44 protein-coding genes are annotated in these 50,425 nt (G+C 73.4%); 32 read left to right on the top strand and 12 right to left on the bottom strand.

Annotation, left to right across the window (positions count from 1 at the left end; genetic code table 11):
- Positions 1-249: 249 nt before the first annotated feature.
- The 3 genes from FHL79_RS14255 to FHL79_RS14245 all read left to right on the top strand — a co-directional run bounded on the left by FHL79_RS14255 (position 250) and on the right by FHL79_RS14245 (position 3,421).
- Positions 250-1,362, top strand: a complete 1,113-nt coding sequence (locus FHL79_RS14255) for a TerC family protein (protein WP_246080790.1) — start codon at positions 250-252, stop codon at positions 1,360-1,362.
- A gap of 122 nt (positions 1,363-1,484) precedes the next feature.
- Positions 1,485-2,561, top strand: coding sequence for a TerC family protein (locus tag FHL79_RS14250; protein ID WP_138759247.1), 1,077 nt, complete (start codon positions 1,485-1,487; stop codon positions 2,559-2,561).
- A gap of 104 nt (positions 2,562-2,665) precedes the next feature.
- The gene (locus tag FHL79_RS14245; protein ID WP_138759246.1) at positions 2,666-3,421 is read left to right on the top strand and encodes an MIP/aquaporin family protein; all 756 of its coding nucleotides are present in this window, start codon (positions 2,666-2,668) and stop codon (positions 3,419-3,421) included.
- 9 nt (positions 3,422-3,430) lie between these two features.
- On the opposite strand, the gene FHL79_RS14240 is transcribed toward FHL79_RS14245, so the two are convergent.
- Positions 3,431-4,675 carry a metal-dependent hydrolase family protein gene (locus FHL79_RS14240; RefSeq protein WP_138759245.1) on the bottom strand — a complete coding sequence of 415 codons (1,245 nt, stop codon included), beginning with the start codon at positions 4,673-4,675 and terminating at the stop codon, positions 3,431-3,433.
- A gap of 86 nt (positions 4,676-4,761) precedes the next feature.
- On the opposite strand from FHL79_RS14240, the gene FHL79_RS14235 reads away from it, so the two are divergent.
- From FHL79_RS14235 to FHL79_RS14205, 7 genes are all read left to right on the top strand, one after another.
- Positions 4,762-6,102: an MFS transporter gene (locus FHL79_RS14235; RefSeq protein WP_171058166.1), complete on the top strand. Its 1,341-nt coding sequence runs from the start codon at positions 4,762-4,764 to the stop codon at positions 6,100-6,102.
- A 45-nt stretch (positions 6,103-6,147) separates the two neighbouring features.
- Positions 6,148-8,205, top strand: a complete 2,058-nt coding sequence (locus tag FHL79_RS14230; protein ID WP_138759243.1) for a S9 family peptidase — start codon at positions 6,148-6,150, stop codon at positions 8,203-8,205.
- Positions 8,202-9,191 carry a DUF2891 family protein gene (locus FHL79_RS14225; protein WP_138759242.1) on the top strand — a complete coding sequence of 330 codons (990 nt, stop codon included), beginning with the start codon at positions 8,202-8,204 and terminating at the stop codon, positions 9,189-9,191. The genes FHL79_RS14230 and FHL79_RS14225 overlap by 4 nt, the downstream gene beginning before the upstream one ends.
- A gap of 31 nt (positions 9,192-9,222) precedes the next feature.
- Positions 9,223-10,437 (top strand): alpha-hydroxy acid oxidase, encoded by a 1,215-nt coding sequence (locus FHL79_RS14220; protein ID WP_138759241.1) that lies wholly within the window; start codon positions 9,223-9,225, stop codon positions 10,435-10,437.
- A 93-nt stretch (positions 10,438-10,530) separates the two neighbouring features.
- Positions 10,531-11,532 (top strand): acetamidase/formamidase family protein, encoded by a 1,002-nt coding sequence (locus FHL79_RS14215; RefSeq protein WP_138759240.1) that lies wholly within the window; start codon positions 10,531-10,533, stop codon positions 11,530-11,532.
- Positions 11,533-11,544: 12 nt separating this feature from the next.
- Entirely contained in the window at positions 11,545-12,303 is a 759-nt protein-coding gene (locus FHL79_RS14210) for an SDR family NAD(P)-dependent oxidoreductase (RefSeq protein WP_138759239.1), read from the top strand.
- Between the two features lie 69 nt (positions 12,304-12,372).
- The gene (locus FHL79_RS14205) at positions 12,373-12,651 is read left to right on the top strand and encodes a hypothetical protein (protein WP_138759238.1); all 279 of its coding nucleotides are present in this window, start codon (positions 12,373-12,375) and stop codon (positions 12,649-12,651) included.
- Here FHL79_RS14205 and FHL79_RS14200 read toward each other — a convergent pair.
- The 5 genes from FHL79_RS14200 to FHL79_RS14185 form a co-directional block, all read right to left on the bottom strand.
- On the bottom strand, positions 12,648-13,085 hold the full coding sequence (locus FHL79_RS14200) for a hypothetical protein (protein ID WP_138759237.1): 438 nt from the start codon (positions 13,083-13,085) through the stop codon (positions 12,648-12,650). The genes FHL79_RS14205 and FHL79_RS14200 overlap by 4 nt on opposite strands.
- On the bottom strand, positions 13,082-13,330 hold the full coding sequence (locus tag FHL79_RS14195) for a hypothetical protein (protein WP_138759236.1): 249 nt from the start codon (positions 13,328-13,330) through the stop codon (positions 13,082-13,084). Before FHL79_RS14195 ends, FHL79_RS14200 begins: the two co-directional genes overlap by 4 nt.
- A 330-nt stretch (positions 13,331-13,660) precedes the next feature.
- Complete coding sequence (locus FHL79_RS14190) at positions 13,661-14,425, bottom strand: lipase family alpha/beta hydrolase (RefSeq protein WP_138759235.1); 765 nt, start codon at positions 14,423-14,425, stop codon at positions 13,661-13,663.
- Positions 14,422-14,595, bottom strand: a complete 174-nt coding sequence (locus FHL79_RS25130; RefSeq protein WP_171058165.1) for a hypothetical protein — start codon at positions 14,593-14,595, stop codon at positions 14,422-14,424. The genes FHL79_RS14190 and FHL79_RS25130 overlap by 4 nt, the downstream gene beginning before the upstream one ends.
- A gap of 182 nt (positions 14,596-14,777) precedes the next feature.
- Positions 14,778-15,440 (bottom strand): MBL fold metallo-hydrolase, encoded by a 663-nt coding sequence (locus FHL79_RS14185; RefSeq protein ID WP_138759234.1) that lies wholly within the window; start codon positions 15,438-15,440, stop codon positions 14,778-14,780.
- Between the two features lie 47 nt (positions 15,441-15,487).
- Between FHL79_RS14185 and FHL79_RS14180 the strand changes: the two genes are divergently transcribed.
- The 18 genes from FHL79_RS14180 to FHL79_RS14100 all read left to right on the top strand — a co-directional run bounded on the left by FHL79_RS14180 (position 15,488) and on the right by FHL79_RS14100 (position 35,818).
- Positions 15,488-16,918, top strand: a complete 1,431-nt coding sequence (locus FHL79_RS14180; RefSeq protein WP_138759233.1) for an amidase — start codon at positions 15,488-15,490, stop codon at positions 16,916-16,918.
- A gap of 196 nt (positions 16,919-17,114) precedes the next feature.
- Positions 17,115-20,042, top strand: coding sequence for an excinuclease ABC subunit UvrA (gene uvrA, locus FHL79_RS14175; protein WP_138759232.1), 2,928 nt, complete (start codon positions 17,115-17,117; stop codon positions 20,040-20,042).
- A 159-nt stretch (positions 20,043-20,201) separates the two neighbouring features.
- Positions 20,202-21,179 carry a Bug family tripartite tricarboxylate transporter substrate binding protein gene (locus FHL79_RS14170; RefSeq protein WP_246080788.1) on the top strand — a complete coding sequence of 326 codons (978 nt, stop codon included), beginning with the start codon at positions 20,202-20,204 and terminating at the stop codon, positions 21,177-21,179.
- Positions 21,176-21,739 (top strand): tripartite tricarboxylate transporter TctB family protein, encoded by a 564-nt coding sequence (locus FHL79_RS14165; protein ID WP_138759230.1) that lies wholly within the window; start codon positions 21,176-21,178, stop codon positions 21,737-21,739. The genes FHL79_RS14170 and FHL79_RS14165 overlap by 4 nt, the downstream gene beginning before the upstream one ends.
- A complete protein-coding gene (locus tag FHL79_RS14160; protein WP_138759229.1) occupies positions 21,739-23,316 on the top strand; it encodes a tripartite tricarboxylate transporter permease in 1,578 nt (525 codons plus the stop codon). The genes FHL79_RS14165 and FHL79_RS14160 overlap by 1 nt, the downstream gene beginning before the upstream one ends.
- Positions 23,313-23,723, top strand: a complete 411-nt coding sequence (locus tag FHL79_RS14155; RefSeq protein WP_138759228.1) for a universal stress protein — start codon at positions 23,313-23,315, stop codon at positions 23,721-23,723. The genes FHL79_RS14160 and FHL79_RS14155 overlap by 4 nt, the downstream gene beginning before the upstream one ends.
- Positions 23,724-23,807: 84 nt before the next feature.
- A complete protein-coding gene (locus FHL79_RS25825) occupies positions 23,808-24,188 on the top strand; it encodes an alpha/beta fold hydrolase (RefSeq protein ID WP_246080786.1) in 381 nt (126 codons plus the stop codon).
- Positions 24,152-24,541: an alpha/beta hydrolase gene (locus FHL79_RS25820; protein WP_246080785.1), complete on the top strand. Its 390-nt coding sequence runs from the start codon at positions 24,152-24,154 to the stop codon at positions 24,539-24,541. Before FHL79_RS25825 ends, FHL79_RS25820 begins: the two co-directional genes overlap by 37 nt.
- Before the next feature lie 74 nt (positions 24,542-24,615).
- On the top strand, positions 24,616-26,682 hold the full coding sequence (gene uvrC, locus FHL79_RS14145) for an excinuclease ABC subunit UvrC (RefSeq protein WP_138759227.1): 2,067 nt from the start codon (positions 24,616-24,618) through the stop codon (positions 26,680-26,682).
- On the top strand, positions 26,679-27,632 hold the full coding sequence (gene rapZ, locus FHL79_RS14140; RefSeq protein WP_138759226.1) for an RNase adapter RapZ: 954 nt from the start codon (positions 26,679-26,681) through the stop codon (positions 27,630-27,632). The genes uvrC and rapZ overlap by 4 nt, the downstream gene beginning before the upstream one ends.
- A gap of 8 nt (positions 27,633-27,640) precedes the next feature.
- Entirely contained in the window at positions 27,641-28,666 is a 1,026-nt protein-coding gene (locus tag FHL79_RS14135) for a gluconeogenesis factor YvcK family protein (protein ID WP_246080783.1), read from the top strand.
- 73 nt (positions 28,667-28,739) lie between these two features.
- A complete protein-coding gene (gene whiA, locus FHL79_RS14130) occupies positions 28,740-29,717 on the top strand; it encodes a DNA-binding protein WhiA (RefSeq protein ID WP_014741624.1) in 978 nt (325 codons plus the stop codon).
- 209 nt (positions 29,718-29,926) lie between these two features.
- Complete coding sequence (gene gap, locus FHL79_RS14125) at positions 29,927-30,934, top strand: type I glyceraldehyde-3-phosphate dehydrogenase (protein ID WP_138759224.1); 1,008 nt, start codon at positions 29,927-29,929, stop codon at positions 30,932-30,934.
- Entirely contained in the window at positions 30,931-32,124 is a 1,194-nt protein-coding gene (locus FHL79_RS14120; protein ID WP_138759223.1) for a phosphoglycerate kinase, read from the top strand. The genes gap and FHL79_RS14120 overlap by 4 nt, the downstream gene beginning before the upstream one ends.
- A 12-nt stretch (positions 32,125-32,136) precedes the next feature.
- On the top strand, positions 32,137-32,946 hold the full coding sequence (gene tpiA / locus FHL79_RS14115; RefSeq protein ID WP_138759222.1) for a triose-phosphate isomerase: 810 nt from the start codon (positions 32,137-32,139) through the stop codon (positions 32,944-32,946).
- Positions 32,947-32,983: 37 nt separating this feature from the next.
- Positions 32,984-34,753 (top strand): ABC transporter substrate-binding protein, encoded by a 1,770-nt coding sequence (locus FHL79_RS14110; RefSeq protein WP_246080781.1) that lies wholly within the window; start codon positions 32,984-32,986, stop codon positions 34,751-34,753.
- A 279-nt stretch (positions 34,754-35,032) separates the two neighbouring features.
- Positions 35,033-35,266, top strand: a complete 234-nt coding sequence (gene secG / locus FHL79_RS14105) for a preprotein translocase subunit SecG (protein WP_218938469.1) — start codon at positions 35,033-35,035, stop codon at positions 35,264-35,266.
- Positions 35,267-35,476: 210 nt separating this feature from the next.
- Positions 35,477-35,818 (top strand): RNA polymerase-binding protein RbpA, encoded by a 342-nt coding sequence (locus tag FHL79_RS14100; RefSeq protein ID WP_041795380.1) that lies wholly within the window; start codon positions 35,477-35,479, stop codon positions 35,816-35,818.
- Between the two features lie 39 nt (positions 35,819-35,857).
- Here FHL79_RS14100 and pgl read toward each other — a convergent pair whose 3' ends face one another.
- The 5 genes from pgl to tkt form a co-directional block, all read right to left on the bottom strand.
- Complete coding sequence (gene pgl, locus FHL79_RS14095; RefSeq protein ID WP_138759221.1) at positions 35,858-36,670, bottom strand: 6-phosphogluconolactonase; 813 nt, start codon at positions 36,668-36,670, stop codon at positions 35,858-35,860.
- Positions 36,667-37,869 carry a glucose-6-phosphate dehydrogenase assembly protein OpcA gene (locus FHL79_RS14090; protein ID WP_138759220.1) on the bottom strand — a complete coding sequence of 401 codons (1,203 nt, stop codon included), beginning with the start codon at positions 37,867-37,869 and terminating at the stop codon, positions 36,667-36,669. Before FHL79_RS14090 ends, pgl begins: the two co-directional genes overlap by 4 nt.
- Positions 37,870-37,903: 34 nt before the next feature.
- Entirely contained in the window at positions 37,904-39,421 is a 1,518-nt protein-coding gene (zwf, locus tag FHL79_RS14085; protein ID WP_138759219.1) for a glucose-6-phosphate dehydrogenase, read from the bottom strand.
- A 118-nt stretch (positions 39,422-39,539) separates the two neighbouring features.
- Complete coding sequence (gene tal, locus FHL79_RS14080; RefSeq protein WP_138759218.1) at positions 39,540-40,646, bottom strand: transaldolase; 1,107 nt, start codon at positions 40,644-40,646, stop codon at positions 39,540-39,542.
- 85 nt (positions 40,647-40,731) lie between these two features.
- Entirely contained in the window at positions 40,732-42,963 is a 2,232-nt protein-coding gene (gene tkt / locus FHL79_RS14075) for a transketolase (RefSeq protein WP_138759217.1), read from the bottom strand.
- Positions 42,964-43,283: 320 nt separating this feature from the next.
- On the opposite strand from tkt, the gene FHL79_RS14070 reads away from it, so the two are divergent.
- The gene (locus tag FHL79_RS14070) at positions 43,284-44,207 is read left to right on the top strand and encodes a heme o synthase (protein ID WP_138759216.1); all 924 of its coding nucleotides are present in this window, start codon (positions 43,284-43,286) and stop codon (positions 44,205-44,207) included.
- Positions 44,208-44,395: 188 nt separating this feature from the next.
- Here FHL79_RS14070 and FHL79_RS14065 read toward each other — a convergent pair whose 3' ends face one another.
- Positions 44,396-45,334, bottom strand: coding sequence for a COX15/CtaA family protein (locus FHL79_RS14065; RefSeq protein WP_246080779.1), 939 nt, complete (start codon positions 45,332-45,334; stop codon positions 44,396-44,398).
- Between the two features lie 171 nt (positions 45,335-45,505).
- Here FHL79_RS14065 and FHL79_RS14060 point away from each other — a divergent pair, with 171 nt between their 5' ends.
- The 3 genes from FHL79_RS14060 to sufB all read left to right on the top strand — a co-directional run bounded on the left by FHL79_RS14060 (position 45,506) and on the right by sufB (position 50,414).
- Positions 45,506-48,064, top strand: a complete 2,559-nt coding sequence (locus FHL79_RS14060; protein ID WP_138759215.1) for an ATP-dependent Clp protease ATP-binding subunit — start codon at positions 45,506-45,508, stop codon at positions 48,062-48,064.
- A gap of 83 nt (positions 48,065-48,147) precedes the next feature.
- A complete protein-coding gene (locus FHL79_RS14055) occupies positions 48,148-48,978 on the top strand; it encodes a helix-turn-helix transcriptional regulator (protein ID WP_246080777.1) in 831 nt (276 codons plus the stop codon).
- On the top strand, positions 48,975-50,414 hold the full coding sequence (gene sufB, locus FHL79_RS14050; protein ID WP_138759214.1) for a Fe-S cluster assembly protein SufB: 1,440 nt from the start codon (positions 48,975-48,977) through the stop codon (positions 50,412-50,414). The genes FHL79_RS14055 and sufB overlap by 4 nt, the downstream gene beginning before the upstream one ends.
- Positions 50,415-50,425 lie beyond the last annotated feature (11 nt).

Below are 50,425 nucleotides of genomic sequence, written 5' to 3'. Positions count from 1 at the left end.
GTGGGCGGGCGGCGGGGGCGTTGGGAACTCGCGGGTCCGGGTGAGCGTTCACCTGCTGACGAATCGCGGTCCGCCGGGCGATGGCGCTCGTGCGGAGCCGGTTCGACGTGGAGGGGAGTATCCCGCCGCGGCACCGTCGTCAACACGAGGTCCCATGACCTCCGGCGCTGCCGGCCGACCGCGACCAGGTCGGTGGGAGAGACCTCCGGGTACTGACGCATCTGCCAGTAGCACCGGAGGAACTCACGCATGGACGTCCCCTTCTGGATCTGGGCGATCACCATCGCCGCGATCGTCGGGATGCTGGTCTTCGACTTCGTCGGCCACGTCCGGACCCCGCACGCACCCTCGCTGCGCGAGGCGGCCACCTGGTCGGCGGTCTACATCGGCATCGCCGTCGTCTTCGGCCTGCTGGTGCTCTGGTTCGGCGGAGCGACCCCGGGCGGTGAGTACTTCGCCGGCTACATCACCGAGAAGAGCCTCTCGGTGGACAACCTCTTCGTGTTCGTCCTCATCATGGCCAGCTTCGGCGTCCCGCGGATCGCCCAGCAGAAGGTGCTGCTGTTCGGCATCACCTTCGCGCTGGTGCTGCGGACGATCTTCATCCTCGTCGGCGCCGCGGCGATCGAGAACTTCAGCTGGGTCTTCTACCTCTTCGGCGCCATCCTCATCTACACCGCCTGGGTGCAGGCCCGCAGCGGTGGTCACAACGGCGACGAGGAGTACCAGGAGAACGCCGTCCTGCGGCTGGTGCGCAAGGTCGTCCCGACGACCGAAGAGCACCACGACGACAAGATGACGGTCACCGTGCAGGGCAAGCGGTACATCACCCCGCTGGCCATCGCGCTGATCGCCATCGGCACCGCCGACATCATCTTCGCCGTCGACTCGATCCCGGCGATCTTCGGTCTGACCCAGGACACCTACCTGGTCTTCGCCGCCAACGCGTTCTCGCTGCTGGGTCTGCGGCAGCTCTTCTTCCTCATCGACGGGCTGCTCGACCGGCTGGTGTACCTGGCCTACGGCCTCGCGGTGATCCTCGCCTTCATCGGCGCCAAGCTCGTCATCCACGCGCTGCACACCAACGAGCTGTCCTGGGTCAACGGTGGCGAGCACATCACCGCGATCCCGGAGATCCCGACCTGGCTGTCGCTGGCGGTCATCTTGGTCACCCTGCTGGTGACGACGCTGGCCAGCCTGCGGCACGACCGCAAGGTCCGCGAGCGTCGGCGGGTCCGGGACGCCGCCGCTGCCTCCGGGATCACCGGCGGGGCCACCGCTGCGAGCACCCGGAGCGCCGAGCCAGCCACCGCGCCGGCCGCCGAGCGGGCCACCGCGCCGTCCTCGGCGCGCACCGACTGACCGCACAGCACGCTCTTGGGCCGGGGACGACGACGCGTCGTCCCCGGCCCGTGCCGTCCGTGTCTGCGGGCACGAATTCGTTGGCCGGTACACCCGGGGAGTGACCCGTAGAGTCGTGACCCGTGGAGCTCCCCGTCTGGTTCGAGGTCGCGACGTTCGTGGGGCTGACGGTCCTGTTGCTCGCCGACCTGGCCCTCGTCGTCCGCCGTCCGCACGAGCCGTCGGTGAAGGAGGCGACCGCCTGGGTCGTCTTCTACGTCGCCCTGGCGCTGGTCTTCGGGGCGGTCGTCCTCGCGGTCACCAACGGCCAGTTCGCGACCGAGTTCTACGCCGGCTGGCTGACCGAGTACTCGCTGTCGGTCGACAACCTCTTCGTCTTCGTGATCATCATGGCGCGCTTCCAGGTGCCCCGGAAGCTGCAGCAAGAGGTCCTGATGGTCGGGATCATCATCGCGCTCGTGCTCCGCGGGGTCTTCATCCTGCTGGGCGCCGCGGTGATCGAGCGCTTCACCTGGGTCTTCTACATCTTCGGCGCCTTCCTCGTGTACACCGCCATCAACCTGGTCCGGCACCGGGGCGAGGACGAGGACTACGAGGAGAACGCGCTCATCCGGCGGATGCGCAAGGTCCTGCCGATCACCCAGGACTTCCACGAGAGCAAGATCCGGGTCACCCAGGACGGCAAGAAGTTCTGGACGCCGATGATCGTGGTGTTCCTGGCGCTGGGCACGACCGACCTGCTGTTCGCGCTGGACAGCATCCCGGCGATCTTCGGGCTCACCAAGGAGCCGTTCATCGTCTTCACCGCGAACATCTTCGCGTTGATGGGCCTGCGCCAGCTCTACTTCCTGCTCGGCGGGCTGCTCAAGCGGCTGGTCTACCTCTCGATCGGCCTGGCGGTGATCCTGGCCTTCATCGGCGTCAAGCTGATCATGGAGGCGCTGCACACCAACGAGCTGCCGTTCATCAACGGCGGCGAGCACATCGAGGCGGTCCCGGAGATCCCGATCTGGCTCTCGCTCACCGTGATCCTCGGCGTGCTGGTCATCGCCACCGTCGCCAGCCTGCTCAAGACCCGCGGCGAGACCCCGGACGACGACGAGCGGCCGCGGGTGGCCGGCGGCGAGGCAGCGGTGGACACCGACGAGGCCGGGCGCACCGCCCCGGCCGCCCAGGCCGACGAGCCCCGCCGTACCTGACGCCGCCGCTCCCCGCTCGCCCAGCGGGCGGGGAGCCGGTCACTGAGACTGTCCCGGGCCGCCCAGCACCGGCGGCCGTCCGACGGGGAGAAGAGAACCACTCGATGTCCGGCCTCTACGGCAGCAGCACCACCCAGAACGTCCCGCGCGTCGCCATCGCTGAGCTGATCGGCACCTATCTGCTGGTCCTCGCCGGGACCTCGGTCGCCGCCGCCGCGCTGCTCGACCAGCCGATCGCCGGCGGGACGGCCGACTCGCTGGCCATCGCGCTGGCCTTCGGCCTCGCGCTGGTGGCGCTGGTCAACGCACTCGGCCACGTGTCCGGCGCCCACCTGAACCCGGCCGTCACCCTGGCGCTGGCGGTCACCGGCGCGTTCCCGTGGCGGTACGTGCCGGCCTACCTGCTGGCCCAGCTCGGCGGCGCCGTCCTGGCCAGCCTCACCGTGTGGCTCACCTACGGGGACGCCGCCCGCGACTCCGCCTCGCTGGCCGCGACGCTGCCCGGTGGCGGGGTCAGCACGCTGACCGTGTTCGTCATCGAGGCGGTCGTGACCTTCTTCCTCGTGCTGGTCATCGTCTCGGTGGCCACCGACAGCCGGGTGGCCAAGGGCGCCGCGGGCCTGGCCGTCGGGTTCACCCTGGCCGTCGGGGTGCTGGTGGCCGGCCCGCTCTCCGGCGGAGCGGTCAACCCGGCCCGCGCCCTGGGCCCGATGATCGTGGCCGGCACCTTCGACGGCGCGTGGGCCTACGTGCTCGGCCCGGTGCTCGGTGGCGTCCTGGCGGCCGTCCTGTACGCGCGGTTCCTCGGCCAGGGGCAGGACCCCGCCCAGGCCGAGAACGCCGCCGAGACCGCCGCCTGACCGGTCGGCTCAGCTCGGCGCGACGGTCCCCGCCTCGACCGTCGCGCCGCCGGTGGCCACCAGCTCGCCGTCCCGCCACACCTCGCGCACCCGGCCGGACAGGCCGGTGAGGTCGGAGGCGTCACCCTCCAGGACGACGACGTCGGCCCGCTTGCCGGGCTCGAGGCTGCCCAGCTGGTCGGCCACGCCGAGCAGCTCCGCCGCGGACAGGGTGGTGGCGTGCCAGGCCTGCTCCGGGCGCATCCCGCAGTCGGCCATCAGGCCCAGCTCGACGAGGTTGTCCCCGTGCGGACCGACGCCGCTGTCGGTGCCCATGGCGACCTTCACCCCGGCCGCGATCGCCCGGCCGACCGACTCGTCGTGGGCCGCCTGCACGTTGCGGGCCTTGTCGATCACCGTCTGCGGCAGCGAGGCGCCGGCGGCCACCGCCGCCAGCACGGCGCGCGGCGCGGCCAGGGTCGGGACCAGCCAGGTGCCGCGCTGCAGCATCAGGTCGATCGCCTCGTCGTCGAGGAAGATGCCGTGCTCGATGGAGCGGATCCCGGCCCGCACGGCGGCCTTGATCCCGCCGGCACCCTGGGCGTGGGACATGACGTACACCCCGGCCGCCTCCGCCTCCTCGACCAGGGCGTCGAGCTCGGCGGCGCGGAAGTGCGGGTGCCGCGGGTCGTCCCGGGCCGAGAGGACGCCGCCGCTGGTGGCCACCTTGATCACGTCGGCGCCGGCCCGCAGCAGCTGGCGCACCGTGCGCCGCATCTCGTCCGGGCCGTCGACGACGGTCGCCGGCCGGCCCGGGTGCGGGGCGAAGATGGGCAGGTCGGCGCCGCAGACGTGCCAGCCGTCGCCGTGGCCGCCGGTCTGGGACAGCATGCTGATCGCGATCTGCATCCGCGGGCCGGCGATCAGCCCGCTCCGGACCGCCTCGGCGACGCCCAGGTCGGCTCCGCCGGCGTCGCGGACCGAGGTGATGCCCTGTGCGAGGGTGCGCCGCAGGTTGTGCAGCGCCTCGTAGTAGCCGTAGCCGAAGGGCGTCTGCAGCTGCCGGAGGGTGTCGACGCCGCTCATCATCACGTGCACGTGGCAGTCGATGAGGCCCGGCAGCACGGTCGCGCCGGTGCAGTCGACCACCTCGTCGCCGTCCAGCCCGGGGCCGACCTCGACGATCCGGCCGTCCTCGACCAGCACGTCCGCGGGCGCTGCCGGGGCGCCCGTGCCGTCGAGGACCCTGCCACCGGAGAACACGCGTCGCGTCATCCGGGCACCCTAGCGCTTTCTTAGCGGTCCTCAGGATCATGCGGCCCAGGAGCGGGGTCCGGTCGGCACGTGGTTGGCTGCCGGTCATGGGCTCTTCGTCCGACGCCGGCCGCATCGCCGGTCTGGTCGGCGCCCTCTTCGGCCTCGCCGGCATGGGCAGTGCTGCGGTGGCGGTCACGCTGCCGGCCATCGCCGCCGACCTCGACCTGACCACCGGTGGCGTCTCCTGGGTGATCAGCCTCTACGCGCTGATGCTGGCCGTGGCGACAGCTGTGTACGGCCGGATCGCCGACCTGACCGGCATCCGGCTGCCACTCGTCGTCGGCGTGGGCCTGATGACCGCGGGCGCGGTGCTCGGCGCCCTGGCCCCCAGCTACCCGGTGCTGCTGGGTGCCCGCCTGCTCCAGGGGACGGGCGCAGCAGCGGTCCCGGTGCTCGGCATGGCGATCGTCAGCGCCAAGTACGACGGAGCGGTGCGTACCGCCGCGCTCGGCCGGGTCGCCGGTACCGCGGCGGCGGTCAGCGCGCTCGGGCCGCTGGCCGGTGGCCTGGTCGCCGACGTCGCGGGCTGGCGCGCGGTCGTGGTGCTGCCGGCGCTCGGGCTGCTGTTGGTGCCGGTGCTGTGGCGCGCGGTCCCCACCGACGGGACCGGGGCCCGGCTGGACGTGCTGGGTGCAGTCCTGGTCGCGGGCACCGGAGCCGGCCTGGTGCTGCTGGTGCAGTCCCCGGCGTCGGGGGTGGCGATCGCCGTCGTCGGTGCCGCCCTCCTCGCGCTGGGCATCCCGGCGGTCGCCGCGCAGGTGCGCCGCCGGCCAGAGGGGTTCCTGCCCACGGTCGTCGTCCGGGAGCCGGTGGTGGTGCGCAGCGCGCTGGCTGCCTCGGCCGTCCCGGCCGCCTGGTTCGCGCTGCTGATCGCCGTCCCTGCCGTGCTGGCCGGTGAGGGATGGACGCCGCTGCGCATCGGCCTGGCGTTGGTGCCCAGCGCGCTCACCGGCTTCCTCGCCCCCCGGCTGGCCGGCCCGCTGCTGGCCCGACTGGGCCCGGCCCGGTCGCTGGTCATCTCCGGGGTCACGGCGACGGTCGCGCTGCTGGCGGCAGCCCTGGGCGCCGCCGCCGGGTCCGCGCCCGGGCTGGTGTCGGCCGTCGTCCTGGTGACCCTCGCCTTCGGTCTGGGCCAGCCGGCGCTGATGGCCGCGGTCGGCGATGCCGTCCCGGTCGAGGTGCGCGGCGTCGCCCTCGGCATCGCCACGCTGGTGTTCCTGGTCGGCGGCGGGGTGGGGTCGGCGGTGGTCGGCGGCGTCGGGGAGGTGCTCGGGCTCGACCGCAGCCTGCTGGTGCTCGCCGCCCTACCGCTGCTGGGTGCGCTGGGCCTGGTCCGCAGCATCCGGGCGGACCGGCGCGACCCGGGAGCTCGCACCCCTCAGTAGCGCTCACGATCTGGGGCGCTCCGGGGCTGGGCTAGCGTGCCGGTCATGCGGCCGACCGACCTCTCCCTGCTGCGCGTCCCCGGTGTGCCGACGGTGTCCCCGGACGGGACGACCGCCGTCGTCTCCGTCTCCCGTCTGGACCTCGACGCCGACGAGTACCGCGGCCAGCTGTGGACCGTGCCGACGGACGGGTCCGCGCCGGCCCGCCCGCTCACCCACGGGCACCGGGACACCGAGCCGGTGTTCTCCCCGGACGGCCGCTGGCTGGCCTACCTCTCCGCCGAGCCGAAGGGCAAGCCGCAGCTGCACGTGCTGGCCACCGCCGGGGGAGTGGCACGCGCGCTCACCGACCACCACCTCGGGGCCGGGACGCCGGTCTGGTCGCCGGACTCCCGCCGGCTCGCCTACACCGCGCGGGTGCCCGAGGCCGGTCGCTACGGCACCGACGAGGACGTGCCGCCCGCGGCCGAGGCGCCGCGGCTGATCACCACGCTGAAGTACCGCGCCGACGGGGTCGGCTTCACCAACGACCGCCGCAGCCACGTCTTCGTCGTGGACCTGCCCGCCGAGACCGAGGACGACGGCGTCGCGTCACCGCCGCCGTTCCAGGTCACCGGTGGGGACGTCGACGACACCGACGTCGCCTGGAGCCCGGACGGCACCGAGCTGGCCTTCGTCTCCGCCCGGCACGAGGGCGCGGACACCGACCGGGTCACCGACGTCTACACCGTGCGCCCGGACGGCACCGGGCTGCGGAAGGTGACCGGGTCCCGGTCCGCGGTCGCCCACCCGGCCTACGACCCCGAGGACCCCGCCGGCAGCACCATCTACCTCACCGCCCAGCCCGACCTCGGCCCGCTGGGCCGTGACTTCGTCGGCCGGAACTCCACGCTGTGCCGGGTGTCCGCCGCCGGTGGTGAGGTGGAACCGCTGCTGGACCCCGAGGAGCACGACCGGGGTGACGAGACCCCGGCGACGGTGGTCGCCGGCGGGGCGGCGTTCATCGGCATCCGGCGCCGCGGCGCGGTCGAGCTGCTGCGTGTGCCGCTGTCCGGCGGTGCGCCCGAACCGCTCGTCGACGGGCACTACACGGTGCGCGGGATCGCGGTGGGTGGCGGCGTCGTCGTCGCCACGGTGGCGCACGACCGGTCCGCCGGGGAGCTGATCGCGATCACCCCCGGTCGCCGCCGGCTGATCACCGGGTTCGGTGCGCCGCTGCAGGCCACCGGCCGGCTGCACCGGATGCGGGAGACGACGGCGACCGCACCCGACGGCTACCCGGTGCACGGCTGGGTGACCAGCCCGCCCGGCCCGGGGCCGCACCCGGTGCTGCTCACCGTGCACGGCGGCCCGTTCGCGCAGTACGGCTGGACGCTGTTCGACGAGACCCAGGCCTACGTCGAGGCCGGCTACGCGGTGGTCCAGTGCAACCCGCGCGGCTCCTCGGGCTACGGCCAGGCGCACGGGCGGGTCATCAAGGAGCACATGGGCGAGCTGGACGCCGACGACGTCCTCGCGTTCCTGGACGCCGCGCTCGAGGACCCGACCCTGGACTCCTCGCGGGTCGGCATCATGGGCGGCTCCTACGGCGGGTTCATGACCACGCTGCTGCTCGGCCGGACCGACCGGTTCGTCGCCGGCATCAGCGAGCGGGCCTTCAACGACCCGGTCAGCTTCGTCGGCTCCTCCGACATCGGGTTCTTCTTCCCCGACGAGTACGTGGGCACCGACCCCGAGCGGGTCGCTGCCCAGTCGCCGATGGCCTCGGCGCACCGGATCACCACCCCGACGCTGGTCATCCACTCCGAGGAGGACTGGCGCTGCCCGCTCGAGCAGGGCACCCGGCTGTTCGTCGAGCTCAAGCGCCGCGACGTCCCGACCGAGCTGCTGCTCTTCCCGGGGGAGGGCCACGAGCTGTCCCGGTCCGGCCGGCCGAAGCACCGGCAGGCCCGGCTGGAGCACGTGCTGCGCTGGTGGGGGCAGTGGCTGCCGACCTCGCGGAACAGCTCGGCGGCGGGCGCACTGCCGGCCGGCGCGGAGGCCGCGGTGCCCGCAGCGGTCCGGACCCAGCCGCTGACGGTCGAGGCGACGCGAGTGCGGTGACCTCGCCCCAGCTGCTCGCCGCCGCGCCGGAGCTCGCCGCCACCGCGCTGCGCACCGTCCGCGAGGAGTTCCCCAACGGCCTCTACGTCCACTACACCGGGCCGGGCGACGCACCGCTGCGGCCGCGCGACCGGCACCCGGCGTTCTACGGCAGCTACGACTGGCACTCCGCGGTCGAGATGCACTGGGTGCTGCTCCGGCTGCTGCGGCTGGCGCCCGCCGCAGTGCCCGCCGCCGAGGTCCGGGCGGTGCTCCACGAGCACTGGACGGCCGAGGCGATCGCGGCGGAGGTGGCCCACGCCGTCGCCCACCCGGGGTGGGAGCGGCCCTACGGCTGGGCGTGGGCGCTGACCCTGGTCGAGGAGGCGGCCTCGTGGGCTGCGGCGCCGGACGCCCCGGACGACGTCCGCCGCTGGGCCGCCTTGCTGCAGCCGCTGGCCGACCACTTCCTCGGCGCCTTCGCCCGCTGGTTGCCGGCGGCTCCCTACCCGGTCCGCTCGGGGCTGCACCCGAACAGCGCCTTCGGTCTGCTGAGGGCGCTGCCGGCCGCGCGCCGGGCCGGAGCCGACGGCGTCCTCGTCGACGCAGCGCTGCGCTGGTTCGCCGACGACGCCGACGCCCCGGTGCGCTGGGAGCCGTCGGGATCGGACTTCCTGTCCCCGTCGCTGGTGGAGGCGGTGCTGATGACGACGGTGCTGCCGGACCCGGAGGGCTGGCTGCCCCGGTTCCTCCCTGCCCCGCGGTTCGCCCCCGCGGTGGTGGGCGACGCGAGCGACGGGCAGACCGCGCACCTGCACGGGCTGAACCTCTCGCGGGCGTGGTGCCTGCGCCGGCTGGCGGCCGTCTGGCCCGAGGCCCGCGACGAGCTGCTGGCCTCGGCCGGCGAGCACGCCGCGGCGGCGCTGCCGCACGTCAGCGGCAGCGACTACATGGTCGAGCACTGGCTGGCCGCCTACGCGCTGCTGTACCTGGACGAGCAGTACTGACGCCGAGCCCCGGGGATGGCAGGGTCAGGGCGTGGTCGAGCGCCGGGTCCCTCGCTGGTCGGAGTTCTCCGAGCTGGTCCGGCCCCGCCGGCTGCCGGGCGACGCCATCGACCGCCGGCTGGCGCGGGCGGCGACGATCGGCGACCTGCGCGAGCTGGCCCGCCGGACGGTGCCGCGCGCGGTCTTCGACTACACCGACGGCGCCGCCGGTGCGGAGATCTCGCTGCGGCGCTCGCGCGAGGCCTTCGAGCGCGTCGAGTTCTGCCCGCGGGTGCTGCGCGACGTGAGCGCGGTGGACGCCTCGACGACGTTGCTCGGCGCCCCGTCGGCCCTGCCACTGGTCCTCGCGCCGACCGGCTTCACCCGGCTGATGCACACCGAGGGCGAGTCCGCCGTCGGCCGGGTGGCGCAGCGGGTCGGCGTCCCGTACGCGCTGTCGACGATGGGGACGACGTCGGTCGAGGCGCTGGCCGCGGCGGCGCCGGCGGCCCGGAGGTGGTTCCAGCTGTACCTGTGGCGCGACCGGGACGCCAGCGCGGCCCTGGTCGAGCGGGCTCGGGTGGCCGGCTACGAGGCGCTGGTGCTCACCGTCGACACCCCGGTCGCCGGGCCCCGGCTGCGCGACGTCCGCAACGGGTTCTCTATCCCGCCGGCGTTGACCGTGCGCACCGTGGCGAACGCCGCCGTCCACCCGCGCTGGTGGGTCGACCTGCTCACCACCCCACCGCTGGAGTTCGCCTCGCTGCGCTCCTGGGGCGGCACGATCGCCGACCTGGTCGACCGGGTCTTCGAGCCGGCGGCGACGGTGGCCGACGTCGAGCGGCTGCGGGCGTCGTGGCCGGGCGCGCTGGTCGTCAAGGGCGTGCAGGGGGTGGACGACGCGCGGGCGGTCGTGGACGCGGGAGCCGACGCCGTGGTCGTCAGCAACCACGGCGGCCGGCAGCTCGACCGCGCACCCACGCCGCTGGAGCAGCTGCCCGCCGTCGCGGCGGCGGTCGGGGACCGGGCGGAGGTGTACGTGGACGGTGGCGTCCTCGACGGCGCCGACGTGGTCGCCGCGGTGGCCCTCGGGGCCCGCGCCTGCCTGGTCGGCCGGGCCTACCTGTACGGGCTGATGGCCGGCGGTGAGCGCGGGGTGCAGCGGGCGGTCGACATCCTGACCCGTGAGGTCACCCGCACGATGCAGCTGCTCGGGGTCGCGAGCGTCGCCGAGCTGACCCCGCAACGGGCCCGGCTGCGCTCCTGACCTGGGGGTGACGTGCTGGAGCGGCCTGCCTGCAGGGGCCCGCGGGTCGCGGAGCGACTCGTGGGGAGCAGGCAGGTCCGCATAGGGTGCGTCATGGACGTCGTCGAGGTCACCCCGTCGTTCGATCAGTACGCGTTCACCTTCGGCGGCGTCGCACCGCTGATGCGCGTCCGACCGGGGACGGCGCTGCGGCTGTGGTCCGACGACGCGTTCTGCGGCGCGCTGCGCTCGGTGGCGGACCGCTCCAGCGACAAGGTCGACCTGCGCTTCGTGAACCCGCAGACCGGCCCCTTCCACGTGGAGGGCGCCGAACCCGGTGACACGCTCGCGCTGCACCTCGTGGCGCTCGAGCCCGCGCGCGACTGGGGCGCCTCGGCCGCCATCCCGTTCTTCGGCGGCCTCACCAGCACCGACCGGGTCGCCACCCTCCAGGACCCGCTGCCGGACACGACCTGGATCTACGAGCTCGACCGTGCCCGCAACACGGTCACCTTCGTGGCCGGCTCCAGCGACTTCACGGTGGACCTGCCGGTCGAGCCGATGCTCGGCACGGTGGGCGTGGCACCGCCCGGGGGAGAGGCGCGCAGCTCGCTGGTGCCCGAGCGGTTCGGCGGCAACATGGACACCCCGCAGATGCGGGCCGGCACCACCTGCTTCCTCGGGGTGAACGTCGAGGGCGCGCTGTTCTCCCTCGGGGACGGGCACTACCGGCAGGGCGAGGGGGAGGCCTGCGGCACCGCCGTCGAGGGCGCCATGACGACCACGCTGATCGTCGACCTCATCAAGGGCGGCGCCCCGGCCTGGCCCCGGCTCGAGGACGACACCCACTGGATGACCGTCGGCTCCAGCCGCCCGTTGGAGGACGCCTGGCGGATCGGCCAGGTCGAGCTCGTCCGCTGGTTCGGCGAGCTCTACGGCCTGGCCCCGATGGACGCCTACCAGCTGCTCTCGCAGATCACCGAGGTCCCGATCGCCAACGTCGTCGACGCGAACTACAGCGCCGTCGTCAAGGCGCGCAAGTCGCTGCTGCCCAGGGCGGCGGCCTACGGCGGCCTGCACGACGACCTGCGCGCCCGCGCAGCGACCCTCCGCTAGATCGGACCGACCATGGACCTGCAGCTGACCGGCTCCCGCGTGCTCGTCACCGGTGGCACCCGCGGCATCGGGCGCGCGATCGTCGAGGCGTTCGTCGACGAGGGCGCCGCCGTGGAGTTCTGCGCCCGCGACGCCGGCGAGATCGAGGCGACCGAGAAGGCGCTGGCCGGCCGGGGCGCCGGCCTGCGCGGCGTGCAGCTCGACGTCCGCGACGGCGCCGCGCTGACCGCGTGGGTGGCCGCAGCGGCCGAGCGGCTGGGCGGCCTCGACGCCGTCGTGGCCAACATCAGCGCGCTCGCCATCCCGGACACCGAGGAGAACTGGTACACCTCGTTCGAGGTCGACCTGATGCACACCGTGCGGCTGGTGACCGCGGCCCTGCCGCACCTGGAGGCCAGCGACGACGGGTCGGTCGTGGCGATCTCCAGCGTCTCGGGCCGCGAGGCCGACTTCGCCTCCGGCCCGTACGGGACGATGAAGACGGCCATCATCGGGTACGTCTCCGGCCTGGCGCTCCAGCTGGCCGGCCGGGTGCGGGCCAACGTCGTGTCCCCGGGCAACACCTACTTCGACGGCGGCGTCTGGCAGCAGATCGAGCGGGGGGACGCCGACCTCTTCAGCACGGCCCTGGGTCTGAACCCGACCGGGCAGATGGGCACGCCCGAGGAGTCGGCCCGGGCGGTCGTCTTCCTCAGCAGTCCGGTCGCGAGCCGGATCTCGGGCACGAACCTGGTGGTCGACGGCGCGTTGACCCGGGGCATCCAGCTCTGACCCGCCGTCCGGGAGGAAGTCGGGGGCGTCCTCGTTCCCGCATCCCCGCAGGGGGCCTAGCGTGCACGGATGGCGCTCATCTACCCCGTGCAGGCCGATGCCCCCGAGCCCGACGAGGAGAGCGAGCCGGACTTCGACGAGCTCGCCGCCGACCTGTCCGACACCTGGCTGGTCGAGATCGCGGTCAGTGAGGACGGGGATGATGCGTGCTTCGGGCCGCTCACCGCACGGGCCGCCTGGGACCTGGCCGTCGACCTCGACGACCGCCGCCCGGAGTGGACGGTGTCGGTCGTGCCGTTGCACGTCGCCGGGACGGCGGCCGAGCTCGTCGAGCTGTTCGAGGACTAGCGCGGCCGACGGCGCAGGGACGCGACACCGACGAGGACCAGGGTGCCGGCCAGCGCCACCTCGACGGCGCGTGCCCGACCGCTGGCCCGGACGATGCCGAGCGCGTCGGGCCGTGCCCGGCGGGTGCCCAGCAGCAGACCGCCGAGGGCGGAGTCCACGCCGGCGCCGACGGTCACCACGTCCTGGGCGGGGGAGCGCAGCCGGGCGGTGAGCCCGGCGTCGGCCAGCGCGTCGGCGAGGCCACCGACGTCGGCCCTTCCCGGCCGGACGCCGGTCCGCGCGGTGGCCGCCGCCCGGAGGGCGAGCACGAAGCCGCGGACGTCGTCGGCGACCACGTCCAGGTCACCGCCCTGGGCGGTGACCCGCACGGGCGCGCCGTCGACCACGAGGGACAGGTCGGCGGTCACGTCGAGGCGGGTCACCTCCGCGGTCATCCCTGGGCGGCGTTCTCGGCGGTGGTGATCCGCAGCGTGCCGTTCAGTCGCCAGGTCGCACGCGGGGCGTCCGAGCCGGTCTCCCGCGGCACCTCCACCACCATGTCGACGAACTGGTAGTTGATCGCCGCGCCCTTGCCGGTCAGGTAGGACCACATCTCCTTGCCGAGGTCGGCGAAGCTGGTGGTGTCGTGGGACTTGATGTCCCGGCCACCGGTGGCGGCGTCGTTGCTCGTCATGGACATGGGGCTCTCCTCGGGTCGGTCGGGTCGCAGCCGTCAGCCGCGACGGACGCCGTGCGGCATCGGTCGCCTCCTACCCGGTGGTGTGCAATCGAACCGGCCGACCGCAACCGTGCGTCCGGCTGCGGGCCGGTGGACCCACGTGTCGTCCGGGAGCTCGCCGGACAGCCGGGTCCCCACGTCGTCGACCAGGCTGCTGAACCGGGCGGCGTCCTGCTGGGTGTCGCCGGCACCGCCGGGGAAGAGGCTGTCGCTGGTGATCGCGGTGCCTGACCGCGCACGCGCTCCTACCCCTGAGCGCCCCACCAGGGACACCCGTCCCATCGCCCCCGTTCACCGACTGTGGGGGAAGAACGGGCGAAGGGCGGCTGGTGGCTCGAACGGTCTCCAGGCCCCCTCGGCCATCCCGAGCCGGTCGGCCAGCACCCACAGCACGGCAGGGTTGTACCCGAGGCCCAGGGGACTGCCACGAACCTCGACGTTCTCCCGGCGAGGCCGGTGCTCGTACCTGCACGACGACCAGGGCACGATGCCGTCCGACCGGCTGTACACCGACGTCGCGGGCACGCGCAGCGAGCCGCGCTCGGCCCAGGGCCGGGGCACGGCGTCGACCCCGCGGGGCAGGCGAGGGCCGCGGTCCACCATGCCGGAGGCGCTGCGCATCCACGGGGCCCGCCGCGTCACTGGGCTGCCCAGCGTGACGATCCCGCGGACGCTGGCCGGCGCGGCCCTGGCCAGCTCCTGGGCGTACAGCCCCCCGAGACTCCACCCGACCAGGCTGACCCGCCGTCCCGAGTTCCGGTGCAACAGGTCGAGGCGCGAGCGCAGTTCCTGTACGACCCGCCCCGTGGGGCCGCGGTTCCTGCCGAGGCTCCACGCGGACACGTCATGTCCGAGAGCTCGCAGAGCGGTGCGGAGGGGCATCGTGGCGGCATCGCCGGTCAGCCATCCCGGCAGCACCAGCACGGGCTGGCCGTCACCGCGGCGCGCTGTGGCGAGCACCGGCCACACAGCCGCCAGGGCAGCGACGTCCAACGCGGCTCGCGGCGGTTCGGTCGCGAGCCGGGCCAGGGAGCGGACGCGCGTGGTGGTGATCACCTGGCCCAGCATCCCCTGACCGGCAGCAGCCGCGCCGCACTGCGGATGTCGCCGAGCTGCCCGGCCAGCATCGGGAACGGTTGGACCGTGAGCCCAGGGCCGACGTGCGTCACCCGCACGGTCAGGTGGCGTGCGTCGAGGACGGCGGCGACGCGATCCTGCTCGACCACGGGCAGCCGAGGATCCCCTCGTGCAGCGTCGCGACCCGGCTAGGTCCGTCGACGGCACGAACGCGACCTCCGGTGCTGAGACAAGCACCTCGCCGGCACGGCAGGACCACACTCCGGCTCAGCGGCGTCCCTGCACTCGCTCCGTCCCTGGAGCCGCCTTCACGGACACCGTCGGACGCTGCTCACCAGCCGCGCTCGCGCCATTCCGCCAGGTGCGGGCGCTCGGCACCGAGGGTCGAGTCCTTGCCGTGCCCGGGGTAGAACCACGTGTCGTCGTCGAGCCGGCCGAAGACCCGTTCCTCCAGGTCGTCCATGAGCGACGTGAAGTCCTCCGGAGTCGTCGTCCTCCCAGGACCGCCCGGGAAGAGGCTGTCCCCGGTGAAGACGTGGGTGCCGGCGCCCTCGGGGCCGCGCCAGACCAGCGCGATGCTGCCGGGCGTGTGCCCGCGCAGGTGCACCACCTCGAGCACCTGGTCACCGACGGCGACCGTGTCGCCGTGCTCGACCGGGCGGGTGACCGCGACCGGCAGGTCGGCCGCGTCGGCCGGCTGGGCCACGGTCTGCGCGCCGGTCGCCTCGACGACCTGGGGCAGCGCCCGGTGGTGGTCCCAGTGCCCGTGCGTGGTGACCACGGTGCGCACGTCGGCGCCCTCCACGAGCGCCAGGAGCGCCTCCGGCTCGGCCGCGGCGTCGATGAGCAGCGCCTCGCCGGTGCCCGAGGTGAGCAGGTAGGCGTTGTTGGCCATCTCGCTGACGGCCAGCTTCGCGATGGTCAGCCCGGGCAGCTCCCGGACGTCGGCCGGCCCGCCGACCTGCACGTCCCCGGTGTACGACTGCCCGCTCATCGCGCTCCGATCTGAGACTGTCGGTGACCCCGGATAGGTTCGACCGCATGGACGCTAGTGCAGACCGGCTGCCGGCCTCTGAAGTCGCCGACCGGTCCCTCGTCGGGCTGCCGGCCACGGAGATCGCCGCCCGGGTCCGGTCCGGGGGGCTGTCCGCCGTCGAGGTGGTGCGCGCCCACCTGGCCCACCTGGCCGACGTCGAGGCGCGGATCGGCGCCTTCCGGGTGGTGCGCACCGCCGCCGCGCTCGCCGAGGCGGCCGCCGTCGACAGCTCCCCGCGGCGCGCCGAGCTGCCGCTCGCCGGCGTGCCGGTCGCGGTCAAGGACAACGTCGCGGTCGCCGGCGAGGTCGCCACGGACGGTTCGCGGGCGCACGTCCCCCGCCCGGCGACGGCGGACCACCCCGTCGTCGCCCGGCTCCGGGCCGCCGGCGCGGTCGTCGTCGGCATCACCCGGGTCCCCGAGCTGTGCATCTACGCCGCCACCGATGCCCCCGGCACCGTCACCCGCAACCCGTGGGACACGGCCCGCTCCCCGGCGGGGTCCTCCGGTGGCAGCGCGGCCGCGGTCGCCGCCGGCGTGGTGCCGCTGGCCCACGGCAACGACGGGATGGGCTCGCTCCGGCTGCCTGCGGCGGCCTGCGGGCTGGTCACGCTGAAGCCGGGGCGGGGGGTGGTGCCGGGCCCGGTCGGCGCCAACTCCTGGTTCGGGATGGCGGAGCACGGCGTCCTGGCGACCACCACCGCCGACCTGGCCGCCGGCCTGGCCGTCCTCGCCGGCCGGCCGGTGGCCGAGCCGGAGGCGCCGGTGGCCCCGCTGCGGATCGCCGTCTCGACCCGGTCGCCGGTCCCCGGGGTGCGGCTGGACGCCGCCGGCCGGGCCGCGGTCGACGCCGTCGTCGGCGAGCTGCGGGCGGCCGGGCACACCGTGCTGCGCAAGGACCCGGTGGTTCTCCCCGGGGCCGCGCTCGGCACCGTCGTCCGGTGGCTGGCCGGGGCGGACGCCGACGCCGAGGCGCTCGGCCTCGACCCGGTGGGGATGGAGCCGCGCAGCCGCACCCACGCCCGCCTGGGCCGCTGGGTGCGCCGGGCCGGGCTGGTGCGGCCGCGCACGGCGGAGGCGTTCCGGGGGCGGATGACGAGCTTCTTCGCCGACGTCGACGTGCTGCTCACCCCGGTGGTCGCCGGTCCGCCGCTGCCGGCCCGGCCGTGGCACGAGCGGGGGTTCCTGGCCAACACCACGGCCAACGCGCGCTGGGCGCCGTGGACCTCCGCCTGGAACCTGGCCGGGCTGCCGGCCCTGGTGCTGCCCGCCGGTCCAGGCCGGGCGGGCCTGCCCAGCTCGGTGCAGTTCGTCGGCCCGGCCGGCTCCGAGACGCGGCTACTCTGGCTGTCCGGGGAGGTGGAGCGCCGGTTGCCCTGGCGCCGGCACGCACCCGTCTTCGTCCCTGACCAGCCGGCCGGGAGCCGCTCCGGCTGACCCTGCCCACCTCGGGCGGGCCTGCCTGCCCGGGAGACCCGGGCGACACGCCGCGCCGGGAAGCCCGCCTCCTGGCACACCGTTCGACTGGTCGATGAACGACACGCGGCCACCGCTCCGCCCCGCACCACTGGTCCTCGCCCCGCCGCGAACCGACCAGCACCAGCACCAGCACACTGCGACCGACAGGGATCACATGGACCGGCTCGTCGTCCGCGGCGCCCGAGAGCACAACCTCAAGGACGTCCACATCGACCTGCCCCGCGACGCGATGATCGTGTTCACGGGGCTCTCCGGCTCGGGCAAGTCCAGCCTGGCCTTCGACACGATCTTCGCCGAGGGGCAGCGCCGCTACGTCGAGTCGCTGTCGGCCTACGCCCGCCAGTTCCTCGGGCAGATGGACAAGCCGGACGTCGACTTCATCGAGGGCCTGTCCCCGGCGGTGTCGATCGACCAGAAGTCGACCAACCGGAACCCGCGGTCGACCGTCGGCACCATCACCGAGGTCTACGACTACCTCCGCCTGCTGTACGCCCGCGCCGGCCAGCCGCACTGCCCCAACTGCGGCAAGCCGATCTCCCGGCAGACCCCGCAGCAGATCGTCGACCAGGTGCTGGCCATGGAGGAGGGCACCCGCTTCCAGGTGCTCGCCCCCGTCGTCCGGGCCCGCAAGGGCGAGTACGTCGACCTGTTCAGCTCGCTGCAGACCCAGGGCTTCTCCCGGGTCCGGGTCGACGGCACCGTGCACCCGCTGACCGAGCCGCCCAAGCTCAAGAAGCAGGAGAAGCACACGATCGAGGTGATCATCGACCGGCTCACCGTCAAGGAGAGCGCCAAGCGCCGGCTCACCGACTCGGTCGAGACCGCGCTCGGCCTGGCCGGCGGCCTGGTCGTGCTGGACTTCGTCGACCTCGCCGAGGACGACCCGCAGCGCGAGCGCACCTTCTCCGAGCACCTCGCCTGCATCGACGACGGGCTGTCCTTCGAGGCGCTGGAGCCCCGCTCGTTCTCCTTCAACTCCCCGTTCGGCGCCTGCCCGGAGTGCACCGGCATCGGCACCCGCAAGGAGGTCGACCCCGACCTCGTCGTGCCGGACCCGCAGAAGAGCCTCGGCGAGGGCGCCATCGCGCCGTGGGCCGGGTCGATGAGCAACGAGTACTTCCAGCGGCTGCTCGGCGGCCTCGCCGACATGATCGGCTTCTCGATGCAGACCCCGTGGGAGGAGCTCCCGGCCAAGGTGCAGAAGGCCGTGCTGCACGGGTCACCGGACCAGGTGCACGTCCGGTACAAGAACCGCTACGGCCGCGAGCGCAGCTACTACGCCGCCTTCGAGGGCGTGCTGCCCTTCCTCGAGCGCCGCCACGAGGACACCGACAGCGAGTTCATGAAGGACAAGTACGAGGGCTACATGCGCGACGTGCCCTGCCCGGTCTGCCACGGCACCCGGCTCAAGCCGGAGATCCTCGCCGTCAAGATGAACGGCCGGTCCATCGCCGAGGTCACCGGCCTGTCCATCGGCGACGCGTCGGAGTGGCTCAGCGCGCTGGAGCTGGGTGGCCGCGAGAAGGCGATCGCCGACCGCGTGCTCCGCGAGATCCAGGCCCGGCTGTCCTTCCTCGTCGACGTCGGGCTGGACTACCTGTCCCTCGACCGGCCGGCGGCGACGCTCGCCGGGGGCGAGGCCCAGCGGATCCGGCTGGCCACCCAGATCGGGTCCGGCCTGGTCGGCGTCCTCTACGTGCTCGACGAGCCCTCGATCGGGCTGCACCAGCGGGACAACGTCCGGCTGATCGAGACCCTCGTGCGGCTGCGCGACATGGGCAACACGCTCATCGTCGTCGAGCACGACGAGGACACCATCAAGCAGGCCGACTGGATCGTCGACATCGGACCCGGCGCCGGCGAGCACGGCGGCGAGGTGGTGGTCAGCGGCACCTACGACGACCTGCTGGCCAGCGAGCGGTCGATCACCGGGCAGTACCTGTCCGGCCGACGGGAGATCACCATCCCGAAGATCCGCCGCGAGCCCGTCCCGGGCCGCGAGCTGGTCATCAAGGGCGCCCGGGAGAACACCCTCCGCGGCATCGACGTGGCCTTCCCGCTCGGCGTGCTGGTCGCCGTCACCGGCGTCTCGGGCTCGGGCAAGTCCAGCCTGGTCAACGACATCCTGTACACGACCCTGGCCAACGAGCTGAACCGCGCGCGGATGGTGCCCGGCCGGCACCGCACCATCACCGGCCTGGACCAGCTGGACAAGGTGGTCGGTGTCGACCAGTCGCCGATCGGCCGCACCCCGCGGTCCAACCCGGCCACGTACACCGGCGTCTGGGACCACGTCCGCAAGCTGTTCGCCAGCACGACGGAGGCCAAGGTCCGCGGCTACCAGCCCGGCCGGTTCTCCTTCAACGTCAAGGGCGGCCGGTGCGAGGCCTGCTCCGGTGACGGCACCCTGAAGATCGAGATGAACTTCCTGCCCGACGTGTACGTCCCGTGCGAGGTGTGCAAGGGCGCCCGGTTCAACCGGGAGACCCTCGAGGTGCACTACAAGGGCAAGACGGTCGCCGAGGTGCTCAACATGCCGATCGAGGAGGCGGCCGACTTCTTCGCCGCGATCCCCGCGATCGCCCGCTACATGCGCACCCTCACCGACGTCGGGCTCGGGTACGTCCGGCTCGGCCAGCCCGCGACGACGCTCTCCGGTGGCGAGGCCCAGCGGGTCAAGCTCGCCAGCGAGCTGCAGAAGCGGTCCAACGGCCGGACCATCTACGTGCTCGACGAGCCCACCACCGGCCTGCACTTCGAGGACATCAGCAAGCTGCTCAAGGTCGTCCAGGGCCTGGTCGACAAGGGCAACTCGGTCATCGTCATCGAGCACAACCTCGACGTCATCAAGAGCGCCGACTGGCTGATCGACATGGGTCCCGAGGGTGGTTTCCGCGGCGGCATGGTCGTCGCGGAGGGGTCGCCGGAGTTCGTGGCCTCGGTGCCGGAGAGCCACACCGGCCGGTTCCTTGCCCAGATCCTGGACCCGGACGCCGTCGCGGCCGCTGCCGCGCCGATGAAGAAGCGGCCGCGGAAGAAGGGCCAGCTGGTCGCCTCCGCGGCCGGCGAGAAGGCCAGCTGACGGAACGACCGGGGAGGGGCTGCGGACCCGCCCCGGTCGTCGTCCGGGGGAGAGGTCGCGCTCCGGCGTCGATCCTCGCCGGGCCGTTCCCGTTGTGCGCCCGCTGTGGTCGACTGGGCAGGTGAGCAACGCAGCTCCGGCAGGAGCCGTCCGGTGTCGATGAGTCGCAGGTCCTTCCTCGCCGGCGCCGTCGCTGCCCCGGCCCTCGCGGCGCTGGCCGGCTGTGCCGGCACCGTCGTCCAGCCCGGTGACCTCTCCCGGCTGCGGATGATGGTCCCGGCCAGCCCCGGTGGTGGCTGGGACACCACGGCCCGCACCCTGCAGCGGGTGATCCAGCAGGCGGGCGTGGCCCGCAACGTGCAGGTGTTCAACGTCGAGGGTGCCGGCGGCACGATCGGCCTGGGCCAGCTCGCCCGCGACGACGACGACGCGCTGCTGATGATGATGGGCCTGGTCATGGTGGGCGCGGTCGACACCAACGACTCCACGACCCGGCTCACCGACGTCACCCCGATCGCCCAGCTGATCGGCGAGACCGAGCTGATCGTCGTCCCCGCGGAGTCACCGCACGACGACCTGGCCTCCTTCGTCGCGGCCTGGGCTGCCGACCCCCGCGGCACCCCGATCGCCGGCGGCTCGGCCGGCGGCACCGACCAGATCCTGGCCGGCCTGCTCGCCCAGGCGGCCGGCATCGACCCCGTGCAGGTCAACTACATCCCGTACTCCGGCGGGGGCGAGTCGCTCGCCGCCCTGCTCGGCAACCAGGTCGCCGCCGGCATCTCCGGCACCGCCGACTACGGCGAGCAGGTCACCTCCGGCACGCTCAAGGGCCTCGCCGTCTCCACGGCCGAGCGGTCCGGCCAGGTCCCCGACGTCCCGACGATCATCGAGTCCGGCTTCGACGTCGAGGTGACCAACTGGCGCGGCCTGATGGCCCGCCCCGGGATGAGCGAGGACGCCCGGGAGGACCTCATCGCGCTGGTCCAGGACGCGCACGACAGCGACGAGTGGGCCGAGGCGCTGGAGAACAACGGGTGGCTGGACACCTTTCAGACCGGGGACGAGTACGGCGAGTTCCTCGCCGAGGAGGAGACCCGCGTGCGGCAGATCCTGACCGAGATCGGGCTGATCCCGTGAGCACGGCAGCCGGGCCGCCGACCGAGCGCGCGACCGGGCAGCCGGCCGCTCCACCCGCCGCCGGACGCGAGCGCAACACCGGCGAGATGGTGATGTCGCTGCTGCTGGCGGCGCTCGGCGTCTACCTGCTCGTCGACGCCGGGGCGATCGCGGTGCCGGGCTCGTCGAACACCGTGGGCCCACGCTTCTTCCCCTACGCGGTGGGCGGGCTGACCGTGGCCACCGGCACCGCGCTGGCCATCCGGACACTGCGCGGCGACCGCGGCCCCTCCGACGACAGCGAGGACGTCGACCTCGACGCCCCGACCGACTGGCGCGCCGTCGCCGTCATCGCCGTGGCCTTCCTGGCGCACGCGGTGCTGATCAACGTGATCGGCTGGCCGCTGGCGGCGGCGCTGATGTTCGCCGCGGTGGCCTGGGCGCTCGGCGCGGTCGGCGTCGTCCGGCCGTTCCTCATCGGGCTGACCGCCGCCTGCATCGTCTGGATCGTCTTCGTCAAGGCGCTCAACGTGGCCCTGCCCGGAGGCGTCGTCCTCGAGTACCTGACGAGCTGGTTCTGATGGGCGCCCTGGGCGACCTCGCCGGCGGGTTCGCCGACGCCCTCACCCCGCTCAACCTGCTCTTCGCGCTGCTGGGGGTGCTGCTGGGCACCGCCGTCGGCGTGCTGCCCGGCATCGGCCCGGCGATGACCGTCGCGCTGCTCCTCCCGGTCACCTACGTGCTGGAGCCGACCAGCGCGTTCATCATGTTCGCCGGCATCTACTACGGCGGCATGTACGGCGGGTCGACGACGTCGATCCTGCTCAACACCCCCGGCGAGTCCAGCTCGATCATGACCGCGCTGGAGGGCAACAAGATGGCCAAGGCCGGGCGTGGCTCGGCCGCGCTGGCCACCGCCGCGATCGGCTCGTTCGTCGCCGGCACCATCGCCACCGTGCTGCTCGCCCTGGTCGCGCCCACCGTGGTCGACCTGGCGATCGGCATCACCGCCGCGGACTACTTCGCCCTGGCGGTCATCGCCTTCGTCGCGGTCGCCACCGTGCTCGGCTCCTCGCCGCTGCGCGGGCTGGCCTCGCTCTGCATCGGGCTGTACCTGGGGCTGGTCGGCACGGACGTGCTCACCGGTCAGGAGCGTTTCGCCCTCGGCATCCCGCAGCTGTCCGACGGGATCGACGTCGTCGTGGTCGCGGTGGCGCTGTTCGCCGTCGGCGAGGCGCTCTACGTCGCCTCCCGGCTGCGCCGCGGGTCGGTGCAGGTGCTCGACGCCAGCGCCGGCTGGCTGACCAGGCAGGACATGCGGCGCTCCTGGAAGCCCTGGTTGCGCGGCACCGCGCTGGGCTTCCCGCTCGGCGCGCTGCCGGCCGGTGGCGCGGAGATCCCGACGTTCCTCTCCTACGCCGCGGAGCGGAAGCTCACCAAGCACCCGGAGGAGTTCGGCAAGGGCGCGATCGAGGGGGTCGCCGGGCCGGAGGCCGCCAACAACGCCTCGGCGGCCGGCGTGCTCGTCCCGCTGCTGACGCTGGGGCTGCCCACCTCGGCGACGGCGGCGATCCTGCTGGCCGCCTTCCAGGGCTACGGCATCCAGCCCGGACCGACGCTGCTCACCACCGAGGGCCCGCTGGTGTGGACGCTGATCGCCTCGCTGCTGATCGGCAACTTCATGCTGCTGGTGATCAACCTGCCGCTGGTCGGGGTGTGGGTGAAGCTGCTGCGGATCCCGAGGCCCTACCTGTACGCGGGCATCCTGGTGTTCGCCTCGCTCGGCTCGTTCGCGGTCAACGCCGACCCGCTGGACCTGGTGATCCTGCTGGTGATCGGGCTGCTCGGGTTCCTGATGCGCCGGTACGGCTGGCCGGTCGCCCCGGCGGTCATCGGGCTGATCCTCGGGCCGATCGCCGAGACCAACCTGCGCCGCGCGCTGGCGATCAGCGACGGCGACCTCGGCGTGCTGGTCGACACCTGGTTCAGCCGCATCGTGCTCGCGCTGGCGTTGATCGCGCTGGTCGGCCCGATCGTGCTCCGCCTCGTCAAGGGCCCGCGGTCCACGCCCGAGCAGCTGCAGGCCGACGGTCACCTCGAGCACCGCGACCGTGACGAGGCCGTCCCCACGGGTGCCGATCGGGAGGACAGGTCATGACGGCTGCCGTGGTGGTCGGGTACGTGCCCAACCCGCGGGGGGACGCGGCCCTCGAGCACGCCCTGCAGGAGTGCCGGCGCCGGGGCGCCCGCCTGGTCGTGCTGAACGCCTCCCGCGGCGACGCGCTGGTCGACGAGGACGTGGTGCGCGGCGCGGCGCTGGAGCAGCTGGAGCGGCAGCTCGGCGACTCCGGGGTGCCGTTCGAGCTACGTCAGCCGGTGCGCGGCCGGGACGTCGCCGAGGAGCTCGCCGACGTGGTCAGCGACACCTCGGCCGAGCTGGTGGTCATCGGGCTGCGCCGGCGCTCCGCGGTCGGCAAGCTGCTCATGGGCAGCGCAGCCCAGCGGATCCTGTTGGACGTCGACTGCCCGGTGCTGGCGGTCAAGGGCCCGCCGCACGCGGGGTGAACGGTCGGCCCGCGCGGGCCCGGGAGGCGCGGACATGACGACGGTGGGCGAGCGGCACGTCATCGAGGCGTCGGCGGGGTGCACGTGACCCACCGGCGGTGGCTGCCCACCGGCGACCCGCGCGCGACCGTCCAGGTGGTGCACGGCGCCAGCGAGCACTCCGGCCGGTACGAGCGGCTGGCGAGTGCGCTCACCGCCCGGGGACTGGCCGTGTACGCCACGGACCTGTGCGGTCACGGCCGGACGGCCGAGGGCACCGGCACCGGCCGATTCGGGGCTCCGGGCGTGGGCGGCGTGCTGGACGACGTCCGGGCGCTGCACCTGGTCGCCGCCGAGCAGCACCCCGGCCTGCCGCGACTGCTCCTCGGGCACTCGATGGGCTCGCCCTCGCCGCCGCCGAGGCCGACGGCGGCGACCTCGCCGGTCTGGTGCTGTGCGGGCCGCTGGGCGCCGACCCGGCGCTGACCGACACAGTCACCCGGCTGGAGGCCGCGGTGGCGGCCGGGCTCGGCGAGCAGCCGCTGACCTGCGACTACGCCGCCGGCGTCTTCGGGACGAACGTCCGGGCCACCACCGCCGAGGGCGTCGCCGAGCTCCCCGACGGGCTGCCGGTGCTGCTGCTGTCCGGGCAGCGGGACCCCGTCGGCGGGGTCGACGCCGGGCACGTCACCGCCCTGGCCGGGCTGCTCCGCGACCGGGGGCTGCCGGTCGAGCAGCACGTCCACCCCGACGCCCGGCACGAGGTGTTCAACGAGACCAACCGGGACGAGGTCGTCGCCGGCCTGCTCGCCTGGATCGACGCCCGGCTCGCCGGCTGAACCCGGTGCGACGCGTTCCCGCAGGTCAGGGACACCCCGCCCGGAGTGTCGGCGGTCGGACCTAACCTGGGCCCATGGCCGACCCGTCCACGTACCGCCCAGCGGTCGGCAGCATCCCCGAGGACCCCGGCGTCTACAAGTTCCGCGACCCCGCCGGCCGGGTCATCTACGTGGGCAAGGCGAAGAGCCTCCGGCAGCGGCTGAACAGCTACTTCGCCGACGTGTGGGGCCTGCACCCGCGCACCCGGCAGATGGTCACCACCGCCGCCAGCGTCGAGTGGACCGTCGTCGGCACGGAGGTCGAGGCGCTCCAGCTCGAGTACAACTGGATCAAGGAGTTCGACCCCCGCTTCAACGTCCGCTACCGCGACGACAAGAGCTACCCGTCGCTGGCGGTCACGCTGAACGAGGAGTTCCCGCGGCTGCAGGTCATGCGCGGGCCCAAGCGCAAGGGCGTCCGCTACTTCGGGCCCTACGCCCACGCGTGGGCGATCCGGGAGACGCTGGACACCCTGACCCGGGTCTTCCCGGCGCGCACCTGCTCCAACGGCGTGTTCAAGCGGGCCAGCCAGATCGGCCGGCCCTGCCTGCTCGGCTACATCGGCAAGTGCGCCGCGCCCTGCGTCGGCCGGGTCAGCGCCGAGGAGCACCGGGAGATCGTCGACGACTTCTGCGACTTCATGGGCGGCCGCACCGAGCAGATGATCCGCCGGCTCGAGCGCCAGATGGCCGAGGCCGCGGAGGAGATGAACTACGAGAAGGCCGCCCGGCTGCGCGACGACCTCGGTGCGCTGCGCCGGGCGCTGGAGAAGCAGGCCGTCGTCCTCGGTGACGGCACCGACGCCGACGTCGTCGCCTTCGCCCAGGACGAGCTGGAGGCCGCCGTCCAGGTCTTCCACGTCCGGGGCGGCCGGGTCCGCGGCCAGCGCGGCTGGATCATCGACAAGGTCGAGGAGGTCACCACCGGCCAGCTCGTCGAGCAGTTCCTGCTGCAGGTGTACGGCGGGGTCGACGAGCAGACGGGCACCGGCGAGGCGGGGGAGGCGGTGCCGCGCGAGGTGCTCGTCCCCGAGCTGCCCGACGACGCCGAGGTCTACGCCGAGCTGCTGAGCGAGCTGCGCGGCTCCCGGGTGTCGCTGCGGGTCCCGCAGCGCGGTGACAAGCGCAGCCTGATGGAGACCGTCGAGCGCAACGCCAAGGAGTCCTTCGCCCGGCACCGGGTGAAGCGGGCCAGCGACCTGACCGCCCGGTCGATGGCGCTGTCGGAGATCCAGGAGGCGCTGGACCTGCCCGAGGCCCCGCTGCGGATCGAGTGCATCGACATCTCGCACGTGCAGGGCACCAACGTGGTGGCCAGCATGGTCGTCTTCGAGGACGGCATGGCGAAGAAGTCGGACTACCGGCGCTTCTCCGTGGCCCAGGGCACCGACGACACCGCCGCGATGGCCGAGGTCGTCCGCCGCCGCTTCGCCCGGCACCTCAAGGAGGAGGCGGACCGCCGCGACGAGCAGGGCATCGCCGCGGAGGAGGGCCGGCCGCGCCGGTTCGCCTACCCGCCGAACCTGCTCGTCGTCGACGGCGGGCAGCCCCAGGTCGCCGCCGCCAGCCGGTCGCTGGCCGAGCTCGGCGTCGTCGACGTCGCGGTCTGCGGGCTGGCCAAGCGGATGGAGGAGGTGTGGCTGCCCGACGACCCCGACCCGGTCATCCTGCCGCGCACCTCCGAGGCGCTGTACCTGCTGCAGCGGGTCCGCGACGAGGCACACCGGTTCGCGATCACCTACCACCGGCAGAAGCGATCCAGCACGATGCTCGTGTCGCTGCTGGACGACGTCCCAGGGCTCGGCGACACCCGGCGAAAGGCGCTGATGAAGCAGTTCGGATCCCTCAAGCGGCTGCGTGCGGCCACGGTCGAGGAGCTCACCGCGGTACCCGGCATCGGTCGGCGCACCGCGGAGGCGGTGCTGGCGGCCGTCGCCGAGCCCGTCGCGGCCGGAGCCGACCCCGACCGGGTGGCCGAGGACGCGGTGGAGCTGGAGGCCCCTGTGGGCGCGGCCGCCCCCGTCCGGCCGGTGCACGGCGCGGCGGCCGGCGACACCGCCGAGGTCGGCCGGGTCCACCAGGCGGAGGTGCGCGGCCGATGACCGTCGAGGAGCGCGCCGGCGAGCCGGTCGCCGACGGGACCGGCTCGCCGGGCGACGTCGCCCCCGCCGCGGAGGCGACGAGCACCGACTCGGCGCCGCTGGACGTCGTCGTCGTCACCGGGCTGTCCGGGGCGGGCAAGAACAGCGCCGGCCGGGTGCTGGAGGACCTGGGCTTCTTCGTCGTCGACAACCTGCCGCCGGCGCTGCTGCAGCCGATGGTGGAGCTCGGCGCCCGCGGCGACGTCCGCCGGTTCGCCGCCGTGGTCGACGTGCGCAGCCGGGCGTTCTCCAGCGACCTGCAGGAGTCCATCCGGCTGCTCGCAGAGGCCGGCCACCGACCCCGCGTGGTCTACGTGCACGCCCGCAACGAGGTGCTCATCCGGCGCTACGAGTCCAACCGCCGCGAGCACCCGCTGCAGGGCAGCGGACGGCTCGTCGACGGCATCGACGCCGAGCGGGAGCTGCTCACCGGGATCGCCGGCGAGGCCGACCTGTGGGTCGACACCAGCGACCTCAACGTGCACCAGCTCCGGGCCACCCTCGAGGCGGCGTTCGTGGAGCACGACGCGCCACCCCAGGTGGTGGCGACCGTGCTCAGCTTCGGCTTCAAGTACGGCCTGCCGCTGGACGCCGACCTGGTGGTGGACGCCCGGTTCCTGCCCAACCCGCACTGGGTGCCGGAGCTGCGGCCGATGACCGGCCGGGACGCCGAGGTCCGCGACTACGTGCTCGGCCAGGACCACGCGTCGGAGTTCCTCGACGAGTACATGAAGGTGCTGGAGCTGCTGCTGCCCGGCTACCGGCGGGAGGGCAAGCGCTACCTGACCCTCGCCGTCGGCTGCACCGGCGGGAAGCACCGCAGCGTGGCGATCGCCGAGGAGTTCGCGCGGCGGCTCACCGCCGAGGGCGTCGCGGCCAACGCCCGGCACCGCGACCTGGGGCGGGAGTAGTGGAGCCCGTGCTCGACGCCGGCCCGGTGCGGATCACCGCACCGCCGCCGGTGCCCGCGCCCACCGGCGGCGAGCGCCGGACCGGGCGCGAGCGGCTGCGGGTGGTCGCGCTGGGCGGCGGGCACGGCCTCGCCGCGGCGCTGACCGCCTGGCGGCGGCTGACCGGTGAGCTGACCGCGGTGGTCACCGTCGCCGACGACGGCGGCTCGTCGGGCCGGATCCGGCGCGAGATGCCGGTGCTGCCGCCTGGTGACCTGCGGATGGCGCTGGCCGCACTGGCCGGTGAGGAGCCCCGCACCCAGGAGATGGCCCGGCTGCTGCAGCACCGCTTCGGCGGCAGCGGGGTCCTCGCCGGGCACCCGGTGGGGAACCTGATGCTCACCGGCCTCACCGAGATGCACGGTGGCGACAGCGTGCGGGCCCTGGGCGCGCTGGAGCAGCTGCTCGCCGCCCAGGGGCGGGTGCTGCCCATGGCCGAGGTGCCGCTGGACCTGGTGGCGACGGTGGAGAGCACCGATCCCGACGACCCGCAGGACACCCGGCGGATCCGCGGTCAGGTGGCGATCGCGTCGACCCCGGGCCGGGTCCGGGAGATCCGGGTCTCGCCGGCCGACCCGCCGGTGCCCGTCGAGGTGCTGCGGGCGATCGCCGCGGCGGACGTGATCAGCCTCGGGCCGGGCTCCTGGTACACCTCCGTGCTGCCCCACCTGCTGGTGCCGCGACTGCGCCAGGCGCTGGCCGAGGCCACGGCCCGGGTGGTCGTCGTCCTCAACCTCGAACCGCAGCCGGGGGAGACCGACGGCTTCTCACCCGAGGAGCACCTGGGGGTCCTGCTGGCCCATTGCGAAGGCGTGTCGCTGCACACCGTCATCGCCGATGCGGCTGCGGTTGTTGACCGACGTGGTCTGCTGTCTGCTGTGCAGGGATGTGGTGCGGAACTGGTGCTCGCGCCGGTCGCTGCGCCCGACGGGGCACCACGACACGATCCTCAGCGGCTCGCCGCCGCACTGGCCTCCGTGGTCGGTGCGCGGTGACCGGACGGACCCGGGCGGGTTCCCGGGACGACCGGGGCGCCTGTCGGCACACAGGGGGAAAGGAACAGCACGCATGGCCATGACAGCGATGGTGAAGGACGAGCTCTCCCGCGTGGAGTGCACGAAGACCTCCGAGCGCAAGGCCGAGGTGACCGCGCTCCTGCGCTTCTCCGGCGGCCTGCACATCGTGGGTGGCCGCGTGGTCATCGAGGCCGAGCTCGACACCGGCTCGGTGGCCAGACGGCTGCGGCGCGACATCAGCGAGGTCTACGGCTACACCAGCGGGGTGAGCGTGCTCGCCGGCGGCAACATCCGCCGCGGCGTGCGCTACCTCGTGCGGATCGCCAAGCACGGCGAGGGCCTGGCCCGGCAGACCGGGCTGGTCGACCAGCGCGGCCGGCCGGTGCGCGGGCTGCCACCGTCGGTGGTCTCCGGCGGCATCGGGGACGCCGAGGCGGCGTGGCGCGGTGCCTTCCTGGCGCACGGGTCGCTGACCGAGCCGGGGCGGTCGTCGTCGCTGGAGGTGACCTGCCCCGGGCCCGAGGCAGCGATGGCCCTGGTGGGCGCTGCCCGCCGGCTGGGCATCGCGGCCAAGGCCCGCGAGGTGCGCGGCACCGACCGGGTCGTCGTCCGGGACGGTGACGCGATCAGCGCCCTGCTCACCCGGATGGGCGCCCACGACGCGGTGCTCGCCTGGGAGGAGCGGCGGATGCGCCGCGAGGTCCGGGCCACCGCCAACCGGCTGGCCAACTTCGACGACGCCAACCTGCGCCGGTCCGCCCGCGCCGCGGTCGCGGCCAGCGCCCGGGTCGAACGGGCGCTGGAGATCCTGGCCGACGAGGCCCCCGAGCACCTGCTGGTGGCCGGCCGGCTGCGGCTGGAGTTCGGCCAGGCGTCGCTGGAGGAGCTCGGCCAGCGCGCCGACCCGCCGATGACCAAGGACGCCGTCGCCGGGCGCATCAGGCGTCTGCTGGCCATGGCGGACAAGCGGGCCAAGGACCTCGGCATCCCGGACACGGAGTCCGTCGTCACCGACGACATGCTCACCTGAGCACCCGAGACGTCCGCGACGTCTCCTCCGCACGTCGGGGGAGACGTCGCGGACGTCTGTCGGACGGGCCGGGACGACCCGGACGCGCGGTCGGGAGCGGGCCCGCGGGCCGATAGGCTGTCCGCGGAACGTGGCCGCGCACACGCGCGGCCCGCGGTGCCGCGGGGCCGACCGGCCCGGTGCGGCCAACACGGTCTGGGAGGTCCGCAGTGACGGTACGGGTCGGGATCAACGGGTTCGGTCGGATCGGCCGCAACTTCTACAGGGCGGCTGCCGCCAGCGGTGCGGACGTCGAGATCGTGGCGGTCAACGACCTGACCACCCCCGAGACGCTCGCGCACCTGCTCAAGTACGACAGCATCCTGGGCAAGCTGCCCGAGGACGTCTCGGTCGTCGGTGACGGCATCAAGGTCGGCGGCGCGACCGTCAAGGTGCTGGCCGAGCGCGACCCGGCCAACCTGCCCTGGGGCGACCTGGGTGTCGACGTCGTCGTGGAGTCCACCGGCTTCTTCACCAAGGCCGACGACGCCCGCAAGCACGTCGACGCCGGTGGCGCCAAGAAGGTCATCATCTCCGCGCCGGCCACCGGCGACGACCTGACGATCGTCATGGGCGTCAACCACGAGCAGTACGACGGCTCGCAGACGATCATCAGCAACGCGTCCTGCACCACCAACTGCCTGGCCCCGCTGGCCAAGGTGCTCAACGACGCCTTCGGCATCGAGCGTGGCCTGATGACCACGATCCACGCCTACACCGCCGACCAGAACCTGCAGGACGGCCCGCACAAGGACCTGCGCCGCGCCCGCGCCGCCGCGCTGAACATCGTGCCGACCTCCACCGGTGCCGCCAAGGCCATCGGCCTGGTCCTCCCGGAGCTCAAGGGCAAGCTCGACGGCTACGCGCTGCGCGTCCCGGTGCCGACCGGCTCGGCCACCGACCTCACCGTCACCGTGGGCCGCGACGTCACGGTCGAGGAGGTCAACGAGGCCTACAAGGCGGCGGCCGCAGGCCCGCTGGCCCCCTACCTCGTCTACACCGACGCGCCGATCGTCTCCTCCGACATCGTCACCGACCCGGCGTCGTGCATCTACGACTCCGGCCTGACCAAGGTTTTCGGCAACCAGGTCAAGGTCGTCGGCTGGTACGACAACGAGTGGGGCTACTCCAACCGGCTCGTCGACTCCGTCGTCCTGGTGGGCTCGAAGCTCCAGTGAAGTCCGTCGACCAGCTCCTCGCCGAGGGGGTCGCAGGTCGGCGCGTGCTGCTGCGCGCCGACCTGAACGTCCCGCTGGACAAGGTCACGAACGAGATCACCGACGACGGCCGGATCCGGGCCAGCCTGCCGACGATCGCCGCGCTCCGCGACGCCGGGGCCCGGGTCGTCGTCGCCGCCCACCTGGGGCGGCCCAAGGGCGAGCCCGACCCGCAGTTCTCGCTGGCACCGGTCGCCGCCCGGCTCGGTGAGCTGCTGGGCACCGACGTCCCGCTGGCCGCCGACGTCGCCGGCCCGGACGCCTCGGCCAGGGCCGCGGCGCTGACCGACGGTCAGGTCCTGCTGCTGGAGAACGTCCGCTTCGAGGCGGCCGAGACCAGCAAGGACGACGCCGTCCGCGGCGAGCTCGCCGACCGGCTGGCCAGGCTGGCCGAGCTGTACGTGGACGACGCGTTCGGCGCCGTGCACCGCAAGCACGCCTCGGTCTACGACGTGGCGACCCGGCTGCCGCACGCCGCCGGCCGGCTCGTCGCCCAGGAGCTGGACGTGCTCGCCCAGCTCACCGCCACGCCGGTGCGGCCCTACGTCGTCGTGCTCGGCGGCTCCAAGGTCAGCGACAAGCTCGGCGTGATCGAGGCGCTGCTGCCCAAGGTCGACCGGCTGCTGATCGGCGGGGGCATGTGCTTCACGTTCCTGGCCGCCCAGGGGCACGGCGTCGGCAGCTCGCTGCTGGAGGCCGACCAGGTCGACACCTGCCGGCGGCTGCTCGACGAGGCCGGCGACCGGATCGTCCTGCCGGTCGACGTCATCTGCGCCGACCGGTTCGCCGCGGACGCGTCTCGCAGCCTGACGCCGGCCGACGCCATCCCGGACGACCTGATGGGGTTGGACGTCGGACCGCTCACGGTCGACCTGTTCACCGCCGAGCTCGTCGATGCGCACACGGTCTTCTGGAACGGGCCGATGGGCGTGTTCGAGCTGGCCCCCTTCGCGGCCGGCACCCGCGGGGTCGCTCAGGCCGTCGCCGCGGTCGACGGGCTGTCCGTCGTCGGTGGCGGGGACTCGGCGGCCGCCGTGCGGCAGCTGGGCCTGGACGAGGAGTCCTACGGGCACATCAGCACCGGTGGCGGGGCATCCCTGGAGTACCTCGAGGGCCGGGAGCTCCCCGGTCTCGCGGTGCTCGCGGACTGAGAGGCGACGACGATGGCACGCAGCAAGCCGAGGCCGCCCCGCGAGGGACGCCGGCCGCTGATCGCCGGCAACTGGAAGATGCACCTCACGCACCTGGAGGCCATCGGCCTGGTCCAGAAGCTGGCGTTCTCGCTCACCGAGCCCCAGCTGGACGCCGCCGAGGTGGTCGTCGTCCCGCCGTTCACCGCGCTGCGCAGCGTGCAGACGCTGGTGGCCGGCGACAAGCTGGAGATCGGCTATGGCGCGCAGGACCTCTCAGCAGCGGACTCCGGCGCGTACACCGGCGAGGTCAGCGGGGCGATGCTCGCCGCGCTGGCCTGCCGGTACGTGCTGGTCGGCCACTCCGAGCGGCGCACGCTGCACGGTGAGGACGACGCCGTGGTCGCGGCCAAGGTGCAGGCCGCGCTGCGGCACGGCCTGGTCCCGCTGCTGTGCGTGGGGGAGGGGCTGGACGTCCGGCGGGCCGGGGCGCACGTGTCGCACTGCACCGACCAGCTCGACCTCGCGCTGGCCGGCCTGACCGCCGAGCAGGTCGCCGACCTGGTCGTCGCCTACGAGCCGGTCTGGGCGATCGGCACCGGCGAGGTGGCCACCCCGGACGACGCGCAGGAGGTCTGCGGGGCACTCCGGGCGCGGCTCGCCGAGCGCTACGGCCCGGAGACGGGGGCGGCGATCCGTATCCTCTACGGCGGGTCGGTCAAGGCCGGCAACACCGCCGGCATCCTCGCCGGGCCGGACGTCGACGGAGCGCTCGTCGGCGGTGCCAGCCTGGACGCCGACGAGTTCGCACAGATCTGTCGTACCGCTGCCGGTGGGAGCTGACCGCCGCCGGCACTGACCGGGCGGAGCAGCAGCCACGTTGAGCACCAGCACGGAACGACGGCCGGCTCGCCGCCGCGACCTCCGGGGAGCGGGGCGGCCGGCCGTCGTGTTGGCCGTGGTCGCCCTCCTCGCGCTGCTGACCGGCTGCGGGAGCGGCAACAGCGGCGCGGCCGGGGTGCCCACCCAGACCGGTGAGGCCGACAGCGGGGTCGACGGCGTCCGGGCGCCCTCCGAGGCGACCGGCGGCACGCTGCGCCTGGTGGCGGGGGACATCGACAGCCTGGACCCGCAGCGCTCGTACGTGCCCGGCGTGTGGAACCTGATGCGGCTGTACATCCGCACCCTGGTCACCTACTCGTCCGAGCCCGGGAGGACCGACGAGCTGGTCCCCGACCTGGCCACGGACCTCGGGACGACGCCCGACGGTGGCAGGACCTGGACGTTCACGCTCAAGGCCGGGGTCCGGTTCGAGACCGGCCGGGACATCACCTCGCGTGACGTCAAGTACGGCATCGAGCGGTCCTTCGCCTCCGACGTGATCACCGGGGGTCCCAACTACGTGCTGGACCTGCTGGACACCGAGGACGTCTACGCCGGGCCGTACCAGGACGAGGCGCCCGACAAGCTGGGGCTGAGCTCCATCGCCACCCCCGACGACACGACGATCACCTTCACGCTCAGCACCCCGACGCCGGACTTCCCCTTCGTCATGGCGCTGCCCTCCAGCAGCCCGGTCCCGGTGGAGAACGACGCCGGCGCGGCCTACGGCGGCGACCCGGTCAGCTCCGGCCCGTACGTGGTCACCTCCGCCGACCCCTCGATCGGCGTCGTGCTGGACCGCAACCCGCAGTGGGACCCGGCCACCGACGCCGTCCGGACCGCGCTGCCCGACCAGGTCGTCGTGCGCAGCGGGCTGTCCGCTGTGGCGCGGGACCAGGCGCTCCTCGCCGGGTCGGCCGACGCCGACCTCTCCGGCACGGGCGTGCAGCAGGTCACCACGAGCCGGCTGGACGGTGACGAGCTGACGGGACGGATCGACGACGTGACCACCGGGTCGCTGCGGCTGCTCGCCCTGCCGACCACGGTGGCGCCGATGGACAACGCCGACTGCCGGGCCGCGGTGGCCGCCGCCGTCGACCGGGGCGCCGTCCAGGAGGCGCTCGGCGGGCCGGGCAACGTCGTCCGCTCGTCGTTGCTGTGGCCGCGTGCGCTGGCCGGCGGTCCGGAGGACCCCGACCCCGGCCCGGACCTGGCGGCGGCCCGGGCGTCCCTGACGGCCTGCGGGAAGCCCGACGGCTTCAGCACGGTCCTCGCCGTCCCGGACGCCCCGAACACCGTGGCGGTGGCGAACGCGATCGCCGACGACCTGGCCGAGGTCGGCATCGCCGCGGAGGTGCGGCCGCTGGACCCCTCGACCTACTACGCCTCCGACGTCGGCGACCCGGGCAACGTCACCGCCCAGGGCTACGGGATCGTGCTGGCCACCTGGACCGCGGACTTCCCGACCTCCGCGTCGTTCCTCGTCCCGCTGGTCGACGGCCGCTCCCTCCGCGCGGTCGGCAACACCAACTACGCCCGGCTGGCCGACCCGGGCGTCAACGGCCTGGTCGACGCTGCCCGGGCGGCGACCGACCCGGCCGCCGCGGCGGGTGCCTGGCGTCAGGTGGTGACCGCGGTGGACGCGACGCACGTCTACGTCCCGCTCGCCGAGAACCGCGTCCAGCTGCTGGCCGGCCAGCGGCTGCGCAACGGGGTCGTCATGCAGCCCTACGGCGGGTACGACGTCGTGACCGCCGGGGTCAGCTGACAGCCGCGGGAGCATCGCAGGGAGCGCCAGCGACCGAGGAGCGGACCGGGGCGCGGAAGCTGACGTGTGGGCAGGGTCAGCTGACAGCCGCGGGAGCATCGCAGGGAGCGCCAGCGACCGAGGAGCGGACCGGGGCGCGGAAGCTGACGTGTGGGCAGGGGCAGCTGATGGGGGCGCTCCCACGGGTGCGGGCAACCCGTCGGCTAGGCTGGTCAGTCGTGCCCCCGGCCCACCGGGTGCGAGTCCACACCCCGTGGGCATGAGGACAGGAGACTGACGATGATCGAGCTGGTCCTCAACGTGCTGCTGGTCCTCACCAGCGTGCTGTTGATCGTGCTCATCCTGCTGCACCGCGGCAAGGGTGGCGGTCTGTCGTCGATGTTCGGTGGCGCGGTCTCCTCCCAGCTGTCCGGCAGCTCCGTGGTGGAGAAGAACCTCAACCGGCTGACCGTCTTCGCCGGCCTGATCTGGGCGATCTGCATCGTCGGTCTGGGCATCCTGCTCAAGGTGTAGAGACCCACCGGCGCTGCCTGTCAGCGCGGGTGGACGGTCGACCCCCCGTCTGACCAGGCACTCAGTGCCAGGGCAAGTTTTTGACGGCCGGACGCGTGCCGGTACGCAGGGTGTCCGCATCGTGACCTGAGACCGGCCGGAGAGGCCCTAGACTGCCCGAGCGGTGATCAACTGGGACCGCGATCGAAGCCGACGATCAGGGGGCCGCTCGTGGCTGGTGGGAACGCGATCCGGGGGAGCCGGGTCGGTGCGGGGCCGATGGGAGAAGCGGAGCGCGGCGAGACGGCGCCCCGGAACCGGATCGGTTTCTGGTGCGCCAACGGACACGAGTCGCGGATCGCCTTCGCGGCCGACATCGAGGTCCCGGAGACCTGGGACTGCCCGCGCTGCGGTCTCCCGGCCGGGACCGACCAGCAGAACCCGCCGCCGGCTCCGCGCACGGAGCCGTACAAGACGCACCTGGCCTACGTGCGTGAGCGGCGCAGCGACGAGGACGGCGACGCCCTCCTCGAGGAGGCACTGAGCCGCCTCCGCGCCCGCCGAGGCGCGTGACGCAGGACCCCCTCCCCGGCCCGGGGAGGGGGTCCTCCCTCATCTGCGGGGCAGCGCGCTCGCGGCCGCCTCGTCGAGGAGCCAGCGGGTGGCCCGGCGTCCCCGGGCACCGACGGCCGGCAGGTCCGAGCGCGCGGCTCCACCGAGCGCGCGGGCGACGGCCTCGGCCTTGCCCTCGCCGCTGACCAGCAACCAGACCTCCTCCGCGGAGGTGATCGCGGAGAAACCGAGGCTGACCCGGGTCGGGGGCGCCTTGGGGCAGTTGCGCACCGCGACGACCGGGCGCTCGTCGGAGACGGCCGGGGAGTCCGGGAAGATCGACGCGATGTGGCCCTCCGGGCCCATCCCCAGCATCAGCACGTCGATGCGGGGCAACGACCGGCCGTCCTCCGCCCCGGCGGCGAGTTGCTCGGCGTACCAGGCAGCCGCCTCCTCGGGCTCGTCGAAGCCGGCGTCGGAGGAGGGCATCGGGTGGATGCGCTCGGGGGCCAGCCCGACCCGGCCGAGGAACGCCTCGCGGGCACCGAGCTCGTTGCGGTCGCTGGAGTCGGCCGGGACGAATCGCTCGTCGCCCCACCACACGTCGACCAGCTGCCAGTCGACGACGGCGTGCTCGGGTTCCGCAGCCAGGTCGGCGACCCGCTGCAGCACGGCGGTGCCGATGCCACCGCCGGTGAGCACCACCGACGCCGTCCCGTGCACGGCCTGAGCGGCGGCGAGCCGGGCCACCAGGGCCGAGGACACCGCCCGGGCCAGCCGGTCGGCGTCCGGTTCGATCACCACGTCCGGCGTCGGCAGGCCCTCGTCGGCCAGCGCCTCCTCGACCTGCTCGCCGGGTCCGAACTGGGTCATCGGGTGCCGGCCTCCTCGGTCGCGGGGGCGTCGGGCGCCTGGACGGCCTGCTGTTCGTCGGAGTCGTCGGCAGGGGAGTCGTGCTCCCCGCTCAGTGCGACCTCGTCGGTGTCACCAGGGACGTCGGGGACCGTCGGCGCGGGCTGCGCGGCGGCCGTGTCGCCCCCCGTCCGGCCCTCCCCGTTCGTCGGCTCCTCGGTCTGCTGGGGCCGCATCGGGTCGTACCAGACGTGGTCGCGGCAGGCCGACCGGTCGGACAGCCCGGCCGTGCCGGTCACCGACTCCAGTGCCTCGCTGTACGGCTCGTCGGAGTCCAGCCGCCGCAGCTCCTCGCCGATGAGCTCACCGAGGCTGCGGTCGGGCAGCGCGACGACGGACTCGGGCCGGAACGGCTGGTCGATGACGGCGCCGCCCTTGCGGTCGTCCTGCAACCGGACCTCCTCGTCCTGGTCCAGCCGCAGCAGCACGGAGTCGATGCCGGACGCGCCGGGCGCCCGGTTGCCGGGGACCACCGGGACCGGGCAGCCGCACCGGGACGCCAGCCAGCCGGCGACCAGCTGGGCCGTCGCGTTCTCCGGGTCGCCCTCGACCTGACCGCCCTGCACCCGCACCGGCTCGCCGCGGCGGCCGGACACCGAGTCCAGGGTGGAGGCGAGCGTGGCCCGCCACGGGGTGCTGCGGGTCCATGCCAGGTCGGTGTCACCGGGCGCGTAGTCCTCGGCGCGCACGCGCAGCGCTGCCATCGGGTCGGCGGCCATCGAGGCGTCGGTGATCCGGCGGTCGGCGATCACGCCCAGCGGGTCGCGGGCGATCTGGTCCGGCGGCGCCTCGTGCCACCAGGTGACCACCGGTGCGTCGGCGGCCAGCAGCGGCAGCACGACGGACTCGGCGTGCAGGCCCAGCCGGCCGTACATCCGCATGACCACCGCCTCGCCGGGGCCCAGCCGGCCGCCTACGAGCACCTCGGCGTCCAGCCGGGGGACCGGTGCCTCGATCTGCCGGCGGACGACGACGAGCAGCCGGCACGGGTGCACCTCGGCGGCGGCGGTCGCGGCCTGCTCGGCCTCGGTGACCCGGCCCTCGTCCGCGACGACCACCAGGGTCAGCGCGACGCCGCTCATCACCGCACCGCCGGTGCGTCGCTGGACCGCCAGCTCCTTGACCACCGCGGATCCGGTGGTGTCCCACAGCGTGGTCATGACTTCTCCTCGGACGTACGCAGGGACGTGCAGGTCACGGACGGCGCCACTGGCGCTCCTCGGCGGCGAGCATGTCCTCCGCTGCGCGCGGCCCCCACTCGCCGGCCCGGTAGGAGTGCGGCGTGGTGTCGGCCCAGTACTCCTCCAGCGGGTCGATGACCGCCCAGGAGGCCTCCACCTCGGCGTTGCGGGGGAAGAGGGTGGCGTCGCCGAGCAGCACGTCGAGCAGCAGCCGCTCGTACGCCTCGGGGCTGGCCTCGGTGAACTGCTCGCCGTAGAGGAAGTCCATCGCGACGTCGCGGACCTCCATCACGCTGCCCGGCACCTTGGAGCCGAACTTCAGCGTCATGCCCTCGTCGGGCTGGACGCGGATCACCAGCTGGTTGTGGCCCAGCTCCTCGGTGTCCGTGGGCGCGAAGGGCAGGTGCGGGGCGCGCTTGAAGACCAGCGCGATCTCGGTGACCCGGCGGGGCAGGCGCTTGCCGGTGCGCAGGTAGAACGGGACGCCCGCCCAGCGGCGGGTCTCCACGCCCAGCCGGACGGCGGCGTAGGTCTCGGTGGTGGAGTCCGGGCTGACGCCCTCCTCCTGCCGGTAGCCGGTGGCCCGCTGGCCGGCCAGCCAGCCCTGCTCGTACTGGCCGCGGATGGCGAACCGGGCCTTGTCCTCGGGCACCGACACCGCACGCAGCACCTTGAGCTTCTCGGTGCGGATCTCCTCGGCGGAGAACTCGACCGGCTCCTCCATGGCGGTGAGTGCCAGCAGTTGGAGCAGGTGGTTCTGCAGCACGTCGCGCGCGGCACCGGTCTTCTCGTAGAAGCCGGCCCGGCCGCCGATGCCGACGTCCTCGGCCATGGTGATCTGCACCGAGTCGACGTGGTGGCCGTTCCAGACCGGTTCGAACAGCTCGTTGGCGAAGCGGAGGGCCAGCAGGTTCTGGACCGTCTCCTTGCCCAGGTAGTGGTCGATGCGGAACACGTCGTCGGCGGTGAAGACCGAGTCGACCAGCGCGTTCAGCTCGCGGCTGGACTGCAGGTCGTTGCCGAAGGGCTTCTCCACGACCACCCGCCGCCACCGGTCCGGGGTGCTCTCGGCCATCCCGGTGCGCTCCATCTGCTTGAGCACCGTGGGGAACATGGCCGGCGGGATGGAGAGGTAGAACGCGGCGTTGCCGCCGATGCCGTGGGTGCCCTCCAGCTCGGAGAGGTTGCTGGCCAGCTCGTCGAAGGCGTTGTCGTCGTCGAAGGAGCCCTGGACGAAGCGCACGCTGTTGGCCAGCCGCTCCCAGACCTCCTCGCGCCACGGGGTGCGGGCGTGCTCCCGGGCGGCCGAGCGGGCGAGCTCGGAGAACTCCACGTCACCCCAGTCGCGGCGGGCGAAGCCCAGCAGCGCGAAGTTGGTGGGCAGCAGCCCGCGGTTGGCCAGGTCGTAGACCGCCGGCAGCAGCTTCTTGCGCGCCAGGTCCCCGGTGATCCCGAAGACGACCAGGGCGCAGGGCTCCGGCACCCGGGGCAACCGCCGGTCCCGCGGGTCCCGCAGCGGGTTGGTGGGCATGGTTTCCGTCCTCGATGTGCTCGCAGGAACTCCCGCCGTCCGGCTCGCTGGACCGGACGGCGGGAGGGGTGTTCCGGGTGGTGCTGGCGCCGCCGGGGCGGCACGGGGGCTCAGGCCGTCAGGCCTTGTCCTCGAGCTGCTCCTTGACCGAGCCGGTCAGCTCGTCCCAGGCGTCGCTGAACTTCTGCACGCCCTCGACCTCCAGGACGCGGAAGACGTCGTCGAGGTCGATGCCGGCGTCGGCCACGGACTGCATGACCTTCTCGGCGTCGGCGTAGGAGGACTGCACCGCGGTGCCGGCCTGGCCGTGGTCGGCGTAGGCCTGCATCGTCTTCGGCGGCATGGTGTTGACCGTGCCGGGGGCGATCAGCTCCGACAGGTACATCGTGTCGCTGTACTCCGGGTTCTTGACCCCGGTCGAGGCCCACAGCGGGCGCTGCGGTCGGGCGCCCTTGGCCTCCAAGGCCTTCCAGCGGTCGGAGGTGAAGACCTCCTCGTAGGCCTGGTAGGCGAGCTGGGCGTTGGCGACGCCGGCCTTGCCCTTGAGCGAGGCGTCGGCCCCGGCGGCGTCCAGCCGCTTGTCGATCTCGGTGTCCACCCGGGACACGAAGAACGAGGCGACGGACTCGATGCCCTCGAAGGAGGCGTCCGGGTCCTCCGCCAGCCGCTGCTCCAGCCCGGCCAGGTAGGCCTCCATGACGGCGCGGTACCGCTCGAGGCTGAAGATCAGCGTGACGTTGACGCTGATGCCCTTGGCGATCGTCGTCGTGATCGCGGGCAGTCCCTCGACGGTGGCCGGGATCTTGATGAACAGGTTGGGCCGGTCGACCAGCCACCACAGGTGCGCCGCCTCGGCGGCGGTGGCGTCGGTCTCGTGGGCCAGCCCCGGCGCGACCTCCAGGGAGACCCGGCCGTCACCGGGTCGGGCCGCGGCGATCGGTGCGAGCAGGTCGCAGGCGTCCCGGACGTCGGCGCCGGTGATGGTGCGCAGCGCCTCCTCGACGCTCACCTTGCGCACCGCGAGGGCGTGCAGCTGGTCGTCGTAGGACTTCGACCCGCTGATCGACGCGGCGAAGATCGTCGGGTTGGTGGTGACGCCGACGACGCTGCGCTCGTCGACCAGCTGCTGCAGGTCGCCGCTGCGGATGAGGTCGCGGGAGAGGTCGTCGAGCCAGACGGCGACCCCCGCCTCGGACAGCTGTGCCAGGTTCTCGTTCTGGGCCATTGCCATGTCCTTCCAGAGGTGTGTGATGGCCCCGTCCCGGGTCCCGCCCTGAGCTCGCGAAGGGTGGGGAGGACGGGGTCCTTTCTCAGCGGTCGCCGGTCGGGCTGTCGAGCCCGCCGACCGAGACGCCGGGGCCGGTCGGGGGCACCGGGGTCGCCTTCGCGGCCTCGATGCTCTCGCGGGCAGCGGCGACGACGGCCTCGGCGGTGAGACCGAACTCCTCGTACAGCTTCGAGTAGCTGGCGCTCGCGCCGTAGTGGTTCAGCCCGACCATCCGGCCGGCGTCGCCGACGAAATCGCGCCAGCCCATCGGCACACCGGCCTCGACGCTGACCCGGGCGCGGACCGAGGACGGGAGCACCTCCAGGCGGTAGGCCTCGTCCTGCTCGGAGAACCACTCCCAGCAGGGCAGCGACACCACGCGGGTCGGGACGCCGTCGGCCTCGAGCACCTCGCGGGCGGCGACGGCGATCTGCACCTCGGAGCCGGTGCCCATGAGGATGACCTCCGGGGTGCCCGTCGACGCCTCGGCCAGCACGTAGCCGCCCTTGGCGGTGCCCTCGGCCGAGTTCATGACCGACCGGTCGAAGGTGGGCAGGTTCTGCCGGGAGAGCGCCAGGCCGGCCGGCCGGTCGTTGTTCTCCAGGATGGTCCGCCAGGCGATGGCGGTCTCGTTGGCGTCGGCGGGGCGCACGAAGTCCAGCCCCGGGATGGCGCGCAGCGCGGCGTAGTGCTCGATCGGCTGGTGCGTCGGGCCGTCCTCGCCCAGGCCGATCGAGTCGTGGGTCCACACGTAGGTGACCGGGATCTGCATGAGGGCCGCGAGCCGCACCGCACCACGCATGTAGTCGGAGAACGTGAGGAACGTGCCGCCGTAGACGCGGGTGCCGCCGTGCAGCGCGATGCCGTTCATGATCGCGCCCATGGCGTGCTCGCGGACGCCGAAGTGCAGGGTGCGGCCGTAGGGGCCACCGCTCCACATCTTCGTCTGCCGGTCGGCCGGGAGGAACGACGGCTCGCCCTTGACCGCGGTGTTGTTGCTCTCCGCGAGGTCGGCCGAACCGCCCCACAGCTCGGGCAGCTCGGAGTAGATGGCGGCGAGGACCTCACCGGAGGCCTTGCGGGTGGCAACGCCCTTGGGGTCGGCGTCCCAGCTCGGGAGCTTCTCCGCCCAGCCCTCGGGCAGCGTGCGGGTCTTCATCCGGGCCAGCAGCGCCGCGCCCTCGGGGTTGCTCTGCTCCCAGGTCTGGAAGCCCTTCTCCCACTCGGCGTGGGCGGCCCGGCCGCGCTCGACGACCTCGCGGGTGTGGCCGATGACCTCGTCGGTGACCTCGAAGGTCTGCGCCGGGTCGAAGCCGAGGATCTCCTTGGTCGCCGTGACCTCGTCGTCGCCCAGCGCCGAGCCGTGCGCGGCCCCGGTGTTCTGCTTGTTCGGCGCCGGCCAGCCGATGACCGTGCGCAGCACGATGATCGAGGGGCGGTTGGTCTCCGCCTTGGCCGCGGCGAACGCGGCGTCGAGGCCGGCGAGGTCCTCACCGTCGTCCACGTGCTGGACGTGCCAGCCGTAGGCCTCGTAGCGCAGGCCGACGTCCTCGGTGAAGGCGATCTCGGTGTTGTCCTCGATCGAGATCTTGTTGTCGTCGTAGACGAGGACGAGGTTGCCCAGGCGCTGGGTGCCGGCGATCGAGGAGGCCTCGCCGCTGATGCCCTCCTCCAGGTCGCCGTCGGAGGCGAAGGCCCAGATGGTGTGGTCGAAGAGGCTCTCGCCCTCGGGGGAGTCCGGGTCGAACAGACCGCGCTCGCGGCGGGCCGCCATGGCCATGCCGACGGCGTTGCCCACGCCCTGGCCCAGCGGGCCGGTGGTGGTCTCGACGCCGGGGGTGTGGTTGACCTCGGGGTGGCCGGGCGTCAGTGAGCCCCAGGTGCGCAGCGCCTGCAGGTCGGACAGCTCCAGGCCGTAGCCGGAGAGGTAGAGCTGGACGTACAGCGTGAGGCTGGAGTGGCCCATCGACAGCACGAACCGGTCGCGACCGGTCCACTGCGGGTCGCTCGGGTCGTGCTTCAGCCACTTCTGGAAGAGCAGGTAGGCCGTCGGTGCCATGCTCATCGCGGTGCCCGGGTGGCCGTTGCCGACCTTCTGCACCGCGTCCATCGCCAGGACGCGCGCGGTGTCGATGGCGCGGCGGTCGAGGTCGGTGAAGCCGTCGGGCAGCGTCGGGTGTGGCTGGCGCGGCAACGCCTTGTCGGTGTCGCTGGCCGCCTCGGCCGGGGCCTCTGCCTCGGTGCTCTCGGTGTTGCTGCTGCTGTCGCTGGTCATGTGGCGCTCGGTGCTCCTCGGGGATCGGTCGGAGTCGGACCCGCCCGGGTGGCACGGGGGGCATCCCACCCCGGGCGGACGACGGTGCACACCACGGCCGCCCCGGTCGGCGCGGTCGGAGAGTCGGAAGCGTGGGCGCGACGTCGTCCTCGACCTCGGCCCTACCCGCTTCAGAGGCAGAGTCAACGTGATCAAACCCTAGTGGTGCCTGCCCATTCCCGGAGAGGGGCGGGGCTAGAGTGGCAGGGCAACCCATCCCCGGCGGAGAAGGACCTCGTGGTGCCCTGCTGCCCGCGCGACGCCGCGCTCCCGGGCACCCGGTGACGGCCATCGCCGACCGGGGCGTCGACCGCGCCCGGACGCTCCGTTCGGGCCGCGCGACGGTGGCCGCCTACGTGTCGCTGACCAAGCCGAAGCTCGTCGAGCTGCTGCTGGTCACCACGCTGCCGGCGATGATGCTCGCCGCCGGGGGCTGGCCGGGCACGGGGCTGGTCCTGGCCACCCTCGTCGGCGGCATGCTCGCCGCCGGAGCCGCCAACACCATCAACTGCTGGTACGACCGGGACATCGACCGGTTGATGTCCCGGACCCGGGACCGGCCGATCCCCAGCGGGGTCATCCGCCCCCGCAACGCGCTGGTCTTCGGCGTGCTGCTGGCCTGGGTGTCGCTGGTCCTGCTCGGCCTGTTCACCACGCCGCTGGCCACGGCGCTGGCCGCCGCCGCGGTGCTGGCCTACTCGGTGCTCTACACGATGGTGCTCAAGCGCCGGACCCACCACAACACCGTCTTCGGCGGCCTGCCGGGCGCGGCCCCGGTGCTCATCGGCTGGGCCGCGGTCACCGGGTCGCTGGACTGGCCGGCGCTGGTCTTCTTCGGCATCGTCTTCTGCTGGCAGATGCCGCATTTCTGGGCGCTGGCCAGCCGGTTCCGCTACGACTACTTCCGGGCCGGGGTGCCCATGCTCTCGGTGGTGGCCGGGCCGGTCAGCGTCGGACGGCAGTCGGTGGCCTGGGCCTGGGGCACGCTGGGCGTCTCGCTGCTGATGGTGCCCGTGACGCCGCAGCTGGGCTGGATCACCGGCATCGCCACCCTGGGCCTGGGCGCCTGGTACGTCGCGGAGGCGCACGCCTGGCTGAACCGGATCAGGGCGGGTGTGCCCGACCGGCCGATGCGGTTGTTCTCGGTGTCGATCACCTACATGACGCTGCTCTCGATCGCCCTGGTCGCCGACGTCCTGGTCTGATGGTCGGCCTCCGGCCTCCCACCGCGGCCACGTGCCGGTGCCAGTGGCGTCGAGCCCGTCCTGCTCCTCCTCGGGGAGACCCTCCGGGCCTCCCGTCGTCCTCGCCGCGCCGGTGGCGCGTCCGTCCAGGTCGGCTGGCGGTCGAGTGACTCCTCTGGGAGGCCTCGTGCCTCAGCCTCCCGTCGTCGTCACCGGACGGCGGTGCTCGCCACCGGCGCCGCGTCCAGGGGCACTTCGGACGCCGGGCCGCGGACCGACCAGAGCAGCCGGGCCGTGTAGACGGTGATCAGCACCGCGCCGGCCATGTGCAGCAGCACCAGCAGTGCGGGCAGGTGCGTGAAGTACTGCACGTAGCCGATGACGCCCTGCAGCAGCTCCACGACGAGCAGGTCGCGGGCCGCGCGTCGGACCCGGCCGGGGGAGTCGGTGGCGGCCAGCGCCACCAGCAGCGCGACCGTCAGCCCGATCAGCAGGAACACGACGTCGGCGTGCAGCTGGCTGACCAGCTCGGGGTCGAAGCCGGTGCGCCCGGCCTCCGGGTCGCCGCTGTGCGGGCCGCTGCCGGTGACCACGGTGCCCACCACCAGGACGGCGGCCACCGCGGCGGCGATCCCGGTCGCCAGCAGCGCGAGCGGACGGCGGACCACCAGCTGGCCGACGCCCGGTTCGCGGGAGCGCAGCCACAGCACCGTCGCGATCGCGACCAGCACCATGGAGAGCAGGAAGTGCGCAGCGACCGTCCACGGGTTGAGCCCGGTGAGCACGGTCACCCCACCGAGGAGCGCCTGCGCGGGGATGCCCAGCAGGCTGAGCACCGCCAGCCGCCGCAGGTCCCGGCGCGCCGAGGCGAAGACCGTGACGACGGTCGCGACAGCCACCACCACCAGCGCGAAGGTGAGCATCCGGTTGCCGAACTCGATCAGCCCGTGACCGGCCAGCTCCGGGGTGGGCCGGATGCTCCCGTCGGTGCACTCGGGCCAGGTGGGGCAGCCCAGGCCGGAGCCGGTGAGCCGGACGGCGCCGCCGGTCACCACGATCACGCCGTTGGCGACCACGTTGGCCAGGGCTGTCCGGGAGACGACGGACGGGTTCATCCGAGAGCGGAACGACGCGGGAAGAACCGACACGCTCCCGATGCTACTTACCCCGGCGCCCCCGCCCCCCGGTCCGATCAGCCGGCCGGCGGCACCGCCCGACGCGCGCAGACCGACGAGCCCGACACACAGTCGGAGCAGTGCGCAGCGTCCGCGGTGGGCACATGGGCGTCGACCCGTTCCTACGAGAGGTCTCCCTCAGACATGACCAGCGGATTCCCGGGCGCGCCCTTCGGCGACGGCGGCCCCTTCGACGACTTCTTCCAGGCCTTCCTCGGCGGCCCCGGCGCACGCCGGGGCATGCAGCGGGTGGACATCACCCAGCTGCTCAGCTCGCACTCCCGTGAGGTGGTGTCCGCCGCCGCGCGGCAGGCCGCCGAGTGGGGGAGCCCGGACCTGGACACCGAGCACCTGCTCTGGGCGCTGGCCGGCCACGAGCCCACCCGCACGCTGCTGTCCCGCAGCGGTGCGGACCCCGACCGGCTGAAGAGCGATCTCGCCGGCCTGCTCACCCGGGGCGAGCCGACCGGGCAGGCCCCGGCGCTGACGCCCGCGGCCAAGCGGGCCCTGCTCGATGCCCACCAGGTGTCCCGGGCCAGCGGCTCGACCTACATCGGCCCCGAGCACCTGCTGTTCGCGCTCTCGCTCAACCCCGACTCCGGTGCGGGTCGGGTGCTGGGCGCCGCGCGCGTGACCCCCGAGGCGCTGCAGCGCGCTGCGGCCGGCGGGCCCGTCCCGGCCGGGGCCGGGAGCGGTGGTGGCGAGCAGCCGCCGTCGAACACCCCGACCCTGGACGAGTACGGCCGTGACCTCACGGCGATGGCCCGCGACGGCAAGATCGACCCGGTCATCGGCCGGGCGCAGGAGATCGAGCAGACGATCGAGGTGCTGTCGCGGCGCAACAAGAACAACCCCGTCCTCATCGGTGAGGCCGGCGTCGGCAAGACCGCGATCGCGGAGGGCATCGCCCTGCAGATCGTGGACGGCGACGTCCCCGAGTCGGTGCGCGGCCGGCGGCTGGTCGAGCTCGACCTGACCGGCCTGGTCGCGGGCACCCGCTACCGCGGCGACTTCGAGGAGCGGTTGAAGAAGGTGATGGACGAGATCCGCGAGCACAGCGACGAGGTGATCGTCTTCATCGACGAGCTGCACACCGTCGTCAACGCCGGTGGCTCCGAGGGGTCGGCCGGCGCGGGCAACATGCTCAAGCCGGCGTTGGCCCGCGGCGAGTTGCACATCATCGGCGCCACGACGCTGGACGAGTACCGCCGCACCATCGAGAAGGACGCCGCCCTGGAGCGCCGCTTCCAGCCGGTGTTGGTCCCCGAGCCGAGCACGCTGGACACGGTCGAGATCCTGCGCGGGCTGCGCGACCGGTACGAGGCGCACCACCAGGTCCGGTTCACCGACGCGGCGCTGGTGGCCGCAGCCGAGCTGTCCGAGCGGTACATCACCGACCGGCACCTCCCCGACAAGGCGATCGACCTGATCGACCAGGCCGGTGCGCGCACCCGGCTGCGGGTCAAGCGGCCGACCACCGACCTGCGGGAGCTGGAGCAGCGGGTCCAGGAGCTGCAGCGGGAGAAGGACCAGGCGGTCGCGGCCGAGCAGTACGAGCGCGCCTCCGGTCTGCGCGACGAGATCGCCACCGCCCAGGCCGACCTGGACGGGGCCCGGTCCGGTGGCGGGGGCGGGATCCCCGAGGTGGGGGTGGCCGAGATCGCCGAGGTGGTCTCCCGGGCGACCGGCATCCCGGTGGCCCAGCTGACCCAGGAGGAGCGCGACCGGCTGCTCCGGCTGGAGGACGTCCTGCACGAGCGGGTCGTCGGCCAGGACGAGGCGGTCGAGGTGGTCGCCGAGGCGATCCGCCGCTCGCGCGCCGGCCTGGGCGACCCGGACCGGCCGATCGGCAGCTTCCTGTTCCTCGGCCCCACCGGCGTCGGCAAGACCGAGCTGGCGCGGGCGCTGGCCGAGGCGCTGTTCGGCGACTCGGACCGGATGGTCCGGCTGGACATGAGCGAGTTCCAGGAGCGGCACACGGTCAGCCGGCTGGTCGGCTCGCCTCCCGGCTACGTCGGGTACGAGGACGCCGGTCAGCTGACCGAGGCGGTGCGGCGCCGTCCCTACTCGGTGGTGCTGCTCGACGAGATCGAGAAGGCCCACCCGGACGTGTTCAACACGCTGCTGCAGCTGCTGGACGCCGGCCGGCTCACCGACTCCCAGGGCCGCACGGTCGACTTCAGCAACACCGTGGTGATCATGACCAGCAACCTGGGGTCGGAGGCCATCGTGAACGCCGGCCGGGGCCCGCTCGGGTTCACCGCCAACGGCAACGCGGGCAACGACCTGCGTGACCAGGTGATGCGGCGGCTGCGGGACTCGTTCCGGCCGGAGTTCCTCAACCGGATCGACGAGATCGTGGTCTTCCGGCAGCTCGAGGCCGAGCAGCTGGCGAGGATCACCGACCTGCTGCTGGACGAGACCCGGCGCCGGCTGTCCGCCCAGGACATCGCCGTCGAGGTCTCCCCGGAGGCGGTGACCTGGCTGGCCGAGCGCGGGCACGAGCCGCAGTTCGGTGCTCGGCCGTTGCGCCGGGCGATCCAGCGGGAGGTCGACAACCGGCTGTCCCGGCTGGTCCTGGGCGGTGAGCTGCGGCCCGGCCAGCAGGTGACGATCGACGTCGTCGACGGCGACCTGGACCTCCAGGTGGCCGACCGGCAGCCGAACACCGTCGCGGAGGCGGAGACGCCCGCCGCCGTGTGACTTCCCTCTCGGGGGAGCACAGGGAGCCCGCAAGTAAGGTCCGCCTTGCTTGCGGGCTCCCTGAATAAGCACACAATCGTGTTGTGGAAACCGCTGCGGTGCGTGCCGCCGTCCCCTCGCCGGCCGTGCCGGCCGAGGACGGGCGCACCCGTGACCGGGTGAGCGGGCTGCTCCTCGAGCACGGTCCGCAGAGCGCCGCGGAGCTGGCCGCCCGGCTGGGCATCTCCCCGGCCGCGGTCCGCCGGCACCTCGACGGCCTGGTCGCCACCGGCCGGGTGGACGAGCGGGTGGCCCCCGGTGGCCAGCGCGGCAGGGGCCGGCCGGCCCGCCGTTTCGCCCTCACCGACGCCGGCCGCTCCTCCTTCCCGCACGCCTACGACGACCTCGCGCTCACCGCGCTGCGCTTCGTGGCCGAGCACGGCGGCCCCGATGCCGTCCGGGCGGTGGCGGAGAAGCAGCTGTCCGGGCTGGCCGAGCGGTGCTCGACCGCCGTCGACGACGCCCTGGCGGACGCCGAGCGGGACGGCGCCACCGCACCCGTCGACCGCGCGCAGGTGCTGGCCACCGCGCTGACCACCGAGGGTTACGCCGCGACCGCCTCGGCGATCTCCAGCGGTGGCCAGCTGTGCCAGCACCACTGCCCGGTGGCCCACGTCGCGGCCGAGTTCCCGCAGCTGTGCGAGGCTGAGACGGCGGTGATCAGCAAGCTCGTCGGCACCCACGTGCAGCGGCTGGCCACGATCGCCCACGGCGACGGGATCTGCACCACCCACATCCCCGCCCAGCTCACCCCGACATCTCGGAACAAAGCCACCCCTGCACGCCCTGTACCTGCTGGTAGCGCCGTGGCGCACGACGCCGGCGCCAGCACGAGCAGCACCCCCTCGATCGACCGGGAGAGGACCCCCGCATGACCAGCACCCAGCAGCCGGTGAGCACCCCGCTCACGCAGGACGAGGCGATCGACTCCCTCGGCCGCTACAAGTACGGCTGGGCGGACGCCGACGTCGCCGGTGCCTCGGCGACCCGCGGCATCAACGAGGACGTCGTCCGCGACATCTCCCGTCGCAAGAACGAGCCCGAGTGGATGCTCGAGCGGCGTCTCAAGGCGCTCAAGATCTTCGGCAAGAAGCCCATGCCCGACTGGGGCTCGGACCTGTCCGGGATCGACTTCCAGAACATCAAGTACTTCGTGCGGTCGACCGAGGCCCAGGCCGCCTCGTGGGACGACCTGCCCGACGACATCAAGAACACCTACGACAAGCTGGGCATCCCGGAGGCCGAGAAGCAGCGGCTGGTCTCCGGTGTCGCGGCCCAGTACGAGTCCGAGGTCGTCTACCACAAGATCCGCGAGGACCTCGAGGAGCAGGGCGTCCTGTTCCTGGACACCGACACCGCGCTGCGCGAGCAGCCCGAGCTCTTCCGCGAGTACTTCGGCTCGGTCATCCCGGCCGGGGACAACAAGTTCGCCGCGCTGAACACCGCGGTCTGGTCCGGCGGCTCGTTCATCTACGTGCCCAAGGGCGTCCACGTCGAGATCCCGCTGCAGGCCTACTTCCGGATCAACACCGAGAACATGGGCCAGTTCGAGCGGACCCTCATGATCATCGACGAGGGTGCCTACGTGCACTACGTCGAGGGCTGCACCGCGCCGATCTACAAGACCGACTCGCTGCACTCCGCGGTCGTCGAGATCATCGTGAAGAAGAACGCGCGCTGCCGGTACACGACCATCCAGAACTGGTCGAACAACGTCTACAACCTGGTCACCAAGCGGGCCGTCGCCCACGAGGGCGCGACCATGGAGTGGGTCGACGGCAACATCGGCTCCAAGGTGACGATGAAGTACCCCGCCGTCTGGATGACCGGTGAGCACGCCAAGGGCGAGGTCATGTCCATCGCCTTCGCCGGTGAGGGCCAGCACCAGGACGCCGGCGCCAAGATGGTGCACGCCGCGCCGCACACCTCCTCGACGATCGTGTCGAAGTCGGTCGCCCGGGGCGGTGGCCGCACCTCCTACCGCGGCCTCGTGCAGATCGACGAGGGCGCCTACGGCTCCAAGTCGACGGTGAAGTGCGACGCGCTGCTGGTCGACACGATCAGCCGCTCGGACACCTACCCCTACGTCGACGTCCGCGAGGACGACGTCGCGATGGGTCACGAGGCGACCGTCTCCCGGGTCAGCGACGACCAGCTCTTCTACCTGATGAGCCGCGGCCTGTCCGAGGACGAGGCGATGGCGATGGTCGTCCGCGGCTTCGTCGAGCCGATCGCCCGGGAGCTCCCGATGGAGTACGCCCTCGAGCTCAACCGCCTGATCGAGCTGCAGATGGAAGGTGCCGTCGGCTGATGGCTGACACG

The sequence above is a fragment of the Modestobacter altitudinis genome (assembly GCF_005930475.1).
Lineage (GTDB): Bacteria > Actinomycetota > Actinomycetes > Mycobacteriales > Geodermatophilaceae > Modestobacter > Modestobacter altitudinis.
This window is presented reverse-complemented; position numbering and strand designations above follow the sequence as displayed.

Bases quoted from the DNA above. Each gene is read 5' to 3' on its own strand.
- rapZ (WP_138759226.1), top strand. From the start codon at position 26,679: ATGACCGTCGAGGAGCGCGCCGGCGAGCCGGTCGCCGACGGGACCGGC.
- pgl (WP_138759221.1), bottom strand. From the start codon at position 36,670: ATGACCCAGTTCGGACCCGGCGAGCAGGTCGAGGAGGCGCTGGCCGAC.
- FHL79_RS14180 (WP_138759233.1), top strand. From the start codon at position 15,488: ATGGACGCTAGTGCAGACCGGCTGCCGGCCTCTGAAGTCGCCGACCGG.
- whiA (WP_014741624.1), top strand. From the start codon at position 28,740: ATGGCCATGACAGCGATGGTGAAGGACGAGCTCTCCCGCGTGGAGTGC.
- FHL79_RS14185 (WP_138759234.1), bottom strand. From the start codon at position 15,440: ATGAGCGGGCAGTCGTACACCGGGGACGTGCAGGTCGGCGGGCCGGCC.
- FHL79_RS14160 (WP_138759229.1), top strand. From the start codon at position 21,739: ATGGGCGCCCTGGGCGACCTCGCCGGCGGGTTCGCCGACGCCCTCACC.
- FHL79_RS14240 (WP_138759245.1), bottom strand. From the start codon at position 4,675: ATGACGCGACGCGTGTTCTCCGGTGGCAGGGTCCTCGACGGCACGGGC.
- FHL79_RS14170 (WP_246080788.1), top strand. From the start codon at position 20,202: ATGAGTCGCAGGTCCTTCCTCGCCGGCGCCGTCGCTGCCCCGGCCCTC.
- FHL79_RS14215 (WP_138759240.1), top strand. From the start codon at position 10,531: ATGGACGTCGTCGAGGTCACCCCGTCGTTCGATCAGTACGCGTTCACC.
- FHL79_RS14255 (WP_246080790.1), top strand. From the start codon at position 250: ATGGACGTCCCCTTCTGGATCTGGGCGATCACCATCGCCGCGATCGTC.
- FHL79_RS14205 (WP_138759238.1), top strand. From the start codon at position 12,373: ATGGCGCTCATCTACCCCGTGCAGGCCGATGCCCCCGAGCCCGACGAG.
- tal (WP_138759218.1), bottom strand. From the start codon at position 40,646: ATGGCCCAGAACGAGAACCTGGCACAGCTGTCCGAGGCGGGGGTCGCC.
- uvrA (WP_138759232.1), top strand. From the start codon at position 17,115: ATGGACCGGCTCGTCGTCCGCGGCGCCCGAGAGCACAACCTCAAGGAC.
- FHL79_RS14245 (WP_138759246.1), top strand. From the start codon at position 2,666: ATGTCCGGCCTCTACGGCAGCAGCACCACCCAGAACGTCCCGCGCGTC.
- secG (WP_218938469.1), top strand. From the start codon at position 35,033: ATGATCGAGCTGGTCCTCAACGTGCTGCTGGTCCTCACCAGCGTGCTG.
- FHL79_RS14060 (WP_138759215.1), top strand. From the start codon at position 45,506: ATGACCAGCGGATTCCCGGGCGCGCCCTTCGGCGACGGCGGCCCCTTC.
- tkt (WP_138759217.1), bottom strand. From the start codon at position 42,963: ATGACCAGCGACAGCAGCAGCAACACCGAGAGCACCGAGGCAGAGGCC.
- zwf (WP_138759219.1), bottom strand. From the start codon at position 39,421: ATGCCCACCAACCCGCTGCGGGACCCGCGGGACCGGCGGTTGCCCCGG.
- FHL79_RS14230 (WP_138759243.1), top strand. From the start codon at position 6,148: ATGCGGCCGACCGACCTCTCCCTGCTGCGCGTCCCCGGTGTGCCGACG.
- FHL79_RS14090 (WP_138759220.1), bottom strand. From the start codon at position 37,869: ATGACCACGCTGTGGGACACCACCGGATCCGCGGTGGTCAAGGAGCTG.
- tpiA (WP_138759222.1), top strand. From the start codon at position 32,137: ATGGCACGCAGCAAGCCGAGGCCGCCCCGCGAGGGACGCCGGCCGCTG.
- FHL79_RS14235 (WP_171058166.1), top strand. From the start codon at position 4,762: ATGGGCTCTTCGTCCGACGCCGGCCGCATCGCCGGTCTGGTCGGCGCC.
- FHL79_RS14200 (WP_138759237.1), bottom strand. From the start codon at position 13,085: ATGACCGCGGAGGTGACCCGCCTCGACGTGACCGCCGACCTGTCCCTC.
- FHL79_RS14155 (WP_138759228.1), top strand. From the start codon at position 23,313: ATGACGGCTGCCGTGGTGGTCGGGTACGTGCCCAACCCGCGGGGGGAC.
- FHL79_RS14195 (WP_138759236.1), bottom strand. From the start codon at position 13,330: ATGTCCATGACGAGCAACGACGCCGCCACCGGTGGCCGGGACATCAAG.
- FHL79_RS14210 (WP_138759239.1), top strand. From the start codon at position 11,545: ATGGACCTGCAGCTGACCGGCTCCCGCGTGCTCGTCACCGGTGGCACC.
- uvrC (WP_138759227.1), top strand. From the start codon at position 24,616: ATGGCCGACCCGTCCACGTACCGCCCAGCGGTCGGCAGCATCCCCGAG.
- sufB (WP_138759214.1), top strand. From the start codon at position 48,975: ATGACCAGCACCCAGCAGCCGGTGAGCACCCCGCTCACGCAGGACGAG.